The organism is Rhizobium sp. 01N424 (assembly GCF_056399485.1).
In genome coordinates this window covers 1-52,783 of sequence record NZ_JBFTRK010000019.1, presented here as the reverse complement: position 1 = coordinate 52,783, position 52,783 = coordinate 1, and the positions used below count along the sequence as shown (strand labels likewise).

Genomic DNA, 52,783 nt, shown 5'->3' with positions numbered 1-52,783 from the left:
CACTGCTTGATCTGGTTGGCGTGCACGTCAAACTGCTGGGACAGTTCCACCAGCGTCTGCTCGCCTCGAATGGCGGCGAGCGCCACTTTTGCCTTGAAAGCCGGGCTATGGTTCCGGCGCGGTCGTCTCGTCATGGTATCTCCTGTTCCCGGCATCTAAGCCGAAGTCAGGCAGAATTTCCACTTATCCCCGCTGTGCAGATTTCCCGAGCCAGCTCTGAGCGTTGATTGCCAAATGTCTGTTACCGGACATTTCTTTACGAGACTGAGGAACATAGACCGCACCTTTGTGTTCGTAAGCGACTCATGCCTCAAACCATTTTGAACCCAGGCATCGATCGCCAGGAGCCCGTGCCCCATCCGTGATCTCCTGTTCTCTCTCGCGAGGAGTGGTGGCTGTGCGGTACCATTTCCACGTTTTGCATGTGACCACACCGTCGAGGACAAAGAAGGTGGCGAATTCGACTCCTTCGAGGACGCCCGCGCCGAGGCAGAAGAGTGCCTTCACGAGCTGCTTACACAATCCCTCAGGGCTGCTAACAGGTGGAAAATAATCGGCATCAAGATATGCGCGGACAACCGCGACCTCGCAGTGCTTCAGGTCGATGCAGTCATTGCCAAGCTTTTCGGAAGCTCCGGCACCGGTGATAAAGACTAAGGGCAGCCACCATCCACGTCGCAAAGGAAGTCACGCGATCAACTGCAGGCTCGGAGAGTTTCAACGAATTGATTTGCCATTGTTTATCAATAAGAGCACGGTGAAATTCTCGGCAGCCATTGAACGGGCGCTGCCGATTGAGAGCGCGGCCCTCTCGCCCCAAACAAGGGGAAAAAGGTTATGTCCCTTCCTGAGCGATTGGATCACAACGGCAGCTTTTCGTCCTACGATCTTGACCGCCTAAAGCTCGAATTCGACAACTGGGAATCAAGGGCGATCAGATTGGACGCGGCGACATTTGTCTTTACGGCAGATGGCTGGATCTCAGCCTTTCACGGATATCGCCATCGTTCCGTGACCAAGATTGAGCCTTTGGCTCTGTAGAAGTGCGGGGCCGCGCTGATTTGGTTAGCGCGACCAATCGGATCTCTGGGCTGGCGCATCATAAAATGATTGGTAGCAAAGCGCATGAAGCGAGCACGGTACCACCGAAAAGACCTCATCTTTGCTCTAGGAAAATCAGCGAAGGTCGATGACCGGGTAGCTATCCAGGAAATGGTTGTCAGGAGTTTGCATGGCAGCGGGAAGCCGTTGGACTTGGACAATGAACTGCTGATGCGGCTTTACGAGCGCAGGCGCCTTATCACCGATCGCGTGAAAAGGATCGAAGCTGCGCTGGGCTTCGAGTCGTGACGTTAGCAGTACCTCAGCAAAGGCGGATGCTAAGATGGAACTGACGGAAATGAGCGACGACACGTGCATCGAGTTCCTGGCAAACCACACGTTTGGCCATCTCGGGAGCATGGGTAATAAGTATCCGTATGTCGTTCCGGTCCACTACGCGTATGACTCGCGAAAAGTCTTCCTGTTCTCGATGCCCGGACAAAAGGTCGACCACCTTCGAACAGTCCCCTATGCCTGCCTTCAGGTCGAAGAGATGGAGAAGGACAGAATGTGGAAAAGTGTGCTGGTTCAGGGCCGCTTCGACGAACTGGCGGACACTCGCGAGCGGCGCAGCGAACGGATCCATGCATGGTCGTTGTTGGAGAAGCGCCCATTCTGGTGGGAGCCGGGAACATTCGAACTGAGCTCCGGCAGAGATGCAGACAGCGGCGGGCCGATCTTCTTTAGCCTTTCCATCGATCTGGTGTCGGGACGCAAGTCGAGCACGATGCCTTCGTACAAGCTGAGTTGAACAACGTGACTTAGACCGTGCGCTCCGCATTAGATTTTCGCTTCGGAAACCGCACCGAGCCTCCCTCGCTCTCCCAAGCGGAAAGAGCAGCAGAATCAGGTTTCGATCGTTGGCTTTTGGAGGCTGGATAATTCACAGTTGGGATCGTTGCCGCTTCAATTCGACGGATTATAGTGACTTCCGCGAGATGCGCATCACCATCGGCGGCTTGTATTGCCGACGTCGCGTAATCTGCCCTCTTCAGTATAAGCCTCAGTATTTGCTGTTCTTCGCCTGTGGGACACATAGCCTCTTTTCCCTATTACCAGCTAGAGAGGTACTGCAGCGTGAGCCGTACTCAGAACTCACGCTGCTTTCGACGCGGTCGAAAGTGATTGTCGTCAGGTCAGGCCTAACGTCGCGTCTTCAGTTGGCTCGCGCAATTTTGAGGAGATCTCTGTCGCTCCCGATTCCTTCCCCGTACATCAGGAAGTGAAGGCTAGACAGAGTTCGTGGGCCGTGATTCCTCTTAGGAAGCGAGCCGTCGAAGTTTCCTTCGACGATTGACATTCCTTGGGGCTTTCGGTGGCGGGTTCGGACGTAACCAAACATGGCTCGTCCTTTCAGGTTGGGGCGGAAGCTGGGTCACTTCCAGTCGGAGCCGCCCGTGAAAGGTTGGCCTCGATGACCATCGTTATGCGCTGGTTCAAGCCGAAGCGCAACGTTCCACTGCTAATCACTTTAGGCCACGGCGACCGCTTGAGTCCCCCCGCCGCCCTGTCCTGGGGCGAACGAAAGGCCCACCCCGGCACCGTAAACTTAACATCTCGGGGATCGGGCTGTGCGATGTTTCAGCATGACCCAAGTCGCTCGTGATCGCCTTTATCGTCGCCACCGGTTCCCGGCTGAAGTGATTGCCCACGCCGTGTGGCTCTATCTCCGTTTCCCGCTCAGTTTGCGGATGGTCGAGGATCTGCTGGCAGCGCGGGGGATCACAGTTCGCACCAGACCGTGCGCCTTTGGGTCGAGAAATTTGGTCAGCACTTTGCTGGCGAAATCCGTAGGCGTTCCGCCGGTCGGCTTGGCGACAAATGGCACCTTGATGAGGTCGTGATTTCCATTGGCGGCAAGAAGCATTGGCTATGGCTTCGTCCTCGATGTGCTGGTTCAGAGCCGCCGCAATACCAACGCCGCCAAACGCCTGATGCGAAAGCTTTTGAAAGCACAGGGACGATCACCTCGCGTGATGATCACCGACAAGCTGCGATCTTACGGCGCGGCAAAAGCGCGACATCATGCCTGGCGTTGAACATCGATCCCACAAAGGCCTGAATAACCGGGCGGAGAATTCCCATCAACCGACGCGGCGGCGAGAGCAAATTATGAAGGGCTTCAAGTCGCCCCGACATCTCCAGCGCTTCGCGTCTATGCATGATCCGGTCGCCAATCTCTTTTACATTCCCCGCCACGATATTCCATCCAACCATCACCGTGAACTGAGAACAGCAGCCATGCAGATGTGGAATGAAATCGCACGCCTACAGGCCGCATAGGCCACAACGGAGGGCAGCACTTTCTTCCGTAGCCGCTAACTTTACAGTACCAATGGGACGGCTATCGGCTCGCCATCCATATCGAGCCGAAGGGCGTCCGCATCATCACCCGTGGCGGTCACGACTGGACGCATCGGTTTCCGACGATTGCGGCAGCTGCCAAACAGCTCGGGGTCGGGACCGCCATCCTGGATGGGGAAGCCGTCGTTCTCAATGCCCAGGGCCGGTCCGACTTCGGAGCGTTGCAGCGCTCGCTCGGCGGGCGCGGCGGCAAACGGGCTTCGACGGAATCCGTCCTTTTTGCCTTCGATCTTTTGTATTTCGACAGGGACGATCTGACTAAGATCGAACTTTGGGTCCGCCGGCATCTGCTGACAGATCTGCTCGATGGTGCGGTTGGTGCGATCCAACTTTCCGAGGAGGTGCTGGGTGACGGCGCCGAAATCCTGAAAAACGCCCGGTCGCTTGGACTGGAAGGCATCATCGCCAAGCACCGCGCTGGTCAAATAGCGTTTACCATTTGGCATGATGCACACTGCAGCATAACCCTGGGCCGGGGATGTATCGCTCCACCAACCCGATAGTCAGCGAGAAACCACGAAACCAGTGTCACCCGTTATATCTTGCGGGATCTGCATGCCCACCCGCCGCAGCCCAGCTGTGAGGCGCGCTGCGTCGCTGGGCTGAACATTCCGCATCGATAATTCCTCAACAATGCGCGCCGGAAAGTCTGGTCGCATGCGAACGAACTCAATCCTCGCGCGATTGGCATCATCCATTCTGCCGACCTCACCGTATATGACTGCCGCAACGGCGTGATAGAGCGGAAATTTTTGCATATCCGCCAGTTCAATTTCCCTTAGAGCGGTTTTGTTGTCGTGAAGCATGTACGCAGCAAGGGCGCGCGTGCCGTGATAAAATCCGCCGCCTCCCGGATTAAGCCTTATGGCTTGATCGAGCATATCGGCTCCCCGTTGCCACTGCCCGCTTAACGCAAGCCGCGTGCCGAACTCACCCATAAGTTCAGTGTCGTTCGAGTTTGTTGCCAGGGCTTGCTCTCCCGCCCGAATTGCTTCGTCTGGCCGCCTGTCGAAGTACAGTGCCATCATCAGCGCTTGAAGGCCGCGGGTATTGCCCGGGTCGAGCTGTGTCGAACGCTTTGCCGCCCGGAGGGCGCGTTGCAGCGGACCATCTTGCCTTGGCTGAGGATTAAACCTAAATCGGTCCTCATCAAGATAGATAATCGATAGCATCGCCCATGCGGTAGCGTAGGTCGGATGGCGTGCCACTGCACTCTCCAGGCATTCTCGGACGGCAGCATGCGCCTCGGCGCTCAGTTCGGCACGATAATTGTAAAAGCGGAGGGTGCATTCGTAGCTCCCTAGATCATTCGGTGGTGGGCTGGACGCCTCGACCTGGGCCATTATTCCATAGGGCTGGGCGATCGTTGTAGCCACCCTTCTTGCGACGTCAGACAGGATGGCAAAAAGGTCGCTGGAGCCGACGTCGTTATCGTAATCCTGCGACCAGACGATCTCGTCGTTAGTCGTATCGATGAGACGGGCGGTGACACGCAACCGGCTGCCAGAAGCGCGGACGCCGCCTGCCAGGATATATCGGGCGCCGAGTTCGTCGCGGACGGTAGATGGGTCCACGTCGGGCGCAAGGGACTTCGATGTCTCGCGACCAAACACCTTGATCTCCTTGAATCGCGGTAGCGCCGTCAGCAGTTCTTCCGTGAGCCCGACCGTGTAGAGCTGAGCGGTAGGTCCATCGCCGAGGTTTGCGAAAGGGGCGACGACGAGGGAAGGGCGGTCCGGGAAGGGGTCGCCTTCCAATGGGGCTCGGGAACGAAGGGTGAGACCCCCGGTGGCAACCGCCCCGAAGACTGCCAATCCGGCTGCGACCAAAGCAAACGCTGTTCGTCTGGTGCGCCACCATGGCGCGCTCGAAGCCAATGGGAGAACGGCCGCCTGTGCTATCTCGATCACGCCCGAGGCTTCGGTGTTCCAAGAGAAGGCCGGGACGTAGCCACCCTTCGGCACGTCGATCCTGACAGGATCGTTCTTTCCGCTCACGAGATAGTAGCGCTCGAGCAACCGACGCAGACGCCCCGCCTCCATGCGGACGACGGGATCTTCCTGAGTGAACTTATCGTCGCGACCGAACACTTCGATGGCGATCGAGTAGCCTTTTATCCGGCCGCTTCTCCCAGCGAGCGTCTCTCCGACGACATAGCGCAGGAACGTCGCCGCCCGGCTGCCTCCAGGGAACTCCGGGCTGGCCGTGACGCGTTCAAGCTGCGCCAGAATGTCGTCGGCACACGGAACGTCACCTCGCGTCGATGTTGTCATAGACCCCTCCATCAACGCTGTCAGAATGGTGCACCCGCTCTTACCCTGGAGCTGCCATGTCAACGTTGCGTTGGCAGAGAACCTACACCCCGAACGTGTTCTCGTCCATGTCCGTCAATGGGCGGCCGGCGGCGTGATGATTCCAAGATTGCCGAGCCCGCTGACGATCAACTGGATCGCCACGGCAGTGAGCAGGATCCCGAATACGACCTCCGACACCACCATGCTTGCCGGTCTCATCCGCTTGGCAAGCTTGTCTATATTCGTGAACACCAGATAGTCGAACGCGCCGACGATGAGGATCAATCCGGTAACCAGCGCCGCGCTGGCGATCGACACCACTTCGCCCGAAGCGAGAATGATGACCGTGATGCCAACTGGATTGAGCAGGTAGGGAACCGCCAACGGAAACACGGCGAGCTTGTCCGGGTCAACAGGTGCCTCCAGTTCCCCGTGCGGCTTTTCCGTCGGGCCCGATGCCATCTTGATGGCGATCAGGGCAAGGATAATGCCTCCAGCCACGGCCACGGCACCACCCGTGATATGCAGCAGACGCATCAGCAGTGCGCCCGTGGCGAACAGGATCAAGGCCGTGACCAGCGCCGTCAGAACCATCTGGCGTCCTATGCGGATCTTGGTTTCCGTGTTAAACGCATGGGTCTTCTCGAGAAACGGCACCAGGGCGATTTTCGGCCCCATGCCGATCAGAAGTAGAAGCAAGAGTTTGCCGACGAGCGTCGCATCGATAATGGTGAAGTCCATGGTGCCCTCTGTTTTTTGATGATCTCAGAATCCTTCCCAGCTCCGCGGGAAGGGCAGTATGGGCGGACACCCTCAGCGGGGGCAGACGTCCCAGAAGCCCGTCGTCTTGGCAGGAGAGGTGTAGTACCAGCACTGGCCGGGCTGTGGTGGGGTGCCTGCCAGCGATACGGCGGCGGCACCAGCGACGAAGCCGATAGCAGCGCCGGCGGCAATGGCCGCTCCCGGACGCCAGTAACGGCGGGGGGCGACGACGACGACCCCTCGCCGGGCCGGGCGATATGCCGGCCGCACGGCGGGGCGCTGGGCAGGACGGTATGCCGGTCTTGTCCGCCCGGCCGCCGCACATCCACGAGGACCGCACGCTGCCGCAGCGCAGCCTCTCGGACCACATGCCGCGACGCCGCGGCGCGCTTCGGCGGTGGACGGCACCAACACGGGTGCAAAGACCAACATGATCGCGGCCAGGGCCGCGATCATGTGACTTAGAATTGTAAACATTCTCATTTCAGTTCCTCCGGTTCTCTTCATTCGTCTGGCACAAACTCACTGAGTTCCCGCAGCGATCGCCGCATTGTGCGTCGACAGTGCCTGCTGGGCGGCAGCGGCGGCACCGTCGTCCTTCCCGCCGGAAACCTGTACGGTCGGCACGGCGATCCTGATTCCGTTATCGTTGAAAGCCTGATGGATCATCCGCAGCGCACGGCGCTTCAGCGTGAATTGCTGGCCGGGAAGCGTCATCACCTTCATCCGCAGGAGAAGTCCGGAATCACCCAGGCTGTCGATCCCCTGCATCTTCAAGGGCTCGATCGTGATCGGCTTGAACTCGGGATCCTCGAACAGCTCAAGCCCGATCTTCTTGATGATCTTGCGGGCCTTCTCGATGTCGGCGTCGTAGGTGACGGTGATCGTCATCTTCTCGATCGCCCAGTCGCGGCTCATGTTCTGGACTGCCCCAAGTTCACTGAAGGGCACGATATAGACTGCACCACGCTGGTGCCTGAGCTTCACCGATCTCAAGCTAAACGACTCGACCGTTCCCTTGTAGCTGCCGCTCTGGATGTATTCGCCAACCCTGAAGGCGTCGTCGAGCAGGTAGAACATTCCGCTGATGATGTCCTTGACCACCGTCTGGGCGCCGAAGCCGATCGCCACGCCAACGACGCCCGCACCGGCGATCAATGGCCCGATCTCCACGCCAAGGGCAGACAGCGCCATCATGACGGCGACGACGGCAAGCAGGATCATGACGAAGTTGCGCAGGATCGGTAGCAAGGTTCTTAAGCGGGTACGGCGCCGCTCCCGTTCGCTACCGAATTCCAGCGCTGCCTCGGTGTCGCCGAGCCTCCGGTCGATCAGCACTTTCACGACATTCCATGCAAGGTCCACGACCAGCAGAATGATACCGGCGCTCAAAGCGCCACGCACGAGGCGCAAGGCAGGGCTATCCTGCATCGTCATCGCGGTCAGACGAACCTCCAGCACTTCGGCGAGCAGCAGGATTGCTCCGACAATGAGCGCCGCCCGGATGCCGCGCTCGACCACCACGGATATGACAGTGCCTCGCTTGTGACCGTCTTCAACGTGATCGGATGAGCGCAAGAGATTGTTCACCGAGGCCTTAGTGAGGGCGACCGCTCCTGGAAGTGCAGCGCAGACAAGCGCTACCCAGAAAAGCTTCATCGCCCCGACCACCCACAGTAGCCAGACGCCGATGAAGTAAGCGGTCCACAACCAGTGTCGGGCGCGAACGCCGACATGGCGTGGCTGATCGATCGGGTCGGCCACCACCGGACGCCGCCAGACGGCTTCGATGGCAATGACGAGCAGGATGAGCCCGAGCGCGTAGGCAACGAGCTGTTGGGAGGGTAGGGAAAAGCCGAGGGTACCAAGCAGACGGATGGTCACCCAGCCGAAGGCATACCAGCCAGCGGCATAGCTCAGGCGTTGCGTCCAGAAGCGGGCGGCGTCGTCTGAAACAGGAACCAGGCGGAACTGGTTTTGTACCATCCGGTCCGGTGCAAGCAACACGTCGAACAGAGCACTTGCCAGGCGAAAGACGACGACGGCGAACAGGTAGCCGACGACAACTTCCCTGATGATGGGTGGCCATTGGAAAAGGAGGAAGAAGCCGATGCTTCCTAGCCCGAAGGACAGAACGTAGCCGGCCGCCCAGATCAAATTGGAGACGACGGTGACGATCCGCTCGCGAGCTGTCAAGACAGAGGCTCGCGCCATCCACGCACGCCATCCGGTCGTGATCCACCGGAAGAGCCATTGTGTCACCAGTCCGGCTGCGACGAAGGCGATCACCAGGAAGATTGGTCGCGTCCCGCCATTCGTTTCGACGTCCCGCTCAAGAAGGGCGGCGCCGCGCACGGCCTCCGATGGAAACGTTCGCGCCCCGGCGAGAAGGCCGGCCACGTGTCCGCGAAGGCGCATCGTCGCCTCGGCAAAGGAGGCGTTATCGCCCGCTTGTTCGACCAAAGCAGGCGCGGCAAGAGCAGGCAAGTTCACCTGTTCGCGCAGCCAGGACTGAACCTCTGGCTTATTGAGAAGCTCGGCGAATTGTCTGACGCTTTCCGGGGGCACCGTCGTCTGGGAGGGGGTTGGCGAGGCAACCTGCGCCGCCACCGGCACCACACACCACGACATGACCCCAAGGAGCGTCACGACCTGAATGATGGTCCTTACCGGCGACTGCTTCGAAAAAACGCGCATCTTACATCCTGATTTTTTTGAACACGGGCGGCCGGGCGGCTATCGTCTGCACGTCGTGGGTGAGGGGTCGTCGCTCCCGCAGGTCGTCTTCGCCTTCGGGCCGGAAGCCCCAGTGAAGCCCTCTACTTCAGCGGCGTAGTTATCCCTGGTGTTGGGGTCGACGATCGCGACCGGAGCGGCGAGGATCAGTCCGGCGGCGCTGCCGGCCGCGGCGGCCGTGTTGGTTGTCGCCGCAAGGATTGTGTCGCCGAGGCCGACATTGCTGTCGGTCAGCGTCTGCCCATCGGAAATCCGCGCGCCGATGAGGCGAACGACTTCTGGAGACTCTGCAAACTTGCCGTGGTTCAGACTGTCTCCCGCCTTGACCTTGGTGAGATCGATCACCGTGATCTGACTGTCGGCAAGTTCCTTCTTGAAAGGCGCCTGTTCCGGATCGATCGCGCCGAGCCTTGCGACGTCGCCCCAAACCCGGCGCGAGACTGCGAGTGCGCGGTCGTCCCGCGAGACGAATAACGTGAACTTCGGGTGCTGCTTGCCCATGTCGACGATCTGCTGGCGGAAGACGTCGACATCGACGTCCGGGGAGGCGAGCATCACGTTCTCGAACTTGGCGGGAAGGCGGCCGTTGCGGATCGCCATCTGCCGCAGCGCTTCCAGTGCCAGCCAATTCCCCATCGAGTGTGCAAGGATGGAAACCTCCTTCACCTCCGGATCTTTGGCGAGATATTGGAAAAGTGTCTCCAACGCATTGCGCGTGTAGTTCGTGCTTTCCCTGTCGTAGCCGTAGGCGAGCAGACTGCCGCGCGACGGCCAGGTGACGAGCACCGGTGCGCTGTGGACTCCGGAGTCCTGTACGATCTGGGCAAATCGATAGACTGAGTCTTCGAAGCGGTTGTTGAAGCCGTGGATGAACACCAGGACGCTTCCGTCGCGGCTCTTCCTGACCGAAGCGCTGAGCCATTTGCGGGCATCGTCGCGCGTGATTTCGTCGGCCTTGAGTGTGGCGAAGTCCGTCGAAGGGTTGGATGGCAGCCGTTTGGGCCAGGCGACTTCCCCGACTTTCCGCACGCTGGCGGGTGGAATGGAAACTGTGATGTCGGCAAAAGCCGGAATAAGGGCGCGTTCGCCCGAGAACATTTCGCCCCGGATTGTGGAGCGGCTCCTTGTCGTTGTCACCAGCATGTCGACCTTCGTCGATTGCGGCGAAGTGTCGGCGACTGGAATGAGCACGTTCTTGGGATGGCCGCCGCATGATGTGACAGCTACCGACGCAACAACAAGAATAATCGCGCGAATGCGGTCAACGGCTGTGTTCGTTCTGTTCAATTCCAATGCCCCGCAGCTTCGGCCCAGACCGGCTCTCGGGCTTTGTACGAAGCGAGGATCCTGGTCGCCCAGAAGCTAGCCGAACACCAAGTTGGTTACGTGTAACATCGGGTAAGTTACATCCCAGTTTTTGCCATTGGCGGCCGCAGAAACGTGGCTGGTTCAAATGATACGGGGCTTTCGTTTGCGTCTTGAAAGCGGGCGGATTTCAGCCAGATCGAACAATTGGCGAGCCCGGCAAGGCGTCCCGGAGCATGTATGATACAGTAACATACTGCACGAACCACTCGTCTTCCACGAACATGCTCGCTGAAGAATTGCCGACCGGCACGCCCGATCGAGATGATCTCATGCACTGCGGAATGGAGTCGACGATGGATGAAAGCGTGGCGGCCGTGAGGCTGTTGTTCCCGCTTCGGGCCAAGGCGATAGACGAGCTCGCCTCGCGGGACGAGACCTTCCGCGAAATATGCGCAGACCTCACCGAAGCTAAGAGGGAATTGTCCCATTGGCAATCCTCGACAGATCCCGCCCGTAATGGCCGTTGCGAGGAGTATGAGGAATTGATCGCTTGGCTTGCAAAGGAGGTCGAGGAAGCGCTCGACGGGAAGACGTTTTCTCTTCACCCGCCGTCCCTCCGGCCCATCAGCTAACGACTATCGTAGCCCTCTCGTAACGCGTTTTAGAAAGAAGAATACCGTGGAACCCGAAATCGTGACCCAGCCCGTGAATCCTCCTGCTCCACCTAGCCCGTTACGCAATGTGGCCCTCGTCGTCGTCCTCATCGCGGCGGTCTTGTTCGTGCTCTCCGTCTTTATGGAGCGGCGCACGCCCTCGACAGCGCAAGCTCAGGTTCAGGCCTACGTCGTTGGGATCGCGCCGGAGGTCACCGGACGGGTCGTTGAAGTGGGCGTCGCCGACAACTCTCGGGTAGAGGCCGACCAGGTTCTCTTTCGGATCGATCCGGAACGATATGAACTCGCTGTTGCCGAGGCCGAAGCGGCACTCGCCAGCGTCGGACAATCTATCGGCGCTTCGACCGCCGCCGTGGACGCCGCGCAAGCCAAGCTGGTACAGATCCAGGCTGACCGCGACAACCTTCGAGACCAGTACGCTCGGGCGTCCGAGCTCGTGAAGCGCGGCGTCTTTTCCAAAGCGCGCTTCGATACGGCCAAGTCTGCCTACGATCAGGCAGAAGCATCCGTCTCGGGCGCGCAGGCCGACCTCGCCAAGGCAAGAGAACAGCTCGGTCCGGCCGGAAACGACAACCCTCAGCTTCGCACGGCGCTCGCCGGTCTCGAAAAGGCCAGGCTCGACCTCGTGCACACGACTGTGAAGGCTCCAGCCGCGGGCGTCGTTACCAACCTCCAGCTCACGGTCGGCAAGGTTGTTGCCGCTGGACAACCGGAAATGACATTCATCGACGTCGGGACCATCTGGATCAGCGCCGCATTCAAGGAGAACAGCCTTGAGAAGGTGGCGGTCGGTAACCCGGCCGAGATCCTGTTCGACGCGCTTCCTGGTAAATTGTACGCGGCAACCGTCGAGAGCGTCGGTTACGGCGTATCCCAGGGGGGAGGAGTCGATCCGAGCACGGGGTTGCCGACGATCAGGAGCGACAGTGGCTGGGTCAAGGAAGCGCAACGTTTTCCCGTTCGACTGAACATCGCAGAAGAGGCCCGGCCGAAAGGCGGCGTGAGATATGGCTCGCAAGCGACGGTGGTCATCTACACCGGCGACAATCCCGTGACGAATGCATGGGGATCTTTCTGGATCCGCACAATGTCGGTTCTGACCTATGTCAACTGATCTGAACGCCGGGGCCGATCAGTCCAAACGGAAGGGACTACGCGTCGCGTTTGCGGTGTCAGTTGGATTCACCTTCGCGGTCTATTCCGGCGCCGTTGTGTCGTTTCTGGGCCCGTTGTTCGCTGCACAGTTTCTGCTGGCGAGCTCGCGTCCGCTACCCTTTGGCAAGACGGTTGGCGCTGCGGCTGTCATCCTTGTCGCCGGGCTCGCGATGATGGCGGTGACAAGCGTGCTCGGTGATCGGCCCGCGCCGTTTCTGCTGCTGCTCGGGCTTACCTATTTCTCCTGCTTCCTGGCTCAGTCAGCAGGGAAGGGCGGTGCGGCAGTCTTCCTAGTGCTGGTCGTGGCAATCATCGTTCCGCTGCTCGGCATTTTGAACAAGGAGCTTGCCGGTTCCATTCTGTCCATTCTCGTCACAGGGGTCCTGTCAGGGACGATCCTCATGTGGCTTGCCCACGCGATCTTTCCCGAACCCGATGGAGTGGACGCCGATGCCGGTCCGCCGCTCGTCCGGCCACCGTCTCTCCGCCGGGCACTGGCGAACACGATCATTCTTCTTATTGCCGTGGTGGCCTGTCTGACGAGCGACAACCTGACGGCGGCGGCAGTGATCCCAATCACCGTGGCGTCGCTTCTCGGGCAGCTCGACATCGCGGCAAGCAGCCGAACGGCAGTCGGACTCGTCGTCGTCAATCTCTTCGGGGGCGTTCTCGCGTCGATCGCCTACACCCTCCTCAGCCTGCGTCCCAATCTGCTATCCATCTTCCTTATAGTCCTTATCGTCGTCTTGATTCTGGGCGGTCGTGCGTCTGGTCGCGCGAAGGATGCTCCACTTTTCGCCGGCGCCCTCACCATTTTCCTCATCCTCTTCGGGCTGGGCGTATCGCCGATTCCGGGAAGTGCCGCTGAATCCTTCGCCACCCGGATCGTGTATGTCGGGGAGGCGCTGGTCTACGCTCTGCTCTCTGCAGCAATCCTGTGGCCACACCCTGCACTCCGGAAGGAAGCGGTGCCATGAGATGGTCACACGCGCGCTCAGCGTCGGCGTATCGCTGATATGCTTCGTCTCGTCATCTCCCGTCGCCTGGAGCGACAGGCGGGGCGAGGACTTTTGCGACGTTACTAGGCACAATCGGATCCCTTCTTCTCCAACTTTCCAGATCCCCCTTGAGCAGAGATGTGGTGTGCAAGCGCGGTTTGGTAAGCCCAAGAAATGGCGTCTCCAGTGTTCCGCAACTCTCGGGTCGACGGTTCGACTCCCTTCAAGGCGGTAGTTGCCGTCTTGATCCAGCCAATTCGGACATCTTCTTAAGAATATTGCGTGTGTTCATGCCCCGCCGCGCTCGACATTCTGTAGATAAGAACAAAGCATGTCGGACATTTGATCCGCAAATGCCGTAATCTCAGCGTCGGTCCGCGATGTTTCTGAAAGCTCTTTTCCAACGGACGTCATCGTCATGATGATTAGTTCTCCCGAAAGTTGCCGCGCTTTCTCTGAAATATCTGGCAGCACCTCGCGCATGAATGCTTCGACGATAAGATCGCCTTCGTTGTGGATCTCCTGTGCCTCTGGCGCATCCCGATAGAGTGGCGCGGCGTCGTCGAGTGCAACGCGCAGTGATGCTTCCTCGAACTCCGACCTGATGAAGGTGTCGACCAGGTGGCGGAGGCGGGCGAGGGGTGGACGTGACCTGTCGCCAAGGATCGTTCGCCACTGCTCGGTGGTCTGCTTCCACTCGTCGCTTTGCAGTCGAAACAGGATCGAAGCCTTGTTTGGAAAATACTGGTAGAGCGAGCCGACGCTCACCCCCGCTTTCTCGGCCACACGTGCAGTTGTAAAACGCTGAGCGCCTTCCTCTGCAAGAACGCGAACAGCGGCTTCCAAAATCGTCGATACAAGAACACTCGACCGAGCCTGTTTGGGGCTCTTTCGCGAGGAAATAGAATGCTTTGGGCGGTCACTCATCGGGGTTCATTCTAACGCGAATTGATAAATGCGACGAATTAATCGTATTTTGTTCTCAACGAAAACGCAATTCGCAAAAGATTGGACTGCAATGACCACTTTGGAAAATTCGAAGGTAGCACCCTTACTCGACCGCCTCTTTGCCGAGGCCGACAAGGCCACCAGCCCGGCCACTAGCAAGCTTTCACGCAGTGAACGGGACCGTCTCCTGAAGAGCAAGAAGGAATACATGGAATTTTATTCCCTGATGAAAGATCTGTGGCTTCCGGTCTCGCGCGAGGCCGGCATGCTTCTCTACATGCTGGCGCGCAGTTCGCGAGCAAAGAACATTGTCGAATTCGGTACGTCTTTCGGTATTTCCGCGCTGTACCTAGCGGCTGCTCTCCGCGACAACGGTGGCGGGCGCCTCATCACCAGTGAGTTCGAGCCTTCCAAGGTGGCAGGGGCGACACGACATCTGACCGAAGGCGGACTGATTGATCTAGTCGAAATTCGCGAAGGTGATGCTCTCAAGACATTGAGCGCCGATCTCCCCGATTCGATCGACCTCCTGCTGCTGGACGGGGCAAAATCTCTGTATCCGGAAATACTGGATCTGGTGGAAGCTCGCCTGCGCCCTGGCGCGCTGGTGGTCGCTGATAATGCCGACTACTGCCCTGAATATCTGGCACGCGTGCGTTTGCCCGGCGGCCCTTACCTGTCTGTGCCGTTCGCCGAGGACATCGAACTGTCGATCCGTCTCTGACGCAATCCGGGTTCCTGGCTGACCCCAGCCACTTACCATCAAATGACAAAAGGATACTATCTATGATCGTTATCACCGCTCCCACCAGTCAAATCAGCTCCAAGGTTGTTGAAGCTCTCATCGAGGCAGGCGAGACTCTTCGACTGATCGTTCGTGACGCCTCGCGGCTGAGCAGCACCGTCCGCGACCGCGCAGAGATCGTCGAGGGGTCACATGGCGACGCCTCGGTCGTCGATCGAGGCTTCGAGGGCGCTGATGCGATCTTCTGGCTTGCCCCGCCGCCGTGGAAGCAGACGCTGAAGGAGGCCTATGTCGATTTTGCAGGTCCTGCCGCAACTGCGATCCGTCGTCATGACGTTACACGCGTTCTGTCCGTAACGGCTCTTGGTCGTGGGACGCCTTGGCAGGATCGCGCTGGGACCGTTACGGCCTCCATTGAGATGGACAACCTGATGATGGACACCGGGGCGGCGTTTCGCGCTTTGGCGATGCCGTCGTTCATGGAGAACACTGCCAGACAGGCAGGGGTCATGAAGGACAAGGGGATGTTCTTTAGCCCTATTCGCGGCGATCAGAAGCTGCGGTTTACCGCAACAAGCGACATGGCAGAAGCGGCGGTACGTCTCCTTTCGGATCCCTCCTGGACCGGACAAAAGGAAGTGCCTGTGTTAGGCCCTGAGGACCTCTCCTTCGATGATCAAGCGGCGATCATCTCGGACGTGACAGGTCGCCCGGTCCGCTACCAGCAGATCTCGTATGAGCAATTTAAGCAGCAATTTCTCGATCGAGGCACGAGCGAGTCGGTCGCCCAGGGCTATGTCGATATGTATCGCGCCAAGGACGAAGGGATCGACAACGTCGCTATGCGCACCCCGGACAACACCGGTTCCACCAGCTTCCGCGCATTCTGCGAACAAAACCTGAAGCCAATTCTTCGCGCTTGAAGCGTGGCGCAAATATCAACACGAGAGATACGGCATGACGGACATCAGTTCAAAATACGACCTTACGACGAATCCGATGACCTTCTTCTGGCTGATCAAAACGACGCCGGAATGGCTCGCCTTGCCGCCTCACGGCGACAACGGACGATTTGCCTTCGGCAGAGAGGTCCTCGATCCGATCCTCGCCCGTCACCCGGGTGCCCGGATGGCATTCTACGACTCCGAGGCATTCACTGCCGACTGCACCGACGTCATGGTTTGGACCGTAGCCAGCCTGGAAGACTACAACGGCGCGGTCAACGATCTGCGTGAGACGAAGTTCTGGAGCTTCTATTTCATGATCGAGAAAATCATCCCCGCAATCGAGAACGAGTACGCGAAGCATTACGACGCCCCCATTCTCGGCCAGGGTTGATCGCCCGATCCGTTTCAAGCCACTTGCAGCTCGGCTCCTGGCCGGCGTTTGCCGTAAGCGTTCACGTCAATCAACGCACTTCAAACTCAAGAGGAGTGCGTCCCATGACGTCAACAGACCGGCCTGACCTGGCTACGCGCCGTGTGATCGGCCTGACCACCGCCCTTTTTCTCTCCTATCTTACTGTTGCCATGTCACTGCCTGCAGTGCCGGTTCACGTGGTAGAGACGCTCGGCTTTGGCAATGCCTGGGGCGGCCTCGCAGTCGGGATCGCTTTTCTTTCAACAATCCTGACACGGGGGCGCGCCGGTGCGTGGTCCGACAAAATCGGTGGCAAACTCACCATGCAGCGTGGCCTTGTGGTCTACGCTGCGTCTGGCTTGATCTGCCTTGCGGCGGCCCTGCCAGGCTTACCAGTTTCAGCAAGCTATGGCGTCCTCATTGCCGGCAGGTTGCTGCTGGGTCTCGGTGAGAGCGTGGCCCTGGTCGGCATGATGAGCTGGGCCATTGGTCTCATGGGGCCGGCGCGTTCCGGCAGGGTAATTTCTCTTGTCGGTATGGGCATGTATGGGGCGTTTGCTGCAGGCGGGCCCCTTGGGCTGGCGCTTCTCGAGCACGCAGGTTTTTTTGGGCTGATGATCGCCTGTACAGTGCTCCCCCTCATTGGGCTTGTTGCGATCCATTGGCTTCCTGCCGTTCAACCTCATGCCGGGCCAAGAGAATCCATCTGGAGGATTGTTGGGCGGATCTGGCGCCCGGGAGCTGCCGTCGGATTGCAAGGCATTGGCTTCGCCGCTTTGGGCGCATTTTTCCCACTCTATTTCCTTAGCCAAGGGTGGTCAAACGCAGGGCTGGGTCTGAGTTTCTTCGGCGTGGGCTTTGTTGCGATGCGTTTGATTTGCGGTCACTTGCCCGACAGGATCGGGGGCAGGCGCGTCGCGGCCCTCTCGCTTGTCGTGGAAGCGTGTGGGCAGTTTTTGATATGGCTCGCGCCGGGACCTTACACGGCATTTGCGGGCGCGTCTCTGACCGGCATTGGTTGCTCGATGGTGTTTCCGTCCATGGGATCTGAAGTGGTGAAGCGGATCCCCGCACATCTGCGTGGCACTGCTATCGGAGGGTTCGCCGCTTTTCAGGATCTCGCCTACGGGGCTACTGGCCCGATCGCTGGGGTACTAGCTGATCACGCAGGATATCCATCAGTCTTCCTAATCGGCGGAGTTGCCGCGACCCTTGGCCTGTGGATGGCGGTGTCATCCGACGCGGGACGACAACAAACGATGTCCAATTAACCAATGAGCTGGTTATGTCCATGATAGAGGACAATATCATGGATATTCAGCATTATGCTATCCTTGGGACTTTCAGGTAGCGAGTTCGAATCCCTTGAAGAGCAATGGCTGGTACGAACTGGTCACTGAAGACGCTCCTTTGCCGGTAATGGCCTTCAAAGCTTTGGACCCGGGTCTATGGTCATAACTGCTCTCGAGCCAATTTCCGCCCATGCTCCGCGGCCATGAAATCCACAAAGGCGCGTACCTTTGGCAATGGATAGCGGCTTGTAGGCCAGAGAAGATTGAGGGACCCAGTCGTGCTCTTTTGGTCCTCCAGCAGTTCCCTAAGAGTGCCTTGGGCGAGCTGTCTCGAAACAGCAAAGCTCGGCAGGTAAGCAATACCGCGTCCCCGTTCCGCCAGAGCGAGAATGTGATCCATCATGGTCGCGGAAATTGTCGTTGGAACTGTCGACGCCTCCACATCCTGCCCGACCGGCCAGGGCATCAGCCGTCCGGTTTCTGGATAGCGATGCCGAATGCAACGATGCTGAGCGAGGTCCGCTGCGTTTTGGGGCGCGCCGTAGCTCTCGATATAGCTCGGTGATGCGACAAACATCCACGAGAAGTCGCCGAGCTTGCGGTGCAGCAGCCGACTGTCCTTGAGTTCGCCAGAGCGTATGACCGCATCAAAACCCTGTTCAATGACATCAACGAACCGGTCGTTGATATCGAGGTCGAGTTCTATCTCGGGGTATGCCTCCGTGAAGTGCTGCCGGTGTTAGTTAAAGGAACTGCTGATCAAATGGCGCTCCGTCGCTCCAAACACAGCAATCCTCCTCGATGGCGGTATGACAAAGGCAAAGGCGGAAGAACTTATCGTCAATGGCGTCATTGATATGGCCGGGTTCGGTCAGGCCTGCTTGCCAACCCCGACCTTGTCGCGCGCTCTCCCAACAACTGGCCGCTCAACCCGGCACATCGCACCACCTACTACACCGGCGGAGCGAAGGGCTACATCGACTACTCGCCATATCGCGTTTCGGCGCCGGCACACTCGTAACCTCTCCCAATCCAGCTGAAGGAAACACCCGATGCCTCACTACAACGAATTCAAAGATAAGGTTGCCCTTGTGACAGGTGCGGAATCGGGTATCGGCCAGGTCACGGCTATGGCCTTTGCCAAACAAGGTGCAAAGGTGGTTGTTTCGGATATCAACGCGAAGGCCGGGGAAGAGACCGTCGCAAAAATCCGCGGCGCGGGTGGCATCGCGACCTTCGTTGCGACTGACGTCAGCAACGAAGACCAGGTCAAGAACGTGATCGCACGTACCGTATCGGGATACGGCCAGCTCGACTTCGCGTTCAACAACGCCGGCCTGACGCAGAATTGAAAGCCGCTGGCAGAGCAGCCTTCCAATACTTATGACAAGCTCTTCGATGTCAGTGTGCGTGGTGTGTGGCTATCGATGCGCGCCGAGATCGATCAGATGCTGAAGCAGGGCCATGGTCGCATCGTCAATATGGGCTCAATGTCGGCGGTCAACGTCATTGCTGGTCTGACGACCTATACCGCTACCAAGCACGCGGTGCTCGGCCTCACCCGCGGCGCCGCGCTCGATTACAGTACTGGCCCGCCGGAGCCGGCGGTGCAGTTCTACGTTTAGGCGAGAGACGGCTTCCGCCACGCTGCGAGCGCTGCCTCGACGCCGAGCGCGAGCTGTAACAGCCGGTGATCCGCGCCGAGCGGCCCGGTCAGTTGCAGGCCGAGCGGCAAGTGGCCGTCCATGCCGGAGGGTACACTGAGCGACGGTTGGCCGGTCATGTTGGCGAAGCCGCTTGAGAGCATCTCGCCTTCCTCGCCATCCTCGGTGAATTCAGGGTCCTCGACCGGGGAAGGGAAGGGGACGCTCGGGCCGATCAGTACGTCCACGTCGCTAAAGGCGGTCTCGACGGCATGGCGCAACTCGATGCGAAAGTTCTGTGCCTGGAGATAGTCGATGGCTTTGGCTTCAAAACCGGCCTCGACCTGCGCTCGCGTGCGCGGTGCGTAACCAGCCGGGTTCTCGGCATGGAGCGGCGAGTGGATGACGGAGGCTTCCGGCAGGATGATGCGGCGGAGCTCGGAATTGGCGCGGGACAGTTCAGGAATATCGATCGGCTTGACGACGGCGCCGGCCGCAGCAAGGCGCTCAAGCGCCCAGGCCAGATTTGCGGCGACTGCCGGGGTCAGCTCCGGGCTTTCGCAGTGGAAGCGGACGGCGCCGATCCTCACACCTGACAGCGATGGCGGCGTCAGCGGCATGGGTCTGCCGCTCAGCGCTTCGAGCAGCAGCGTCGTATCGGTAACGTCGCGGGCGAGCGGTCCGGCATGGTCGAGGGTCCCGGACAGCGGGAAGACGCCGTCGAGCGGCACCAGATCGAAGCTCGGCTTCAGCCCGGAAATGCCACAATAGGAGGCCGGGATACGGATCGAGCCGCCGGTATCCGTGCCGATCGCAAGTGGCACAATTCCGGCTGCAACCAGCGCCGCCGACCCGCCGCTGGAGCCGCCGGAGGTGCGTCCGGTGTCGTGTGGATTGTTGGTCTGGCCGATCTCGGGATGGGCGATGCCGTAGGCATATTCCAAGAGGTTGGCCTTGCAGAAGATGATCGCACCGGCCTCCCGCAGCCGCTTTACCAGAAGGGCGTCGGCACTTGCCAGAGCGGGCGGGCGCACCTTGCTGCCATAGCCGGTCAGCGCCCCCTCGACCTCGATCAGATCCTTGATGGCAACGGGAATGCCGTGCAGCGGGCCGCGATCCTTGCCGGCTTGGAGGTCTGCCGCGGCCTCTTCGGCCTCGGCGATCGCCGAGGCATCCAGCCGTTGGGCAACGGCATTGAGGCTTGGCTCCAGCGCGTCCAGCCGCTGAAGACTGGCGCTGATGACATCGACCGGCGACAGCGTTCCGGCGCGATAGGCGCGGCCGAGTTCGGTAACGCTCACGAAGGCGATTTCATCCGGGGCCATTGCCGTTCTCCTTCGGGGAAAAGATTCCGCCGCCCCAAGGCGGCGGAACAGTCGTCAGATCAAAGGCTCAGTTCTTGACCGTATCTTCCAGGAAGAAGCGGCCGAGCGGGTTCTGGTAGAAGTTCTCGACATTCTTGCGCGCCACGTTGATGTAGGGGCTGTAGTAGAGGTCGATCCAGTTGACGTCGTCCTTCGCCGTCTTCTGCAGGTCGACATACATTTGCTCGCGCTTCTTCGGATCGAGCTCCAGGCGGGCCTTGGCGACCAGCTCCTTCACGGCCTCGTTCTTGTAGTTGGTCGAGTAGTTGTTGTTGGAGTCGTGGCCGAGCACGAAGGTGGTCTTCTGGTCCGGGTCGAGGATGTCGTTGGTCCAGTAGTTGACCGAGATGTCGTAGTCACCGGCGACCGTCATATCCCATTCCTGGCTCGGATCGACCTTCTGCAGATTGGCGGTGATACCGGCCTTGGCGAGCTGCTGCTGCACCAGAACCGCCGTCTGCTCATCCACTTCGTCGCCCGCGCGGATCAGGTAGTTCAGCGTCAGGTTGGAAACGCCGGCATCGGCCAGCATCTTCTTCGCCTTTTCAGGGTCGTAAGGGCGCTGCAGGTTGTCGGCGTAGTAGTAGAGAGCGCCCTTCGGGATGTAGGAATTGGCGACATTGCCCTGGCCGAAGGTGACGGCATCGACGATCGCCTTCTTGTCGATGGCGAGATCGAGCGCCTGGCGAACTTCCTTCTTGCCGAGATCGCCATGCGCGTGGTTGATCAGCAAGTGATCTTCGCGGGTGGACGGATCGATCAGGACGTTGAGGTTGGCATCCTTCTTCATCTCCTCGACGCGCGAGAAGGGCACGAAGATCGCCGCATCGAGCTGACCGGCCTGGACGTTCAGCATGCGGGTGTTGTCGTCAGGCACCGAAATCCACTCGACGCCATCGAGCTTGACGCGGTCGGCCTGCCAGAAGTTCGGGTTCTTCTTCAGGATGATGCGGTCGCCGCGGCGCCATTCATCGACGGTGAAGGCACCTGAGGCGATCGGCTTTTCGGCATAGGCGTCAGGCCCCAGCGATTCCATGCCTGCCTTGGAGATCACTGAGGCGTTCGGCAGTGCCAGCGTCGACAGAAACGGCGCCGAGGGGTTCTTCAGCTTTATCGTCAGCGTGTGCGGATCGGTGGCGACTGCGGTATCGATCACCTTGTAGCTGTCGCTCCAAAGCGATGCCGGATCGTCGCGGATGCGCAGCAGGCTGAAGGCAGCGTCCTCGGCCGTCAGCGGTGAGCCGTCGGAGAACTTGGCGTCGCGGATCTTGAAGACATAGGTCAGGCCGTCTTCCGAGGCGGTCCAGCTTTCTGCAAGGCCGGGCTCCAGCTTGGTGCCGGTCTTGTCGACGCGGATCAGGACGTCATAGACGTTGGAGAACACCCAATTGTCGATGTTCTGGGCCGTCTTGATCGGATCGAAGGTCGTCGAGTCTTCGCGGCGGCCGATGGTCAGAACGCCGGCTGCTTCGGCATAGCTTGCCGTCAGCGACAGGCCGGCGATGAATGCGGCGAGCCCGATTGATTTCCACCTGTTGATCATGTGCTTGTTCCCTTCTTTGTTATGGTATGCGTTTGGCAGGCTGAACCGGCATCGATGGCATGTCTTCCCCGGCGCTGGAGCCGCCAAGAAGCGGCCTGTCGGGATCGATGTCGGGAATGGCAGCAATGAGCGCCGCGGTATAGGGATGTTTCGGCCGGGCGAAGACCTCTTCAGAGAGGCCCTCCTCCACGATCTCGCCGTGATACATGACGACGACGCGTTCGCAGAGATTGCGGACGATCGCAAGGTCGTGGGCAATGAACATCAGCGTCAGGTTCATCTTCGCCGTCAGTTCGCGAAACAGCGCGATGATCTGCGCCTGGATCGTCACGTCGAGTGCAGCGACGCATTCATCGGCGATGACGAGTTTCGGATCGACCGCCAGCGCCCGGGCGATACCGGCACGCTGGCACTGACCGCCGCTCATGCTGCGCGGCTTGCGGTTTGCAAATTCACGATCGAGCCCGACGAGATCGAGCAACTCGCCGATCCGCGCCGGAATGTCCGCCGCCGGCACCTTGCCCTGAACCTTCAGCACTTCGCCCAGCATCTGGCCGACGGTCAGACGCGGGTTCAGCGCGTTATAAGGGTCCTGGAAGACCATGGCCGCCTCGCGGCGCAGCTTGGCGAGACCGGCCGTGCGCTGCTGCGCCAGGTTGATGCCATCGAAGGAAACATGGCCAGAAGAGATCGGGGTGAGACCAAGGACCGCGCGGGCCAGCGTGCTCTTGCCGCTGCCGGACTCCCCGACGATACCGATTGTTTCGCCGGGCATCACGCGAAGCGAGACGCCGGCTACGGCGCTGATTGTTTTGTTCCCTGCCTTGAACAGGCTGCCGCCGATCCTGAAGCGCACATGCAGATCATCGATTTCGAGCAGCGGCCGGACGGTTGCTTCCGCGGGCGCGGCCGCGGTTGCCGGCGAAGCCGCCTCGTCGGGCATCGAGGGATGACTGTGGATCAGGTTGATCGTGTAGGGATCCTGCGGCCGCGACAGGATCGTCCGCTTCGGGCCTTGTTCGAGAAGCTTGCCGTTGCGCATCACGGCAATGCGGTCGCAGGTCTGGGCGACGATGCCGAGGTCGTGGGTGATGAGGATGATCGACAGGCCGCGCTTTTCGCGTATCTCTAGCAGCAGCTTCAGGATTTGTGCCTGTATCGTCACATCAAGGGCCGTCGTCGGCTCATCGGCGATCAGGATCTTAGGGTTGCAGGAGAGCGCCACGCCGATCATGGCGCGCTGGCGCATGCCGCCCGAAAATTCGTGCGGATAGCTGTCATATTGCCTGATCGGATCGGGAAAGCCGACCTGGGTCAGGATCTCGACGGCAGCGGTTCGCGCTTCCCTGGCGCCAAGCCGCTGGTGATAGCGGATGCCCTCGGCAATCTGGTCGCCGATGCGCATCACCGGGTCCAGGTGGCTCGTCGGGTTCTGGAAGATCATGCCGATCTCGCCGCCGCGCACCTGAAGCATTTCGGCATCGCTGACCGCCGTCAGATCGCGGCCCTCGAGAAGGACCGTACCCTGCTCGATCTTGATCAGTGACGACGGCATCAGCCGCACCAGCGAGCGGCAAAGCAGGCTCTTGCCGGAGCCGCTTTCGCCGACGAGGCCGAGGATTTCACCCTTGGCAAGGTCGAGGGAGACACCGTCAATCAGGGTCCGCGTACCGCCGTCGAGATGGACCTTGACCGTCAGGTCGCGGACGGAAAGGACCGAGGCGCTCATTCGTGAACTCCAAGAAGTTCGCCGAGCGCATCACCCAGCATGCTGAAACCAAAGGCGAGGCAGACGATCGAAAGTCCGGGGAAGAGCGTGATCCACCATGCCGTGGTGATGAAGCTCTGTCCCTCGGCGACCATGACGCCCCATTCCGCGAGGGGCGGCTGTACGCCAAGGCCGAGATAGCTGACCGCCGCACCGCTGAGCAGTACCAGCGTGGCATCCGACATCGAGAAGACGATCGAACCCGCAATGGCGTTCGGCAGCAGGTGACGGAACATGATCCTGAAACGGCTGAAGCCGAGGCTGACGGCGGCGACCGCATAGTCGGAGCTCTTCAGCACCAGCATCTGCGCCCGGATCAGGCGGGCATAGGAAACCCAGCCCACCAGCGCCATGGCGATGTAGAAGCTGCTGAGCCCCGGCCCGAGAATGGCGATGATCGACAGCATCAGCACCAGGAACGGGAAGGCGAGGATGATATCGACGATGCGCATGAAGATGGCATCGACGATACCGCCGAAGAAGCCGGCGATGGTGCCGACCGTCGTGCCGATCAGGAACGGAAATAGCACGCCGATGACAGCGATCTGCAGGTCGATGCGGGTACCCCAGATGACGCGCGAGAGGATGTCGCGGCCGAAATTGTCCGTGCCGAACAGATGCGCCAATGACGGCGACTGCAGCCGCGCATCGGCATTCTGCAGGATCGGGTCATAGGGCGCGATGATGGGAGCTCCGAGCGCCAGAAGCAGGAAGAACAGGAGGACACCGGCGCCAATCACAAGCGTCAGGCGGCGGCCGAAAAAGCGGCGCCAGGCGATCGGTTGTGGGGAAAGAGTGCCGATGCTCATAGTTTTACCCGCGGATCGACGGCGACGGTGACGATGTCGGCCAGGAAATTGACGAGGACGGTGGCACACGCAAAAGTCATGGCCACGCCCTGGACGACCATGTAGTCACGCGAGAAGATGGCGCGGACCAGGAGCTGGCCCATGCCGGGCAGCGCAAAGACGCTCTCGACCACCACGGTGCCGCCGATCAGCCAGCCGATGTTGACGGCGAGAAGATTGATGGTCGGCACCAGAGAATTGGGCAGCACATGGCGCCAGAAGACGATGCTTTCAGGCATGCCACGGGCGCGGGCGGCGGTCGCGACGTCGGACTTCAGGGATTCGATCATCTCCGAGCGCAGGCTGCGGGTCAGCACCGTCGACAGCGACAAGGCCACAGTCAATGCCGGTAAAATCAGATGCGAAAGCTTGTCGCCGAGCGTGGTGCCGTAGCCCGATACCGGCAGGACGCCGAGTTCGACGCTGAAGAGAATGATCAGCATCAGGCCGAGCCAGAAGGGCGGAAAGCCGATCCCGAAGGTGGAGATGACGCGCACCGCATGATCGGGCGCACCGCCGGCATTGCGGGCGGCGATCGCGGACATCGGCACAGCGATCAGGATCGACAAGATGACGCTGGTCAGCACCAGTGCGATCGTCGGCTCGATGCGGGTGGCGATCAGTGGCAGGACGTCGATCTTGTAGAGGATAGACTTGCCCATCTCGCCATTGGCGAGGTTCTTCAGGAAATAGAAATATTGCAGCCACATCGGCTGATCGAGGCCGTATTGGGCGCGGATATTGGCAAGGGCGGTCGGTGTGGCGCGGGTGCCGAGAATATTGCGGGCCGGATCTCCGGGGATCAGGCGCACGAGAATGAAAGTGATAATGCTAATGCCGAAAATAACAGGCAGAAACTGAAATGGACGGGTCAATATGAATTTATAACGATGCATGGCGGCGCTGGCCCCCCTGTCTTGGCCGGGCTTCGATCTCCCTACACTGCATCAGCTTGCCCCATGCCGCGACAGGAAATCGGTGAGCGCCGGATAATAATCCTGCGGGTTCTCGTAAAAGGGCATGTGGCTGGCATTGGCGAAGACCTTGAGCTCGGCATTCGGCAGCGCGAGCTTCATCCGCAGCGCGCAGGCCGGCGTCAGTTCGTCATGCTCGCCGGTGGTGATCAGAACGGGCACGGTCACGCGCGACAGATCGGGAATGCGGTTCCAGTCCTTCAGGTTGCCGATATAGAGAAACTCGTTCGGGCCCTGCATCGTCTCGTAGGGACCCATGTTCCAGTCGTCGAGCGAGCGGCGAACGGGTGCCGGCCATTCCGGAAGACGGCAGACGTGGCGATAGTTGAGGATCGTGACGGCAGCCAGATATTCGGGGTGATTGTAGGTGCCTTGCGCCTCGTGCTTCTGCATCATCGACACCGTTTCCGGGCCGAGCGCGGCGCGCAGCCGCTCCAGCTCCAGGATCAGATGCGGCATGTCGGCGACAGTATCTTCGAGGATCAGCGTCTGGAGATTTTCGGGATAAGTCAGCGCATAGTCGATCGCCAGCCAGCCGCCCCAGGAGTGGCCGAGCATGTGAACCTTGCCGAGGCCGAGCGCCTTGCGTACGGTTTCGGTCTCCTCGACATAGCGGCCGATCGTCCAGAGTGACGGATCTGCCGGGCGATCGGACGAGCCGGTTCCGAGCTGGTCGAAGGCGACGACGCGGTAGCCCTGGTCGATGAGGCAGGAATGGGCTTCGCGGAGATAATCGCAGGGCAGGCCGGGGCCGCCATTCAGGCAGAAAACCGTTTCGCTTCCGCCGCCGAAGCTGTAGGCGACGACCTTATGGCCGTCGACCTCAATTTCATGTCGCGCCTCAGGCTCGATTTCACGCCACATTGACCGCTCCGGCAGAAGATTTCGCTTGCTCAATAATTGGGCATGGCTAAATTTTTATCTTAAACCGCAGTCTTTGCCAGCTATAAGAAGTGATAGGTGTGAGCCACCGATGGAGCCTGCCATGCTTGACGAGATCGGCACGATCAGACGGCAATTCTCAGCCCACCAGACCTTGGAGGGGCGGATCGACCAGGTTTTCGAGGCCATGAAGCAGCTCGGCTTCGAGGCGCTGATCTACGATTACACGCCGGTTCCCTATGATCTTGACGGCGCGGTGATGATCCCCTCGTTGCTGAAGCTGCGCAACATCTCCGAGGATATGCGGGAATACTGGTTCGACCGCGGCTATTTCCGCATCGATCCGGTACAGCAGGTGGCGTTGCGCACCTCCGCCCCGTTCTATTGGAACTATAACGCGGACGCCGACACGCCGATCAGCCGCTTCATGAGCGACGACACGGCGCCTGTGACGCGCTATCTCAGCGAGCGGGACATGTCGACGGGAGTGACGGTGCCCGTGCATATGCCCGGCGGTGACTATGCCACGGTGACCGGGATCCGCTACGGCGCCAACGGCGATTTCGAGCGGCATGCCCTGCGCTATATCGCCGATTTTAACCTGCTGGCCCATGTCTTCCACGAGGCGGCCTTCTCGCTGTTCGATGCCGAGGCGCGCAGCGTCGGCAAGATCCGGCTGACGGTGCGTGAGCGGGAATGTTTGCGCTATTCGGCGGAGGGACTATCGGCCAAGGAGATCTCACGGATCATCGACCGCTCTGTGCCGACGGTGGTCATGCATCTGAACGCCGCGGCCAAGAAGCTCGGCGCCCGCAACCGTACACAGGCGGTCGTGCGCGCCACGCATTACCGGCTTCTCGACGAGCGTCCATCCTATAACTTCTGATAGCTGCCTTCGGCTTTGCGGCGACGCTATGCTTTTTCCATCATTGCCCCAGATGGAGACGCCAGTGGCCGCCGTTCAGACGACAGAAGCCTATCTGCCCTTTCGCGAATACCGCACCTGGTACCGCATCACCGGTTCGCTCGATAGCGGAAAGCTACCGCTCGTCGTTGCCCACGGTGGCCCGGGCTGCACACACGACTATGTCGATTCCTTCAAGGGCATCGCCGCCCTCGATGGCCGCGCGGTGATCCACTACGACCAGCTCGGCAACGGCCATTCGACGCGGCTGCCGGACAAGGGGCCGGATTTTTGGACCCCGGCGCTCTTCCTCGAAGAACTCGATGCGCTCTTGAAACATCTTGGCATACAGGATCGCTATGCCTTTCTCGGCCAAAGCTGGGGCGGCATGCTCGGTGCCGAACATGCGGTCCGCCAACCGAAGGGGCTGAAGGCGCTGGTCATCGCCAATTCGCCGGCCAACATGCATACCTGGGTCGCCGAGGCCAACCGGTTGCGCCAAGAGCTGCCGCAGGATGTGCAGGATACGCTGCTGAAGCATGAAGACGCCGGGACGATCACTGACCCAGAATATATTGCCGCCTCGCGTGTCTTCTATGACCGCCATGTTTGCCGCGTGACGCCCTGGCCAGACGATGTGGCCCGCACCTTCGCGGCGATGGACGAGGACAATACCGTTTATCGCAACATGAATGGCCCAACCGAATTCCATGTCATCGGCACGATGAAGGACTGGACCATCGAGGATCGCTTGCCGCTGATCGAGGCGCCGACACTGCTGATATCAGGCAAATACGACGAGGCGACGCCGCTGGTCGTCAAGCCCTATGTCGACCGCGTCAGGAGCTGCGAATGGGTGCTCTTCGAGCATTCCAGCCATATGCCGCATGTCGAGGAAAAGGAGCTTTGCCTCGCCACCGTCTCTGGCTTCCTATCGAAATACGACTGACCATCAGGCTGTGAGATCGTCGACCTTGCGGGCGAGGTCGGCGATATAGGCCTTGGTCGAGAGGTCCGATCCTGTCGCGTCCCGCAACAATTGGCTGGCGCTCTTCGAGCGGCCGAACTGATGGATGTTCTCATTCAGCCACGTCTTCAACGGCAGGTAATCGCCAGTCTCCAGCCCATCGGCAATCGCCTTCTCCTTGCTGGCGGCGGCGAAGAACTGCGACGACATGATGTTGCCGATCGTATAGGTCGGGAAGGAGCCGACCATGCCCGAGGACCAGTGGACGTCCTGCAGTACGCCGAGCGTGTCGGAGGGCACCTCAAGGCCGAGATAGAACTTGATCTTCTCCCGCCAGATCGCGGGAAGATCGCCGACACGGATTTCGCCATCCATCAGTCCGGCCTCTATCTCTGAGCGCAGCATGATGTGCATGTCATAGGTCAGCTCATCAGCCTCGACGCGGATGAAGCCGGGGCGGGCGGCGTTGACGGCCCGCCAGAAGTCCTCCGCAGTCACGTCGGCGAGTTGATCGGGGAAGGTTTTCTGCAGATCGGCGAAGTTCAGCTCCCAGAACCGGCGCGAGCGGCCTACGCGATTTTCCCAGAGGCGCGACTGCGATTCATGCGTACCGAAACTGGTGCCGCCGACGGCGTAGAGATTGACGAAATCGGTCGTGAAGACGGAGCGGTTGAACTCCTCGGCGATACCCTGCTCATAGATGCCGTGCCCGGCCTCGTGCCAGACGGCGAAGAGGCCGCCGGGCAGCCAGCTCTCGCGGAAGCGGCCGGTGATGCGGACATCCGAGCGGGTGAAGGAGATCTCGAAGGGGTGGACGGTGTCGTCGAGACGGCCTCGGTCGAAGTCATAGCCGAAGCGGCTGGAGATCAGGCTGGAGAAGGTGCGCTGTTTCTCCACCGGGTAGGCACGGTCGAGAATTTCGGAGCGGACCTTGGCTTCCTTGGCGCGTGCGAGCAGCGGCAGCAAGCCATCACCCAGTTCGCCATAGATCGTGCGCAACCGCGACCAGGTCATACCGGGCTCGTAGGTGCCGACAAGCGCATCATAGGGATGCTCGGCATAGCCAATTGACGCAGCGATCTCGCGCTGCATCTCCATGGTCCGTTCCAGCATCGGCGCGAAGGCCGCGAAGTCATTGGAGGCGCGGGCCCTGCTCCAGGCAGCCTGGGCAACGGTCTTCAGCTCGGCGGCGTCGCTGACCAGTTTTGCCGGGATGCGCGCGAGAGTGCCGATCGCCTCGGCCGCCTGCTCGACAGCCAGCTTGCGGTGATCGCCGTATGCTGCCCCCTTGAGCTCTGAGCGGGCATCCTCGATGGCGCGCTGGAGGCTATCGCCGGTCGCGAGATCGCGGGCGAGCCCGACCAGCGTGGCGATTTGCTTGCCGCGGGCATCGACGCCGCCCGGCGGCATCATGGTGCGGGCATCCCAGGTCAAGAGGTTCACGGCGCAGAGCACGTCGTTGATCCTGGCGATTTCGCTTTCGAAGCTGGCATAGGTCATCGTCTCAAATCCTTATTGCGCCGGAACGGCGCCGAAATCCTCGAGGTGGCAGGCGGCCAACTGGCCAAGCCCGCGGGGCGTCAAAAGCGGGCGCTCGATCCGGCAGCGGTCGAAGGCGTGCGGACAGCGGCTGGCGAAGGCGCAGCCGGGCGGCACGTCGAGCGGGCTCGGCAGTTCGCCGCGCGCAGCAACCGCGCGGCTGCGGCGCGATGGATCGAGCTCGGGTGCGGCATCGAGCAGCGCCTTCGAATAGGGATGGCGCGGGGCGGTGAACAGCGCTTCCGAAGTGCTGACCTCAACGACCTGTCCGAGATACATCACCGCGACACGATGCGAGATGTGGCGCACCAGTCTCAGATCATGGGCGACGAAGACGACGGTCAGGTGCAGCTGTTCCTGCAATTGCAGCAGCAGATTGACGACCTGTGCCTGCACCGAGACATCGAGTGCCGAGACCAGCTCGTCCGCCACGATCACCTCAGGCTCGACGGCAAGCGCCCGGGCGATGCCGATGCGCTGGCGCTGGCCGCCGGAGAATTCGTGCGGGTAGCGGCCGGCGGCATCCTGCGGCAACCGGACCAGTTCCAGCAGTTCGGCGATGCGGTGCGGGATTTCCGCCTTCGGGCGCATCTTGTGGACCGAAAGCGCTTCACCCAAAATCTGCGATACGGTCATGCGCGGGTTTAGCGAGCCGTAGGGATCCTGAAAGATCATCTGCACACGGCGGTTGAAGGCGCGCCGGTCACCGCCGCGCAGGCGGGCGATATCCTTGCCCTCGAAGCGGATCGCGCCGCCATCCGGCTCATGGAGCCGCACGAGGCAGCGGGCGAGGGTGGACTTGCCGCAGCCGGATTCACCGACGATGCCAAGCGTCTCGCCACGATGGATTTCGAGCGTCACGTCGCGCAGTGCCTGGACAGCAAACGGCGGCTTGCCCTGAAGCCGTCGCGTCAGCGAGTAGGGGCCTGCGAAGCGCTTGGAGATGCTGTCGATTGACAGGATAGGAAGTGTCGCGTTCACAGGATCGCCTCCGCTGCTGCCACTTGGAGGTGATGGAAACAGGCGACAGCCCGTCCGGGTTCGCCGACAGTCTCCAGCGGCGGCCGTTCCTTGCGACACAGGTCGGTCGCGAAGGTGCAGCGCGGATGGAAGGCGCATCCTTCGGGCAGGTTGGTGAGGCTCGGCGGMGTACCTTCGATCGATTGCAGAACGGTGCGCGCAGCACCCGAGCGCGGCACGGAACCGAGCAGGCCGCGCGTATAGGGATGGTGTGGCTTGCTGAAGACATCGGTCACCGTGCCGGTCTCGACGATCCGCCCGGCATACATCACCGCCATCCGGTCGCAGGTGGCGGCGACGACGCCGAGATCGTGGGTGACGAGCACGACGCTCATCGACAGACGGTCGCGCAGATCGAGCAGCAGTTTGAGAATCTGGTCCTGGATGGTGACGTCGAGCGCGGTCGTCGGCTCGTCGGCGAGCAGCAGCTTGGGGGAGCAGGCAAGCGCGATGGCGATCATGGCGCGCTGGCGCATACCGCCGGAGAACTGATGCGGATATTCCTGCAGGCGCCGCTCGGCGGCGGGGATGCCGACGATGTTCATCAGTTCCAGCGCGCGTGCTTTCCGGTCGCGGGCATTGAGCGTCGTATGGGCAACGAGGTTCTCCTCGATCTGCACGCCGACGGGCAGAACCGGATTGAGTGCCGTCATCGGCTCCTGAAAGATCATGGCGATCTCGCCGCCACGCACCTTGCGCAGTTCCTCGGCCGGCATGGCGACGAGATCGCGCCCGTGCCACTCGACACGGCCGCTGACATGGCCGGGCTCGCGGATCAGTCGCATGATCGAGCGCAGCGTGACGCTCTTGCCGGAGCCGGATTCGCCGACGAGGCCGACGACTTCGCCGGGTGCCACGTCGAAATCGACATCGGCGGCGGCGATTGCCTGGCCGCGCGGTGTATCAAAAGTGGTCGTCAGGCCGCGGACGATCAGCCCGCTGTTTGCGCTGGCTGCGCCCATCATCGTCTGACCCTCAACAGTTCGGCAACACCGTCCCCGGCCAGACTGAAACCGAGGCCGGTGATGACGATCGCGACGCCGGGGAAGACCGAAATCCACCAGGCGGTGTTCATGAAGTTCTTGCCGTCGGCGATCTGCACGCCCCATTCGGCCGCCGGCGGTTGCGCCCCGAGGCCTAGATACCCAAGGCTGGAACCGAGCAGGATGGCGAGCGCCATGTCGGTCATCCAGTAAACGATCGCTGGCGTGATGGCGTTCGGCAGCAGATGACGAAAGACGATGCGCAGCGGCGCGTAGCCCATGACCCTGCCGGCATCGGCATAGTCGAGCCGCTTCTGCACCTTGATTTCGGAGGCGACGAGACGGGCATAGAAGACCCAGCCGACGACGCCGACGGCGACATACATGTTGCCGAGACCGGGGCCGAGCACCGAGACAATGGCAATGACGAGCACGAGGAACGGGAAGGTGATCGTCGCATCGACGATGCGCCCGAAGATCGCCTCCCAGATGCCGCCGACATAGCCGATAAAGGCGCCGATGATGGTTCCGAAGATGAACGGCCCGATGGTGGCGAAGAGGGCGATCTGCATATCGAGCGTATAGGCGTGGATGACGCGCGACAGCACATCCCGGCCAAAGCTGTCAGTGCCGAAGGGATGCGCCCAGCTCGGCGGCTTCAGCAGCGCGTTGTAGTCGAAGGCGACGGGATCGTAGGGGGCCAAGAGCGACGGCCAGATCGCCAGGATCAGGCTGAGACCGAGAATGATGCCGCCGGAGATCAGCGAGCGGGGGAGTTTGCGCCAGCGGAGCGTGGGGCGGGCGGCTTTGGCCGCTTCGGCACTCATCGGGCTATCCTCGGGTCGAGCCAGGCCTGGACGATGTCGGTGACCAGGAAGGTTAGCGAGACCAGGATGGCAAGCGCGATCGTCAGGCCCTGCAGCACCGGATAGTCGCGGCCGTAGATACTGTCGATCAAGAGGCGGCCGGCGCCGGGGACGGCAAAGACGGTCTCCGTGATGACGGCGCCGCCAAACAGCGAGCCGATCTGCAGGCCGAACAGCGTCACCGTGGAGATTAGCGCATTGCGCAGGATATGGCGTGTGAGGATCACGCGCGAGCGCAGGCCCTTTGCGGTGGCGAAATCGACATATTCGGCATTCATGACGCCGATGATCGAGGCGCGCAGATTGCGCATCAGCACGGCGGCAAAACTCAGTGCCAGCGTCAGCGCCGGCAGGAAGAGATGATAGAGGCGGTCGCCGAAGGTCTCTCCATAGCCGCCGACCGGAAAGATCTTCAGCTGGGCGGCAAATACGGTCAGCAATATGATGCCGACATAGAAGACCGGCATCGATAGGCCGACCTGGAAAGTGCCGCGGATGATGCTGTCGGGAAGCTGCTCGCGCTTCAGCGCCGCGACGAAGGCAAGCGGCACGGCAAGGACGAGGGCGATCACTGCCGACATCAGGGTGAGCATCAGGGTGACTGGCAGGCGCTGCAGGATCAGCGACATGACGGAGACCTTGAGGCCGATCGAGTTGCCGAGATCACCGGTGAAAATGCGCTCGACGTAATAGAGAAACTGGATCGGCAGCGGCTGATCGAGGCCGAGCTGCCGATTGATGCGCTCGACATCGGCATCAAGGGCGCGGTCGCCGATCATGGCGCTGGCCGGATCGCCGGGCAACAGGCGCACAAGAACGAAAGTGACGATGAGAATGAAGATCACCGTCGGGATCATCTGCAGTATGCGGCGGATAATAAAACTGAAAAGGGGCAATAGCCGCTCCTGGTCTTCCTCTGGTCGAAAAAGGCCGCGGGCCTCGCACTGAGGCCCGCGCAGCAGGCTGGGTCAGGCTTTACTTGTCCTTCCAGGTCTTGGCGAAGATGTTGTTGCCAAGCGGGATCTGCAGGAAGCCGTGAACCTTCTTGCTCAGAGCGACCGGATAGGGCGTCTCATAGAGCGAAACGATCGGCCCCTGATCGTTGTAGATCTCCTGCATCTTCGCATATTGCTCGGCGCGCTTCTTGGGATCCATTTCCTTCTGCGACGCTTCGAACAGCAGGTCGGCCTCATCGTTCTTCCAGCCGGTATGAAGCGCGTCGATCGTCTTGGAATAGACGAAGTAGGAGGTGATCTCGTTCGGATCGGCGATATCGTCGGTCCAGGCGGCGTTGCGCATCACGAAGGTGCCGTCGCGATATTGCTGGGTGCGGGTCGGGTTGTCGACCTGCTGCAATTCGAGCTTGATGCCGATCTGCGCCCACATCTGCTGCAGCGCCGTGGAGATCCCGACTTCATCCTGATTGCCGGCGAGCACGAGGATGCTGGTCGAGAAACCGTTTTCGAAGCCGGCTTCCTTCATCAGGCTCTTCGCCTTTTCGAGATCATAGGGATAGAGCGGCTTATCGCCGACATGCAGCGGAGTGGCCGTCGACATGTACGAAGTCTGAGGCGTACCGACGCCATGGGTGACGATCTGGATGATCGCATCCTTGTTGACGGCATAGTTCATCGCCTGGCGAACCTTGACGTTGGACAGCGGATTGTCCTTGCCGGCGAGTTGCGGGCGCACGTTGAGCGTAATGTATTCGACGCGGGTCGAGGGGAAGAGCTCCATGTCGAGATTGCCAGCCGATTTCAGTTCTTCGACGCGGGAGTAGGGAATGAATTCGGCGCCGTCGATCTCGCCCGAGGTCAGCTTCAGGATGCGGGTCGCGTCATCGGGGATCAGCTCGAAATCGATACCGTCGAGATAGGGCAGCGGTTTGCCGTCCTCGCCCTTGCCCCAGTAATATTCGTTGCGCACCAGCTTCATGCTGGAGCCGCGATCCCAGGATTTCAGCATGAACGGGCCGGAGCCGACGGGATGCTCGGCAAAGGCCTTGGCCTTTTCTTCCTCGGTCGCGCCGGGCGAGGCCTCGAAAGCCTTCTTCGGCAGGATACCGGTGTTGAACACGGTCAGCGCCGCCAGGATGGCGGGATCGGGATGCTTGAGCTTGACCGTGACGGTCTTGTCGCCTTCCGTCGTCACATCATCGATGGACTCGATCATGAAGCCCCAGATGCCGTTGTCCTTCTTAGAGGCTCTCTTCAGCGACCAAGCGACGTCTTCCGGGGTGATCGGCGAGCCGTCGGAGAACTTGATGCCGTCGCGCAGGGTCAGCGTCACGCTCATGCCGTCGTCGGCAAGCTTGTAGTCGCTGGCGAGACCCGGCTGCACACCCTTGCCGTCATCCGTCGGCAGCAGCAGCGTGTCGTAGAGGTTGGAGAGGATCCAGATATCGACGTTGGCGTCGTTCAGCACCGGATCGAGGAACAGGCTGTCAGCATAGCGGCCGTAGGTCATTGTGCCGCCGCGCTCCAGGGCAAATGCAGAAACCCCGGTGCTTAGCAAAACTGCAGCGGCAATGGCCGCCCGAGCGATCATTCTCATGGCATTCCCCTTTTATATCTAGTCTGACTGTTATTATTGGCTATAACGATTTCACGCAGCAAAATGACTGTCAACCAGTTTTTATGCGACAACCCTAAGACGCTTCACTTGCCTGCAAGCGGATTTCGAGCTAACCGTTATATATAAATAGAACAGCTAGCCGAACGTATCTCATGGATTTCTTCATCGACCGGGATTTGCCAGTTCCGCTGCGCACGCAGCTTCAGGGGCTTATCGAATACGGTATCGCCTGCGGCGAACTGGCGCCCGGCGAGGCCCTGCCTTCGGTCAGAGAGCTGGCCGAGAAGGTCGGTGTGGCGCCGATGACGGTCAGCCAGGTCTATGCTGATCTCAAGGCTGCGGGGCTGATCGATACGCGCCCCGGTTCCGGTACTTTCGTCAGCGACAGTCACCAGGCACGGCTGGCAGCCCGCGCCGATACCAGCGACTTGCATCTGCATATCGACCAGCTGATCGACGAGAGCCAGCGGCTTGGCATCCGCACCGCCGATCTGGTGTCACTCGTCAATGCAAGGGCGTTTTACCGCGACAGCATCGGTCCGCGGCTGCGGATCGTCATGATCGGCATTTTTCAGGACGCGACGGCAAGCTATGCGCGGTTCATCGCCGCGCGCCTCGGCCGCGATGTGACGGTCGAACCGCTGACGGTCTCGGCGATCGAGCGCGATCCGGCGGCCAAGGCACGTGCGAATTCTGCCGATCTTGCGGTTACTTTCGCAAACCGCCACCGCGAAGTGGCGACACTGGTCGCCAATACCAAGGTGGTGACGATCAGCTTCACGCCGTCGGAAGAGACGCGCCGGGCGCTCGCTTCGCTGGATTCACTGGCCTCGATCGCCGTCATTTCGCGCTTCCCGGATTTCCTGCCGATCATGAAGACTGGCGTGCAGCGCTTCGCCCCGCATGTCAGCGAAATTGCCGCGACGACGCTGGAGGCGGCGGGACTGGAAGATCTGCTCTCGAAGGTCTCCGTCGTCATCTATGCATCCGGCGCCGAAAGCGTCACCGGCCTGCTGCCCGAGGGCGCGCAGGCCATCGAATACCGCCATGCCCCCGATACTGCCGATATCGAGCGGGTGATCGTGCCGATCATCCGCGCGGCCAGCGTGCAGGCGCAGGGCGAGGAAAGCCCGACACGGAACGAAGCCGACGCGAAGGTCTAGGAAAGGCAGATGCGATGAGAGTATCGGAGTCCAACTGGCAGCAGATCGAAGCCTATCTGAAGACCGATGACCGAGCGATCCTGCCGCTCGGCAGTACCGAGCAGCATGCCGGCCTGTCGCTTTCGGTCGATTCCATCCTGTCCGAGAAGGTCGCGGCCGATGCGGCAGCGCCGCTCGGCATTCCCGTCTTCCCGGTCGTTGCCTATGGCATTACGCCGTACTTTCTCTCCTATCCCGGCACGATCAGCATCCGCCAGGAAACCTATATCCGGCTGGTGCGCGACATTCTCGATGGCCTGAGGCTGCAGGGTTTTCGCCGTATCCTGATCGTCAACGGCCATGGCGGCAACCAGCCGGCGGGCAGCATGGCGATCGAGTGGATGGCCGATAATCCGGATACTGCGGTGAAATTCCACAACTGGTGGAACTCGCCGAAGACCTTCGCCAAGGTGCAGGAGATCGATACGGTCGCCTCGCATGCCTCCTGGATGGAGAATTTCCCCTGGACGCGTCTCGAAGGCGTCAAGCAACCGACGCAGCAGAAGCCGATGATCGATTTGGCCCGCATGCGGGTGATGCCGCCGGATGCGGTGAAGGCCTATCTCGGCGATGGCAACTTCGGCGGCTATTACGAGCGGCCGGATGAGGAAATGCAGGCGATATGGAATGTGGCGGTCGAAGAGACGCGCGCGCTTCTCGAGGGAGGCTGGGCGTGAGCGATCCAATCCTGATCTGGGGCGCTGGCGCCATTGGCGGCACGCTCGGCGCCGCCTTTCTCCGGGCCGGCCACGAGGTAATATTCGTCGACAACGTCAAGGACCATGTCGATGCCATCAATATGAAAGGGCTGAAGATCGTCGGTCCGATCTTCGAGGATGTCGTGCGGGCCAAGGCCTATCTGCCGGAGGAACTCACCGGCACCTACGGCAGGACATTCCTGTGCGTGAAGGCGCATCACACGGAAGCGGCGGCGAAGATGCTGGTCCAGCATCTGGGCTCAGACGGCTACGTCGTCTCGGCGCAGAACGGCCTCAACGAAAGGGTGATCTCGCGCATCACCGGCGAAAACCGGGTGATCGGCTGCTTCGTCAATTTCGGCGCCGACTATCTGGAGCCCGGCGTCGTGCAATATAGCGGCCACGGCGCCGTGGTGATCGGCGAACTCGACGGGCGGTTTACGGATCGCGCCGAGGACATCTACGACCTGATGAAACAGTTCGAGCCGAGGGCCCTGATCACAAACAATATCTGGGGCTTCCTCTGGGGCAAGCTGATCTACGGCGCGCTGCTGTTCGGCACCGCGCTGACCAATGACAGCATCGCCGACGTGCTGGATGATCCGATTGCCCGCCCGGTCTTGCGCAAACTGGCGCTCGAAGTGGCGACGGTCGCCGCCATCAACAATATCCGCCCGGAAGCCTTCGACGGCTTCGATCCGGCCGCGTTCGGGCCACTGGCAACGCCCGAGCAGACGGACAAATCCTTCGACGATATGTCTGTTCATAATCGGAAATCGGCCAAGTCCCATTCCGGCATCTGGCGCGATCTGGCGGTGCGCAAGCGCAAGACCGAGGTCGATGCGCAGGTGCTGCCGGTCGTCGAGATCGGCGAAGAATCGCGCGTTCCGACACCGCTTGCGGCCCGCGTCATCGAGATGATTCACGAGATCGAGGACGGCAAGCGGCCGCTGTCGATGGACAATATCGAAGAGCTTGCGAGGGTGGCATGAACATCTCCTTCGACGGAAAAACAGTTGTCGTCACCGGTGCGGCGCACGGCTTCGGCCGCTCGATCGCGCAAGGGTTCGCGAGCTGCGGCGCGCGTGTCCATGTCTGCGACGTCAACGTGGCGGGCCTTGCCGAAACGATGAAGCTCTGCGGCGACAGGACGACCGCTCATGTGCTCGATGTCGGCAACCGCACCGATGTCCAGGCGCTGGTGCCGAAGTTCGGCGATGTCGATATCCTCGTCAACAATGCCGGCGGCGTGCGCGGTCAGGTCGGAAGGCCGATCGAGGAAATCTCGGAAAGCGACTGGCAGACGATCTTCGACGTCAATCTGTCAGGCGCCTTCTTCATGTCGCAGGCAGTCGCGCCTGTCATGAAAAGGCGCAAGTCGGGACGGATCATCAATATCTCCAGCGGCGCCGGCCTCGGCATTTCGCTGACCGGCATCCAGGCATATGCCAGCGCCAAGGCGGGGCAGATCGGACTGACGCGGCAGCTGGCGCATGAACTCGGCCCGTGGGGTATCACCGTCAACAACGTCGCCCCCGGCTTCGTCCGCTCCAATCCGACGACGGAACGCCAATGGGACGCGATGGGCGAGGAGGGGCAGGCACGGCTGTTGCAGAACATCGCCCTGAAGCGCCTCGGCGTGCCAGAAGACATTGCCGCAATGGTGATGTTCTTCGCCTCGGATTATGCCGGCTGGGTTTCCGGTCAGGTGATCAGCGTGGACGGCGGCAAATGAGCGTCGAGGCCTATCTGGAAGAGCATTATCCGGCGGCCGTCGAAGACCTTAAGGCCTTCTGCCGCATTCCGAGCGTCAGCACCGATCCGGCTTTCATCGAAGGCATCCGCCACGCGGCAGCCTTTGTCGCGGACCGGTTGCGGAAAGCGGGCTTTTCCTCCGTCGAGATGCTGGAAACCGGCGGCCATCCGGCCGTCTATGGCGAAATCCTGGGGGATCCCGCGCTGCCGACATACCTCGTCTACGGCCACTACGACGTCCAGCCGCCGGAACCGCTGGAGAAATGGCAAACGCCGCCCTTCGAGCCGGATGAGCGCGATGGCAGGCTCTATGCCCGGGGCGTGTCCGACGACAAGGGGCCGCTCTTGATCCCGATCCTCGTTGCCGAGGCCTTCATGCGCGTCGAGGGCCGGTTGCCGGTCAATCTGAAGGTGCTGATCGAGGGCGAGGAAGAATCCGGCAGTCCGCAATTTGCGCCGACGCTCGCCAAATATCGCGACAAGCTCCGCTGCGATCTGGTGCTCTCGGCCGATGGCGCCATGTGGCGGCCGGACAAGCCGTCGATCACGGTCGCCAGCCGCGGCCTTGCGGCGCTCGATGTGTCGGTGACCGGTGCCGCCAAGGATCTGCATTCCGGCCGTCACGGCGGAAGCGCGCCAAACCCGATCGCCGCCTTGTCGGCGCTGCTCGCCTCGATGCACGGTCCGGATGGCCGTGTCAGCGTCGAGGGTTTTCTCGACGGCGTCACACCGCCCGATCCGCGCATCCTGACGGCAATCGATGCGTCGAATTTCGACAGCGCCGCCTATTACCAGGAGATCGGCGTTGCCAGTGGCGATCCGATCGATACCGGCCGCGAATTGCTGATCCGCCAGTGGCTGGAGCCGACGCTGGAGTTCAACGGCATCTGGGGCGGCTATCAGGGCAAGGGCACCAAGACGGTCATTCCGAACACGGCCGGCGCCAAGATCACCTGCCGCCTGGTCGCAGGGCAGAAGCCGGCTGTGGTGATCGCGGCGATCACCCGTCATCTACAGAAGCACTTGCCGAAGGGTTTCCAGCTCGAGGTGCATCGCCACGGTCCGGGCAGTGAAGCCGATTTCGTCGATCCTGACCTGCCGGCGCTGAAGATTTCGGAAGAGGTCCTGGGCGAGTTGCTCGGCCAGAAGCCGCTGCGGGTTGCGATGGGCGCCACGATCCCGATCGGCAGCGCCTTCCGCCAGCATCTCGGTTGTGCCGCGATCTTCTTCTCCTTCTCGACGAGCGACGAGGACTATCACGCGCCGAACGAATTCTTCCGGCTCGCGAATTTCAAGCTCGGCATGCGGGCCTGGACCATGCTGCTGCGGCGACTGGCCCCGGCCAAAAACAATTGACGCGCCGCCTTGCGCTCCCAGTCTCCGCTAATTGACGGGACTTGCCTTCGTGATTCCAGTACTGATTGTTCTCGCTATGCTGGCCTCGGTACGTACGACCGCTTGGGCGACCAGGGGCTCTCGGCTTTGCTGTCAGGCATCGGGATCGGTTACCGGCATCTTGGTACAGCGCAGAGCAACGGTACGGAGATCACCTTCGGCCGTGCCCTGAGGGCGTCCGGGCTCGACCGCGACGTGTTTTCGTCGCTACCAAGGACAATATCCGGCTCAGAGCCGAGGCGTGGGCATACGCAACGTCCACAAATCCTACGGCGCCCTGCTTATCCTGCACGGGGTTTCGATCGATATCGCCGATGCCGAATTCGTCATTGTCGCCGGCCCTTCGGAAGCGCTGGAGGAAATTGTCGTCCAGGTCCAGCAAGTTGATGGCAATGTCAGTGCGATCGTGGAAGCTTCCAAGTAGCAGGCGACAGGTCTCAAAGAGATTAACACATCCGTTAATACGATGGATCAGGGCACGCGACAGAACGCGGCAATGGTAGAACAGTCGACCGCAGCGGCCCATAAGCTGGCTTCTGAAGCCGACGCCTATTTCAACTGCTTGCTCAATTTAACATCGGAACGCAGGCGGCAGCAAATCACAGCAAACCGTCCAACGAACTCGCAATTGCCACCGCTAGAGCGGATTGGGCAAAGTGAATGGGACGAGAACACCGCATTCGGCAAACATGTCGGCTTCTTCTGACAGACCCGCGTGACCAATTTCATCAGTCGAGAAAGTGAAAGATAACAATGTCAAACAATCAAGATCGCTAGGTTGCAAGCGTCAACGAACACTGGCTGAAGCAGTGTTACTTTTCGCGGGCAGCTTTTTCGGTGTTGTGGGTTGCAGCGGCACTAACAGTCGGACAGCATTCGTGCGCGATGGCTGCCGCGCTGCTCATTATTTACCCGGCTTGGGACGCTGCCGCTAACGTTGTTGACGCCGCAAAGAGCGGAGGTCTGGCGATCATAAAAAGCATGAGCGAGACGATCTGCCACTTAGGCTCCTAGCCGCGTCTATGAGTAGTCGCCATTATAGTCGTCGTTTGCATGGCCGATCTCATGCTTGGCAGCTCGAACCAAGAACCCTGATCGGGTCAACCCTTGGGCTTCGGCGAAGCCCGCGTCCGTCATTTCGGATTTGCTTTTTTCTATGGGCTTGAGCTCCCGCACGCCCGCGATGCATTTGGACTGTCTGGTTCGCTGACCATCGACATCAGGCGGGCAATCTTGAGCAACGCCAGACCTCGCCAAGCTCTGACTTTCTTTGTTCGGATACGGAATAGATCTCCAACCACGTTGTCTACGTCTGCATTACGCCTCGACCTGGAGATCCTGCATGACCAGAACACTGATGATTGCCTTGGGGCTGCTCTGCTCATCGTTCCCTTGCAGCCCAGCCTGGGCGCACGCACACCTCAAGTCTTCCGACCCCTCTGAAGGAGCAACCGTAAAAGCATCGCCGGCACAGATCGAACTTCACTTCACAGAAGATCTGGAACCATCGTTCTCGGATGTCACGCTTTTAGCGTCGGGCGGTGAGGAGGTGCCACTGGCGAAAACCGTGGAGGGAGATGGCGCCTCGATTGTGAGAGTACCGGCAAGCGCTCTGGTGAGCGGATCCTACGACGTTCGCTGGCATGTTCTATCGAGAGACGGGCATGCGACGTCAGGGTCCTACAGTTTTGTCGTGAAGCCATGAGCCCGGAAACGGCTCTCGCGATTGAACGCTTTCTGAACGACACATCACTCGTTTTCGTTTGGGGCGCGGGCGGCATGATGTGGGTCGCGGTCGGAGCCAGTAGACCCGCGCTAAAGGGCTCGATGCGGATTCAGCTGAAGCTTGCCTGTGTTTCTGCTGCTTCCAGCGCGATTCTTTCCGTTCCGATACAGACGGCTTTGATCGAAGGAGACTGGACGGCAATTGATAGTAGTCAAGATCTTGCCGCCGTGCTCACCAATACCGACGTCGGAAAGTTCTCCTTGCTGCACGCGATCATCTGCCTGACGATGGTTGCAGCGGCATTCCTCGGCCGCGAATGTGCAACTGTGGTGCTTTCCGGTCTTGCGATCGCTTCACTCGCCGCTACCGGCCACGCGAGCCAGTCGCTTGCGCACATGGTCGTTGATGCCATTCACGCCTTGTCTGCCTGCGCCTGGATTGGTGCGCTCGTGCCATTTGCATTTTTACTGCGAATGTCGGCGGGCCACGGCCTTGCGCGCGACGCGATAGCTTCCATGCGGAAGTTTTCAATTCTGGGCCATGCGGCGGTCGCTCTCACGCTGGTATCGGGTCTTACCAATACGATCCTTACGCTCGGCGGACTGCCGGCGAACTCCGCGTCGCAATATCAGCTCGCGGTGATCGTGAAGGTCTGCACCGTCTTCTCGATGACCGGCATCGCCATGGTCAACCGGTACCTGGTCGTGCCCAGGCTTAGGGTCGATCCGATCTCATCCAGATACTGGCTGGTCATAGGCACGTCGGCGGAGGTGGTGCTTGGCCTTTTCGCGATAGCGCTGGTCGCGTCATTCGGGCTCCAGGACCCTTCCTGAAAATTTTCCCGATGTCTTTGGAATAGATTGTCCCCCCCGTTGTCTACCGACATCAACCAACAAAGGAAACGATGATGAACGTACCGATCCCGCGCCTGACCGCCACATGTACAGTTCTGTGGCTCCTCGCTCTTGGCACTTCGATTTCCCACGCTGAGGATGCATCCCCGCACACCCATGACGTAAGCGGCTCCGAAATCGCCTCCGAGAAGGCCTATCTCGATGAGAACAATGCCGCGATGGACAAGATGATGGCCGATATGGAGGTCAAGCCCAGCGGCGACGTCGATCGCGATTTCGTTGCGATGATGACGCCTCATCACCAGGGCGCGATCGACATGGCGCTGGCTATGCTGAAGTACGGCAAGAAGGAACAGCTCAAGCGCATCGCGCAGGAAATCATCGTGGATCAGCAACAGGAGATCGCGGCCATGAAGCTTGCGATTGGCGATCCGCTTCCCCCATCCGCCGCCGTCCCAACGCAGGTGGCACCGGATACCGGCCCAGCAGCGTCCATGAAAGGCATGGACCCGAACATGAAAATGTAACTGAAGAGGCAAACAACATGAACATCCGAGCATCTATCGCCGCCACTCTGTTGGCGGGCAGCATCCTTGCGCCCATTTCCGCGTTTGCCGGCCAGGCTCCCGGTGCGACATCCGATCCTGACGTCCCGATCAGCGGCAAAGATCGCGTCTATGCGGCAGAGCAATTTTCCAACACCGTTTCCGTTAGCGACCCATCGACCAACAAGCTGCTCGGCGTCATCAAGCTCGGCGATCCGCAGCCCGGCAACCTCAGCCCACTCTACAAGGGCCAGGTGCTGGTTCATGGGATGGGCTTCTCGCCTGACCACAAGACGCTCGCTGTCGTTTCCATCGGCTCGAACTCAGTGACCTTCATCGACACCGCCACGAATGCAGTGAAGCACACGACTTATGTCGGCCGTTCGCCGCATGAGGCTTTCTTCACCCCCGACGGCAAGGAAGTGTGGGTAACGGTTCGCGGCGAGGACTATATTTCAGTGATCGACGCCTCGACGTTCCAGGAGAAGACGCAGATCAAGGTGCCATCGGGTCCCGGCATGCAGATTTTCTCGCCGGACGGGAAGTACGGCTATATCTGCTCGTCCTTTAACCCGGAGACTGTCGTGGTGTCCGTCGCCGACCACCAGATCGTTGGGCATGTGAAGCAAGAAAGCCCTTTCTGCCCCAACATCGCCGCATCGCCGAATGGAAAGCAGGTCTGGTTCACGCTGAAGGATGTCGGCAAGACGCAGGTCTTCAACGCGCGGGCACCCTTCGACCTGATCAAGACGCTCGATACCGGCCCGATCACCAACCACGTCAATCTTGTCACCAACAAGAATGGCAGCTTCGCCTATGTGACTGTTGGCGGGCTCAACGAGGTGAAGGTGTTCCGCACCGACAACTTTGAGCAGGTTGCAACCATTCCTGTTGGAACCCTGCCGCACGGCATATGGCCATCGGGCGACGGCACCCGCGTCTTTGTCGGACTGGAAAACGCCGACCAGTTCGCGGTCATCGACACACTGACCAACAGGGTCATCGCCAACATCCCGATCGGTCAGGCGCCGCAGGCGGTCGCCTATATCCCGAACGCCGTACCGGAGGGCGATGGCCTGGCAAATCTGGTACCACTCGGCAAGGCAGGCGAAGCCGCTCATCTAAAACTTGCCGCTAAGGGTTCGAAAGCATCAAAGGACACGCCAACCACCGTCACGCTGTTCGACCAGGGACTGACACAGGTTCTCCAGGCATCCGTCACGGGCCTCGATCCGAAGAAGCCCTACGTCCTGGCTCTGTCCAGCAATCCGGATGGCTCGGGTCCGCTCCAGGGTCTGTCGAACTTCATGACGAACCCGGCCGGCTCGGCGATCGTCAACGCGGTCGGGCCCATCAGGCAGATCGTTGAATCCAAGCACAAGGAGGAGCGGCAGTATCTGGTTGTCGCATCCTCGGTCGATGGCAAGCTTGGCGATATCGTGCAGGTCCAGGCCGAATAGTAGCTTACAAGGCGACTCGCATGCTATGCGGGTCGCCTATCTGGAGAACCCTGATGGACGACATGCTGTTGCAAGTGGAGCCGATCATTCCGGCGCTCCGCCGCTACGCCCGAGGTCTTCTTGGAGACGTCGAGGCTTCCGACGACATCGTGCAGGACTGCCTTGAACGGGTCGTCGCGAACTGGAGCCGTCGCCGTGACGACAACGCGCGCTCGTGGGTCTTTGCCATCCTGCACAATCTCGCCGTGAACCGTCTGCGGCAGAAGTCTCGCCGCGGAAACATGGTACCTCTCGAGGACATGCCTGAGGCGAGCGGGGCAAGCCAAGCTACGCAAGAGCAGACGGTCTATGGCAACGAAGTCATGTCTGCCATCGAGCTTTTGCCGCCCGATCATAGAAGCGTTCTCCTGCTCATATCCGTCGAGGATCTCTCATACGCCGAGGCGGCCAACGTACTCGGCGTTCCCGTTGGTACCGTGATGTCCAGATTGTCCCGCGCCCGTGAACAGTTACGTATACTTCTCGAAAGCTCTCCGACCGGCGTAAGAGTTGGCGGTTCCCATCTCAGGAGGGTCAAGTGACCAGGAAACCCATAACGGAAGACGATCTGCAAGCCTACGTCGACAAGGCACTGTCTCCCGAACGTCGCGGCGAAGTCGCCGAATACCTCCTGACCAATCCCGAGGCATCCATTCGGGTTGCCGTCTACGAGAAGCAATCGTCTGTCCTGAGGGAGACCCTCGATCCTGTCGCACGCGAACCGATACCCAGTCGGCTCAATCTCGCAAACATTGCTGCAAACCGTCCGGCGAACACAGCGCAGCCGTTTTGGCGGATGGCCGCGGCGGCGGCGGTTATTCTCGCGATTGGCGCGACCGGGGGCTGGACTATGAAGGGTCTTTCCCTTTCCGCAACGGAAGGCGTTGTGGCGCTCGCGCAGGAGGCATCCGCCAGCTATGGCGTCTTTGCTCCGGACAAGGTTCGTCCGGTCGAGGTTCGGTTCGACGGGACCGACAGTCTCAAGCAACTAGCCTCCGAGACGCTTGGCGCACAGACCGTCCTACCGGACCTGAGCAGATCCGGATACCGCCTGATGGGGGGACGGGTGATCCCGACTGCTCATGGTCCGGGACTGATGCTGATGTACGACAATGACAAGGGAAGTCGACTTGTCATGTTGACCCGGCGGATGAAGGTCGACCAGGACAAACCGATGCTGGCAAGCTCGGACGCCAGTGTCAAAGGTTGGAGCTGGGCGAACAATGGAATGGGATTCAGCCTGGTGGGCTCGCTGCCTGGGGAGGATCTTCACGCCATTGCCGACCTTGCGAAATCACAGGTGGCAACATCACTATGAACGCGGACTGGAAGGATCCGGGCACGTCCTACTGGCCTCTGGAGCAGATGTTAGGAAACTCGGTTACGCCAAGGCGAATCTGACGCGTCAGCGGGAGTGTCGTGGCCCCGTTGCGGCGATGGGATCGGACATGTCAGCCGGGCGCCAAACCAAGAAGTGCCATAAATACGCGTTATGCTACGCGTGCGATGTCGCTTGGGTGGTTTCGTGCCCGTAGCCGCGCTAACAGGCCACCACTTAAACAACGACTTGGGAGGAAATCTTCCGGCGCCCGTGCAGCACGCGGATGATTTCGACTGCGCCGCCGGTGAGCCGGTAAAGAGTTAGATAATCGCCTGAGACCAGATGCCGAATACCCGGGGCAATGTCGTCGCGCGCCATTCCCGAGTACGGGTGCCGTGCGAGATGCTGCCAGCGCGCCTCAATCGCATCGAGAACTCGATCAGCTGCGACTATGTTTTCAACGGCAATGTAGGACCAGATTTCTATCAGGTCCTCATCGGCACGATCCGTGCGGACAATAGAAAGCATAGTTAGCTTTCGCGTCGTGAAGATTCAAATCGATGGCGCGCGGCAGCTTTCACCTCTGCCATCGTGGACCGCGAACTCGGACCGCTGTCGATGCCCTCATGGACAAGCGCTCGCAGATCCTCGACTGTATAGCCAAGCAAATCCCTTCGTTCCTTCCACTCACGCACGGCGTCGCGGATGGCTTCGCTAGTCGACGCATATTCGCCAGCATCGACCGCACTTCGCACAAATCCCGCCATCTCAGGTGTGAGTGCAATGGTAATCTTCTCGACCGTCGTCATCGTAAGATCCTTCTTCCCGTCACATCCATGGTATGCGATTAGCGTACCGTAAGCAAGAAGCCAATATGCCGGACTCGCGGGCAACGACTTGATTCCTTAACGCGTCAGCCACGATCAAGGGGCCTGCGGTTCGAATTCCGTTCAAGGCGTAGGCTCCTTGCTAAACGCAATTGCCTGGATACTGCGGCCGGGTTTCTTTACCAATTTAACGAACTTGACGAGTTCATAACGACGTTTACCTTGCTTTCGAAAGGTGGATTGTCATGCCCCTCACGAAAACCTCTGCAAGCGAAACTCCAAACATCGCGCTATCGATGAAGCTTCCCCGCAAGGCCGATTTCGAAAAAGCCCTGCTCAATCAGTGCACCAAGGCGTTACAGTTGAGCCAGAAGGCTGGCCATAAGGTAAGTTTCCGGGTCGTCGTGGATCCGCGCGCTGGCGCGCAGACGATTTCGATCGTCGAGGAAGACCCGCTGGCTGGTGACAGTCCGTTTCCGCTCGAAGACGCTGGCGAACCGAACGACGAACTCCAGGCATCCTTGTCCGCCGCGCGACAGCGAGGCCGTCGCCAGAGATCCTCAGCGAGGGCGACATGCTGAGCGCCGACGCCGATCTTCTTGGCGTTTCGCAGGTCGCGGTCAATACAAAGCGTCAAAACGGCCAGGTGCTTGGCCTGGACGGCGCCAAGCGAGGGTTCCGTTTCCCGGCTTGGCAGCTTGATCAAGACGCCGGCCCTATGCCGCACTTCCAAAATTGCACGCGATTCTGGCGGGTGCTTGGGCCGTTTACCACTTTCTTGCTTCGCCCCACGGCGCTCTTGACGGTCGTACCGGGCTCGACGCCCTGAAGCGGCGCCATGATAGCGACGTGATTGCTGCAGTTGAGGGCATTGCCCGCGGTGACTTTCGATAAATGGCGGGTGTCAAGCCGCCTGCTGGTTTCGAGCGTCAGCCGCTCGATATCGAAACGATTCCGTCAGGGCGTCGCTTTGGCCGGATCTACGCAAGCGCCTTTCCAGACCCGGGGGCAAGCATCGGCAGGTTTTCTGGGAGGCCGCTGGGCGCCACGACCAGCGTTACCTCTTTGCCGAGTATCTCGACAATGCCGATATCCTGTCGGCGATCGCTCGCGACAAGTACCGCTGCGTGACGCTCGCCTTCCGAGGATTGATGGTCACTGTAATCGCGTAAGTAACGTTGCTGATCGTGGCCTGATACGTCTGCTGGCGTGACCGTCGCCCAGCATTCGGCCTCAAGCCGAATGTGACCTGCGTCTCATGAAGTGGTCTCGCACCAACCAATGGGAGGCCAAAGATCAGGCATGGACGTTGATATCGCAGGACCATATCGCGCCATCACGGTATGCTCGTTGAGGCCGCTCTCGTCCCAGGTTCCCCCGTTATAACGGATCTGCATAGCCCTGTTTGTTGGTTATGGGATGGCCCGCCCTTCCGAGGACATCGAGTATGATGTCGTTTTCTTGAAGGGAAGGAGCCTAACCATGCAGATCTCCATACTGGGTATCGATATCGGAAAGAATAGCTGCAGCGTCGTTGGTGTAGATGCCCACGGCGCAGTGGTTGCCCGTCGAACTATGCGGCGGCAAACATTGATCGAATTCGTCGAGAAGCTTCCAACCTGTGTTATCGCGATGGAGGCATGCTGCGGTGCTCACCATCTTGGCCGGCTCTTTACCTCGAAAGGTCATGAGGTCCGGCTGATGTCGCCGGAATACGTCCGTCCTTATGTAAAGGCGCAGAAGAATGACGACAGAGATGCCGAGGCCATTGCCGAGGCGGCATCTYGCCCGACGATGCGGTTTGTCGAACTAAAGAGCCAGGAACAGTTGGATATTCAGACGTTGCATCGGGTTCGATCACGGCTGGTTGCGGAGCGAACGACCTTGATCAATCAGCTGCGTGCCGTTCTTCTGGAGAGAGGTCTCATATTCGCCGCAGGCCGCGTGAAGTTCGAGCGCGCTCTGGACGGTCTCCTTGCCGAAGCTGATGAGATGCTATCTCCGCGCATCCGCAACTTGGTCATCGAATTGCGGAACGAATGGCGAATGCTTGACGAGAAGGTCGAGGCCTTGAACGCAGAGTTCGTATCGCTCGCCAGGCAGAACAGCGCAATGCGCCGCCTGACATCGATTCCAGGCATCGGCGTGCTCAACGCCACGGCGCTTGTTGCCGCAATAGGTGACGCCGGCAGTTTTAAGCATGCCCGAGATCTGGGAGCATGGTTGGGGCTTGTGCCACGACAGTTCACCACCGGAGGCAAAGCGCGTCTGCTTGGGATAACAAAGCGCGGCAACACCTATCTGCGAACGTTGTTGGTCCACGGCGCTCGAGCGGCAATGCACACGCTCAGTCAGAGTGACACGCCGATCGGGCGATGGCTCCAGACGATGTTGTCCCGCGGCATCCAGCGCAATGTCGTGATCGTGGCTCTGGCAAACAAGCTCGCGCGTATCGCCTGGGCGGTGTTGCGCAAGGGGCAGCCCTATGAGCGGGCCTACGGCGTGGCGGTAGTCTAAGTTATTGGTTGCTCGCAGGAGCAGCCGACGATGTTTGCGAGTGGAATGGAGATGGCCTGACAGTTGATCGGCGTTCAGATAGCCCAGGCGTGGAAATGGTTCAGTGAAACCGTGTTGGTTATCGTGGCTCTGGACGTGCGGATATCCATCTTGGCTACGGCCTGGTTGACGGGCAAAAAGCCCGCAGGTCCCGGACGGGCGAAGACGTCCTGTCGGTCCTACCGAAAATACTTGGAACAGCTAGGCGCCAACAGGAGACCACTGCAGTGGACAAGAATCAGCATCCCTATATTCCGACCCTGGTCGAACAGATGACCGGCGGGTCTATCGGCCGCCGGGAATTCCTTCGTAAGGCAACGCTGCTCGGTGTGTCGGCCGCAGCCGCCTATTCTCTCGCCGGTGTGGCGATGCCCGGCGACGCCGCTCGCGCGGACGACATGCCGAAGGGCGGCAACCTGCGCATCGGCATGCGCTGCATGGAAATCAAGGATCCGCATCTGGCCGACTTCGCCGAAAAGTCGAACGTCATCCGCCAGGTCTGCGAGTACCTTACCCTGACCGACCGCAACAACATCACGCATCCCTATCTTCTTGAGAAATGGGAAGTGAGTGACGACCTGAAGACCTGGACGCTGCACCTTCGCAAGGACATCAAGTGGCGCAAGGGCCGTCCTCTAACGGCCGACGACGTCGTCTGGAATCTAAAGCGAGTCTGCGATCCGGCAATCGGCTCTTCGATGCTTGGCCTCTTCACCGGCTACCTCGTCCAAGAATACGAAACCGGCGAGAAGGACGAGAAGGGCAATCCGAAGAAGTCGAGCAAGCTCTGGGCCGACAACGCCATCGAGAAGGTCGACGATCACACCGTTCGCCTCAACTGTTCCTCGCCGCAGATCGCCGTGCCCGAGCACCTCTATCACTACCCGATGTTCATCATCGATCCGGAAGAAAACGGTGCGTTCGGCGCTGATGCGAACGGCACGGGTCCCTTCGCCATCACCGAATACGTCGTCGGCAAGGGTGCCAAGTACAAGGCTCGCAGCGATTACTGGGGCACGGGTCCCTATCTCGACACGTTCGAATATGTCGACCTCGGCGACAATCCGGGCGCCGGCATTGCCGCGATGGCCTCAAAGCAGGTCGATGGCCTGTCGGAAGCCGATGCGGTCCAGATCAATGCGATGAAGAACTTCCCGCATGTCGGCGTCTATCAGGTCGAGACGACACAGACTGTCGTCGCCCGTATGCACCCCGATATCGAGCAGTTCAAGGACAAGCGCGTTCGCCAGGCCATGCGCTATGCGATCGACCGCGACAAGGTCATCCAGACAGCACTTCTCGGCGCCGGCGTTCCGGCCGAGGATCACCATGTCGCGCCCTCGCATCCCGAATACGCTGCACTGCCGAAATATCCGCGCGACGTCGAGAAGGCCAAGAAGCTTCTGGCCGATGCGGGCTACCCGGACGGTTTCGAATTCGACATGACGACGCGCCCGGACCCGATCTGGGAGCTGAATACGGCGCAGGTCCTTGCCGAGCAGTTCAAGGACATCGGGGTCAAGGTCAATATCAAGGCTCTGCCGAGCGCCCAGTATTGGGAAGTCTGGACGACGTCGCCGTTCAGCCTGACAGCCTGGGGTCACCGGCCGCTGGCCATCATGACGCTGTCGCTCGCCTACCGCTCGAACGCCGCATGGAATGAATCCAATTATTCCAACGCGGATTTCGACAAGCTGCTGACCGAGGCCGAAGGCATTCTCGACCCGAAGGAACGCAGCAAGGTGATGGCGAAGATCGAGGCGATCATGCAGGACGACGGGCCGATCGTTCAGCCTTTCTGGCGTGTCTTCTCGACCGTCATGGACAAGAAGGTCAAGGGCTTCGAGCTCCATCCTTCGCAGTACATCTTCGCGCACCAGTACGCGATCTCGGCTTAACCTCCCGGCTGGTGGCCCGGCCGCGTTCGCGCGGTCGGGCGTTAGGCCCGGACATTCGGATTGCTCCGGCTATGGCGAATTTCCTTCTCAAGCGTCTGGCGATGATGGTGGTGACCATGCTCTGCGCTTCGTTCCTCGTTTTCGCCGTCTGCGAGTTCACTCCCGGCAGCGTGGCACGCAAGTCGCTGGGTCCTTTCGCCACCCAGCAGCAGGTTGACCTGCTGTCGCAGAAACTGAAGGCCAATGATCCGTTGCTGGTACGCTACGGCCGCTGGCTTGGCGTGCTCGTCGGGGCAATCCCCGATCCGCTCCAGGATCCGGCAACCGGCCTGAACTTCAAAGACCCCCGCGGTGCCCAGTATTTCGGTAATTTCGGTTATTCGACGCTGAACAAACTGCCTGTCAACGACGTCATCTGGGATCGCCTTGGCAATACCGCGATCCTCGCCGGACTGGCCTTCCTGCTGATCGTTCCGCTATCGATCAACTTCGGTATCCTGTCGGGACTGAAAGAGGGCGGCGTGCTTGACCGGACACTGTCGGTCATCTGCATCACCTTCACCTCCATTCCGGAATTTGCCTCAGGCGTTTTCCTGGTGACGCTTTTCGTGATCCTCTGGCCGATCCTGCCGGGGACCAGCCCGCTCAACAGCGATGGCGGCTGGGCGGTACCCTACCAGTTCGTGCTGCCGGTCGCGGTCCTGGTCATCTACGACTTCGGCTATGTGGCCCGCATGATCCGCGTCTAGAGCTGGCTCGGGAAATCTGCACAGCGGGGATAAGTGGAATTTCTACCTGACTTCGGCTTAGATGCCAGGAACAGGAGATACCATGACGAGACGACCGCGCCGGAACCATAGCCCGGCTTTCAAGGCAAAAGTGGCGCTCGCCGCCAT

The 52,783-nt window shown here is 60.3% G+C and carries 48 protein-coding genes and 7 pseudogenes; 33 read left to right on the top strand and 22 right to left on the bottom strand.

From position 1 onward, the window contains the following. Positions 1 to 134 (bottom strand): transposase (locus AC1DNK_RS28450; RefSeq protein ID WP_477944475.1); only part of this gene is annotated, 134 nt, incomplete at its 3' end. A 202-nt stretch (positions 135 to 336) separates the two neighbouring features. Here AC1DNK_RS28450 and AC1DNK_RS28445 point away from each other — a divergent pair. The 4 genes and pseudogenes from AC1DNK_RS28445 to AC1DNK_RS28430 all read left to right on the top strand — a co-directional run. Further along, on the top strand, positions 337 to 657 hold the full coding sequence (locus AC1DNK_RS28445) for a DUF6894 family protein (RefSeq protein ID WP_477944473.1): 321 nt from the start codon (positions 337 to 339) through the stop codon (positions 655 to 657). Between the two features lie 727 nt (positions 658 to 1,384). Further along, positions 1,385 to 1,852, top strand: coding sequence for a pyridoxamine 5'-phosphate oxidase family protein (locus tag AC1DNK_RS28440; RefSeq protein ID WP_477944463.1), 468 nt, complete (start codon positions 1,385 to 1,387; stop codon positions 1,850 to 1,852). A gap of 835 nt (positions 1,853 to 2,687) precedes the next feature. After that, positions 2,688 to 3,384 (top strand): annotated as a pseudogene (locus AC1DNK_RS28435) (IS6 family transposase). Between the two features lie 44 nt (positions 3,385 to 3,428). Further along, positions 3,429 to 3,881 (top strand): annotated as a pseudogene (locus tag AC1DNK_RS28430) (ATP-dependent DNA ligase); the annotation flags it as partial. Between the two features lie 87 nt (positions 3,882 to 3,968). On the opposite strand, the gene AC1DNK_RS28425 reads toward AC1DNK_RS28430, so the two are convergent. From AC1DNK_RS28425 to AC1DNK_RS28405, 5 genes are all read right to left on the bottom strand, one after another. Beyond that, positions 3,969 to 5,738 carry an adenylate cyclase gene (locus AC1DNK_RS28425; RefSeq protein ID WP_477944461.1) on the bottom strand — a complete coding sequence of 590 codons (1,770 nt, stop codon included), beginning with the start codon at positions 5,736 to 5,738 and terminating at the stop codon, positions 3,969 to 3,971. A gap of 114 nt (positions 5,739 to 5,852) precedes the next feature. Next, positions 5,853 to 6,500: a MarC family protein gene (locus AC1DNK_RS28420; protein ID WP_477944459.1), complete on the bottom strand. Its 648-nt coding sequence runs from the start codon at positions 6,498 to 6,500 to the stop codon at positions 5,853 to 5,855. Positions 6,501 to 6,572: 72 nt separating this feature from the next. Next, positions 6,573 to 7,004, bottom strand: coding sequence for a hypothetical protein (locus AC1DNK_RS28415; protein WP_477944457.1), 432 nt, complete (start codon positions 7,002 to 7,004; stop codon positions 6,573 to 6,575). A gap of 39 nt (positions 7,005 to 7,043) precedes the next feature. Further along, positions 7,044 to 9,218 (bottom strand): mechanosensitive ion channel family protein, encoded by a 2,175-nt coding sequence (locus AC1DNK_RS28410; protein ID WP_477944455.1) that lies wholly within the window; start codon positions 9,216 to 9,218, stop codon positions 7,044 to 7,046. Between the two features lie 39 nt (positions 9,219 to 9,257). Next, a complete protein-coding gene (locus tag AC1DNK_RS28405; RefSeq protein WP_477944471.1) occupies positions 9,258 to 10,514 on the bottom strand; it encodes an alpha/beta hydrolase in 1,257 nt (418 codons plus the stop codon). A 284-nt stretch (positions 10,515 to 10,798) separates the two neighbouring features. On the opposite strand from AC1DNK_RS28405, the gene AC1DNK_RS28400 reads away from it, so the two are divergent. From AC1DNK_RS28400 to AC1DNK_RS28390, 3 genes are read left to right on the top strand one after another with little or no spacing between them, the layout of a single operon-like run. Beyond that, positions 10,799 to 11,197 (top strand): hypothetical protein, encoded by a 399-nt coding sequence (locus tag AC1DNK_RS28400; RefSeq protein ID WP_477944453.1) that lies wholly within the window; start codon positions 10,799 to 10,801, stop codon positions 11,195 to 11,197. A 46-nt stretch (positions 11,198 to 11,243) separates the two neighbouring features. After that, entirely contained in the window at positions 11,244 to 12,353 is a 1,110-nt protein-coding gene (locus AC1DNK_RS28395) for an HlyD family secretion protein (RefSeq protein WP_477944451.1), read from the top strand. After that, complete coding sequence (locus AC1DNK_RS28390; protein ID WP_477944449.1) at positions 12,343 to 13,371, top strand: DUF2955 domain-containing protein; 1,029 nt, start codon at positions 12,343 to 12,345, stop codon at positions 13,369 to 13,371. Before AC1DNK_RS28395 ends, AC1DNK_RS28390 begins: the two co-directional genes overlap by 11 nt. Before the next feature lie 309 nt (positions 13,372 to 13,680). Here the strand turns inward: AC1DNK_RS28390 and AC1DNK_RS28385 are convergent, their stop codons facing one another. Further along, entirely contained in the window at positions 13,681 to 14,319 is a 639-nt protein-coding gene (locus AC1DNK_RS28385) for a TetR/AcrR family transcriptional regulator (RefSeq protein WP_477944447.1), read from the bottom strand. 91 nt (positions 14,320 to 14,410) lie between these two features. Between AC1DNK_RS28385 and AC1DNK_RS28380 the strand changes: the two genes are divergently transcribed. From AC1DNK_RS28380 to AC1DNK_RS28365, 4 genes are all read left to right on the top strand, one after another. After that, the gene (locus AC1DNK_RS28380) at positions 14,411 to 15,064 is read left to right on the top strand and encodes an O-methyltransferase (protein ID WP_477944445.1); all 654 of its coding nucleotides are present in this window, start codon (positions 14,411 to 14,413) and stop codon (positions 15,062 to 15,064) included. A 62-nt stretch (positions 15,065 to 15,126) separates the two neighbouring features. Next, the gene (locus tag AC1DNK_RS28375; RefSeq protein WP_477944443.1) at positions 15,127 to 16,008 is read left to right on the top strand and encodes an NmrA family NAD(P)-binding protein; all 882 of its coding nucleotides are present in this window, start codon (positions 15,127 to 15,129) and stop codon (positions 16,006 to 16,008) included. Between the two features lie 34 nt (positions 16,009 to 16,042). After that, a complete protein-coding gene (locus AC1DNK_RS28370; protein WP_477944441.1) occupies positions 16,043 to 16,423 on the top strand; it encodes a darcynin family protein in 381 nt (126 codons plus the stop codon). A gap of 104 nt (positions 16,424 to 16,527) precedes the next feature. After that, complete coding sequence (locus AC1DNK_RS28365; protein ID WP_477944439.1) at positions 16,528 to 17,715, top strand: MFS transporter; 1,188 nt, start codon at positions 16,528 to 16,530, stop codon at positions 17,713 to 17,715. A gap of 181 nt (positions 17,716 to 17,896) precedes the next feature. Here AC1DNK_RS28365 and AC1DNK_RS28360 read toward each other — a convergent pair whose 3' ends face one another. Beyond that, the gene (locus tag AC1DNK_RS28360) at positions 17,897 to 18,424 is read right to left on the bottom strand and encodes a LysR substrate-binding domain-containing protein (RefSeq protein ID WP_477944469.1); all 528 of its coding nucleotides are present in this window, start codon (positions 18,422 to 18,424) and stop codon (positions 17,897 to 17,899) included. Between AC1DNK_RS28360 and AC1DNK_RS28355 the strand changes: the two genes are divergently transcribed. Further along, positions 18,338 to 18,592, top strand: coding sequence for a hypothetical protein (locus AC1DNK_RS28355; protein ID WP_477944437.1), 255 nt, complete (start codon positions 18,338 to 18,340; stop codon positions 18,590 to 18,592). The two genes, AC1DNK_RS28360 and AC1DNK_RS28355, sit on opposite strands and share 87 nt — an antisense overlap. Positions 18,593 to 18,788: 196 nt before the next feature. Next, positions 18,789 to 19,361: pseudogene (locus AC1DNK_RS28350) on the top strand (SDR family NAD(P)-dependent oxidoreductase). Here the strand turns inward: AC1DNK_RS28350 and AC1DNK_RS28345 are convergent. The 6 genes from AC1DNK_RS28345 to AC1DNK_RS28320 all read right to left on the bottom strand — a co-directional run bounded on the left by AC1DNK_RS28345 (position 19,358) and on the right by AC1DNK_RS28320 (position 26,740). Continuing rightward, positions 19,358 to 20,704: an amidase gene (locus AC1DNK_RS28345; RefSeq protein WP_477944435.1), complete on the bottom strand. Its 1,347-nt coding sequence runs from the start codon at positions 20,702 to 20,704 to the stop codon at positions 19,358 to 19,360. The pseudogene AC1DNK_RS28350 and the gene AC1DNK_RS28345 sit on opposite strands and share 4 nt — an antisense overlap. 67 nt (positions 20,705 to 20,771) lie before the next feature. Beyond that, positions 20,772 to 22,286 (bottom strand): ABC transporter substrate-binding protein, encoded by a 1,515-nt coding sequence (locus AC1DNK_RS28340; protein WP_477944433.1) that lies wholly within the window; start codon positions 22,284 to 22,286, stop codon positions 20,772 to 20,774. Between the two features lie 19 nt (positions 22,287 to 22,305). Next, entirely contained in the window at positions 22,306 to 24,015 is a 1,710-nt protein-coding gene (locus AC1DNK_RS28335; protein WP_477944431.1) for a dipeptide ABC transporter ATP-binding protein, read from the bottom strand. Further along, complete coding sequence (locus AC1DNK_RS28330) at positions 24,012 to 24,863, bottom strand: ABC transporter permease (protein ID WP_477944429.1); 852 nt, start codon at positions 24,861 to 24,863, stop codon at positions 24,012 to 24,014. The genes AC1DNK_RS28335 and AC1DNK_RS28330 overlap by 4 nt, the downstream gene beginning before the upstream one ends. After that, on the bottom strand, positions 24,860 to 25,798 hold the full coding sequence (locus AC1DNK_RS28325; protein WP_477944427.1) for an ABC transporter permease: 939 nt from the start codon (positions 25,796 to 25,798) through the stop codon (positions 24,860 to 24,862). The genes AC1DNK_RS28330 and AC1DNK_RS28325 overlap by 4 nt, the downstream gene beginning before the upstream one ends. Before the next feature lie 51 nt (positions 25,799 to 25,849). Next, on the bottom strand, positions 25,850 to 26,740 hold the full coding sequence (locus AC1DNK_RS28320) for a proline iminopeptidase-family hydrolase (protein ID WP_477944426.1): 891 nt from the start codon (positions 26,738 to 26,740) through the stop codon (positions 25,850 to 25,852). Between the two features lie 121 nt (positions 26,741 to 26,861). Here AC1DNK_RS28320 and AC1DNK_RS28315 point away from each other — a divergent pair, with 121 nt between their 5' ends. After that, the gene (locus tag AC1DNK_RS28315; protein WP_477944424.1) at positions 26,862 to 27,644 is read left to right on the top strand and encodes a LuxR family transcriptional regulator; all 783 of its coding nucleotides are present in this window, start codon (positions 26,862 to 26,864) and stop codon (positions 27,642 to 27,644) included. A 52-nt stretch (positions 27,645 to 27,696) separates the two neighbouring features. After that, entirely contained in the window at positions 27,697 to 28,611 is a 915-nt protein-coding gene (locus tag AC1DNK_RS28310) for a proline iminopeptidase-family hydrolase (RefSeq protein WP_477944467.1), read from the top strand. 3 nt (positions 28,612 to 28,614) lie between these two features. On the opposite strand, the gene AC1DNK_RS28305 is transcribed toward AC1DNK_RS28310, so the two are convergent. From AC1DNK_RS28305 to AC1DNK_RS28280, 6 genes are all read right to left on the bottom strand, one after another. Continuing rightward, positions 28,615 to 30,129, bottom strand: coding sequence for a carboxypeptidase M32 (locus AC1DNK_RS28305; protein ID WP_477944422.1), 1,515 nt, complete (start codon positions 30,127 to 30,129; stop codon positions 28,615 to 28,617). 12 nt (positions 30,130 to 30,141) lie between these two features. Next, the gene (locus AC1DNK_RS28300) at positions 30,142 to 31,149 is read right to left on the bottom strand and encodes an ABC transporter ATP-binding protein (RefSeq protein WP_477944420.1); all 1,008 of its coding nucleotides are present in this window, start codon (positions 31,147 to 31,149) and stop codon (positions 30,142 to 30,144) included. Then, on the bottom strand, positions 31,146 to 32,153 hold the full coding sequence (locus tag AC1DNK_RS28295; protein ID WP_477944418.1) for an ABC transporter ATP-binding protein: 1,008 nt from the start codon (positions 32,151 to 32,153) through the stop codon (positions 31,146 to 31,148). The genes AC1DNK_RS28300 and AC1DNK_RS28295 overlap by 4 nt, the downstream gene beginning before the upstream one ends. Continuing rightward, entirely contained in the window at positions 32,150 to 32,998 is an 849-nt protein-coding gene (locus AC1DNK_RS28290; protein ID WP_477944417.1) for an ABC transporter permease, read from the bottom strand. Before AC1DNK_RS28290 ends, AC1DNK_RS28295 begins: the two co-directional genes overlap by 4 nt. Continuing rightward, on the bottom strand, positions 32,995 to 33,933 hold the full coding sequence (locus AC1DNK_RS28285) for an ABC transporter permease (protein WP_477944416.1): 939 nt from the start codon (positions 33,931 to 33,933) through the stop codon (positions 32,995 to 32,997). The genes AC1DNK_RS28290 and AC1DNK_RS28285 overlap by 4 nt, the downstream gene beginning before the upstream one ends. Positions 33,934 to 34,012: 79 nt before the next feature. Beyond that, the gene (locus tag AC1DNK_RS28280) at positions 34,013 to 35,590 is read right to left on the bottom strand and encodes an ABC transporter substrate-binding protein (RefSeq protein ID WP_477944414.1); all 1,578 of its coding nucleotides are present in this window, start codon (positions 35,588 to 35,590) and stop codon (positions 34,013 to 34,015) included. 173 nt (positions 35,591 to 35,763) lie between these two features. Between AC1DNK_RS28280 and AC1DNK_RS28275 the strand changes: the two genes are divergently transcribed. The 13 genes and pseudogenes from AC1DNK_RS28275 to AC1DNK_RS28215 all read left to right on the top strand — a co-directional run bounded on the left by AC1DNK_RS28275 (position 35,764) and on the right by AC1DNK_RS28215 (position 46,603). Beyond that, positions 35,764 to 36,774, top strand: a complete 1,011-nt coding sequence (locus tag AC1DNK_RS28275; RefSeq protein WP_477944412.1) for a GntR family transcriptional regulator — start codon at positions 35,764 to 35,766, stop codon at positions 36,772 to 36,774. 14 nt (positions 36,775 to 36,788) lie between these two features. Next, positions 36,789 to 37,490 carry a creatininase family protein gene (locus tag AC1DNK_RS28270; RefSeq protein WP_112516745.1) on the top strand — a complete coding sequence of 234 codons (702 nt, stop codon included), beginning with the start codon at positions 36,789 to 36,791 and terminating at the stop codon, positions 37,488 to 37,490. Beyond that, positions 37,487 to 38,503, top strand: a complete 1,017-nt coding sequence (locus tag AC1DNK_RS28265) for a ketopantoate reductase family protein (RefSeq protein WP_477944410.1) — start codon at positions 37,487 to 37,489, stop codon at positions 38,501 to 38,503. Before AC1DNK_RS28270 ends, AC1DNK_RS28265 begins: the two co-directional genes overlap by 4 nt. Continuing rightward, a complete protein-coding gene (locus AC1DNK_RS28260) occupies positions 38,500 to 39,246 on the top strand; it encodes an SDR family NAD(P)-dependent oxidoreductase (protein ID WP_477944409.1) in 747 nt (248 codons plus the stop codon). Before AC1DNK_RS28265 ends, AC1DNK_RS28260 begins: the two co-directional genes overlap by 4 nt. Further along, positions 39,243 to 40,622 carry a dipeptidase gene (locus AC1DNK_RS28255; protein WP_477944407.1) on the top strand — a complete coding sequence of 460 codons (1,380 nt, stop codon included), beginning with the start codon at positions 39,243 to 39,245 and terminating at the stop codon, positions 40,620 to 40,622. Before AC1DNK_RS28260 ends, AC1DNK_RS28255 begins: the two co-directional genes overlap by 4 nt. A 385-nt stretch (positions 40,623 to 41,007) precedes the next feature. Next, a pseudogene (locus AC1DNK_RS28250) lies at positions 41,008 to 41,273 on the top strand (methyl-accepting chemotaxis protein); the annotation flags it as partial. A 189-nt stretch (positions 41,274 to 41,462) separates the two neighbouring features. Then, positions 41,463 to 41,648, top strand: a pseudogene (locus AC1DNK_RS28245) (DUF308 domain-containing protein); the annotation flags it as partial. A gap of 355 nt (positions 41,649 to 42,003) precedes the next feature. Further along, positions 42,004 to 42,366, top strand: a complete 363-nt coding sequence (copC, locus tag AC1DNK_RS28240; RefSeq protein ID WP_477944405.1) for a copper homeostasis periplasmic binding protein CopC — start codon at positions 42,004 to 42,006, stop codon at positions 42,364 to 42,366. Further along, positions 42,363 to 43,220, top strand: coding sequence for a CopD family protein (locus AC1DNK_RS28235; RefSeq protein WP_477944403.1), 858 nt, complete (start codon positions 42,363 to 42,365; stop codon positions 43,218 to 43,220). The genes copC and AC1DNK_RS28235 overlap by 4 nt, the downstream gene beginning before the upstream one ends. Before the next feature lie 74 nt (positions 43,221 to 43,294). After that, positions 43,295 to 43,768, top strand: coding sequence for a DUF305 domain-containing protein (locus tag AC1DNK_RS28230; RefSeq protein ID WP_477944465.1), 474 nt, complete (start codon positions 43,295 to 43,297; stop codon positions 43,766 to 43,768). A gap of 17 nt (positions 43,769 to 43,785) precedes the next feature. After that, positions 43,786 to 45,246: a YncE family protein gene (locus tag AC1DNK_RS28225; RefSeq protein WP_477944401.1), complete on the top strand. Its 1,461-nt coding sequence runs from the start codon at positions 43,786 to 43,788 to the stop codon at positions 45,244 to 45,246. A 53-nt stretch (positions 45,247 to 45,299) separates the two neighbouring features. Continuing rightward, positions 45,300 to 45,827, top strand: coding sequence for an RNA polymerase sigma factor (locus AC1DNK_RS28220; protein WP_477944399.1), 528 nt, complete (start codon positions 45,300 to 45,302; stop codon positions 45,825 to 45,827). Continuing rightward, positions 45,824 to 46,603, top strand: coding sequence for an anti-sigma factor family protein (locus tag AC1DNK_RS28215; protein ID WP_477944398.1), 780 nt, complete (start codon positions 45,824 to 45,826; stop codon positions 46,601 to 46,603). The genes AC1DNK_RS28220 and AC1DNK_RS28215 overlap by 4 nt, the downstream gene beginning before the upstream one ends. A 237-nt stretch (positions 46,604 to 46,840) precedes the next feature. Here AC1DNK_RS28215 and AC1DNK_RS28210 read toward each other — a convergent pair whose 3' ends face one another. Together AC1DNK_RS28210 and AC1DNK_RS28205 are read right to left on the bottom strand one after the other, a co-directional pair. Further along, positions 46,841 to 47,134: a type II toxin-antitoxin system RelE/ParE family toxin gene (locus AC1DNK_RS28210; protein WP_477944396.1), complete on the bottom strand. Its 294-nt coding sequence runs from the start codon at positions 47,132 to 47,134 to the stop codon at positions 46,841 to 46,843. A gap of 2 nt (positions 47,135 to 47,136) precedes the next feature. After that, positions 47,137 to 47,415, bottom strand: a complete 279-nt coding sequence (locus AC1DNK_RS28205; RefSeq protein ID WP_075293178.1) for a type II toxin-antitoxin system ParD family antitoxin — start codon at positions 47,413 to 47,415, stop codon at positions 47,137 to 47,139. A 263-nt stretch (positions 47,416 to 47,678) separates the two neighbouring features. On the opposite strand from AC1DNK_RS28205, the pseudogene AC1DNK_RS28200 reads away from it, so the two are divergent. The 5 genes and pseudogenes from AC1DNK_RS28200 to AC1DNK_RS28180 all read left to right on the top strand — a co-directional run bounded on the left by AC1DNK_RS28200 (position 47,679) and on the right by AC1DNK_RS28180 (position 52,636). After that, a pseudogene (locus AC1DNK_RS28200) lies at positions 47,679 to 48,327 on the top strand (XRE family transcriptional regulator). 119 nt (positions 48,328 to 48,446) lie between these two features. Further along, positions 48,447 to 48,605 (top strand): annotated as a pseudogene (locus AC1DNK_RS28195) (Pycsar system effector family protein); the annotation flags it as partial. A gap of 310 nt (positions 48,606 to 48,915) precedes the next feature. Further along, the gene (locus AC1DNK_RS28190; protein ID WP_477944393.1) at positions 48,916 to 49,950 is read left to right on the top strand and encodes an IS110 family RNA-guided transposase; all 1,035 of its coding nucleotides are present in this window, start codon (positions 48,916 to 48,918) and stop codon (positions 49,948 to 49,950) included. Between the two features lie 266 nt (positions 49,951 to 50,216). Beyond that, on the top strand, positions 50,217 to 51,887 hold the full coding sequence (locus AC1DNK_RS28185; RefSeq protein ID WP_477944392.1) for an ABC transporter substrate-binding protein: 1,671 nt from the start codon (positions 50,217 to 50,219) through the stop codon (positions 51,885 to 51,887). A gap of 71 nt (positions 51,888 to 51,958) precedes the next feature. Further along, entirely contained in the window at positions 51,959 to 52,636 is a 678-nt protein-coding gene (locus AC1DNK_RS28180) for an ABC transporter permease (RefSeq protein WP_477944390.1), read from the top strand. Positions 52,637 to 52,783 lie beyond the last annotated feature (147 nt).

Coding starts and splice junctions, on each gene's coding strand:
- AC1DNK_RS28440 (WP_477944463.1), top strand. CDS start 1,385: ATGGAACTGACGGAAATGAGCGACGACACGTGCATCGAGTTCCTGGCA.
- AC1DNK_RS28425 (WP_477944461.1), bottom strand. CDS start 5,738: ATGACAACATCGACGCGAGGTGACGTTCCGTGTGCCGACGACATTCTG.
- AC1DNK_RS28420 (WP_477944459.1), bottom strand. CDS start 6,500: ATGGACTTCACCATTATCGATGCGACGCTCGTCGGCAAACTCTTGCTT.
- AC1DNK_RS28415 (WP_477944457.1), bottom strand. CDS start 7,004: ATGAGAATGTTTACAATTCTAAGTCACATGATCGCGGCCCTGGCCGCG.
- AC1DNK_RS28410 (WP_477944455.1), bottom strand. CDS start 9,218: ATGCGCGTTTTTTCGAAGCAGTCGCCGGTAAGGACCATCATTCAGGTC.
- AC1DNK_RS28400 (WP_477944453.1), top strand. CDS start 10,799: ATGTATGATACAGTAACATACTGCACGAACCACTCGTCTTCCACGAAC.
- AC1DNK_RS28390 (WP_477944449.1), top strand. CDS start 12,343: ATGTCAACTGATCTGAACGCCGGGGCCGATCAGTCCAAACGGAAGGGA.
- AC1DNK_RS28385 (WP_477944447.1), bottom strand. CDS start 14,319: ATGAGTGACCGCCCAAAGCATTCTATTTCCTCGCGAAAGAGCCCCAAA.
- AC1DNK_RS28380 (WP_477944445.1), top strand. CDS start 14,411: ATGACCACTTTGGAAAATTCGAAGGTAGCACCCTTACTCGACCGCCTC.
- AC1DNK_RS28375 (WP_477944443.1), top strand. CDS start 15,127: ATGATCGTTATCACCGCTCCCACCAGTCAAATCAGCTCCAAGGTTGTT.
- AC1DNK_RS28370 (WP_477944441.1), top strand. CDS start 16,043: ATGACGGACATCAGTTCAAAATACGACCTTACGACGAATCCGATGACC.
- AC1DNK_RS28365 (WP_477944439.1), top strand. CDS start 16,528: ATGACGTCAACAGACCGGCCTGACCTGGCTACGCGCCGTGTGATCGGC.
- AC1DNK_RS28345 (WP_477944435.1), bottom strand. CDS start 20,704: ATGGCCCCGGATGAAATCGCCTTCGTGAGCGTTACCGAACTCGGCCGC.
- AC1DNK_RS28340 (WP_477944433.1), bottom strand. CDS start 22,286: ATGATCAACAGGTGGAAATCAATCGGGCTCGCCGCATTCATCGCCGGC.
- AC1DNK_RS28335 (WP_477944431.1), bottom strand. CDS start 24,015: ATGAGCGCCTCGGTCCTTTCCGTCCGCGACCTGACGGTCAAGGTCCAT.
- AC1DNK_RS28330 (WP_477944429.1), bottom strand. CDS start 24,863: ATGAGCATCGGCACTCTTTCCCCACAACCGATCGCCTGGCGCCGCTTT.
- AC1DNK_RS28325 (WP_477944427.1), bottom strand. CDS start 25,798: ATGCATCGTTATAAATTCATATTGACCCGTCCATTTCAGTTTCTGCCT.
- AC1DNK_RS28320 (WP_477944426.1), bottom strand. CDS start 26,740: ATGTGGCGTGAAATCGAGCCTGAGGCGCGACATGAAATTGAGGTCGAC.
- AC1DNK_RS28315 (WP_477944424.1), top strand. CDS start 26,862: ATGCTTGACGAGATCGGCACGATCAGACGGCAATTCTCAGCCCACCAG.
- AC1DNK_RS28310 (WP_477944467.1), top strand. CDS start 27,697: ATGGAGACGCCAGTGGCCGCCGTTCAGACGACAGAAGCCTATCTGCCC.
- AC1DNK_RS28305 (WP_477944422.1), bottom strand. CDS start 30,129: ATGACCTATGCCAGCTTCGAAAGCGAAATCGCCAGGATCAACGACGTG.
- AC1DNK_RS28290 (WP_477944417.1), bottom strand. CDS start 32,998: ATGAGTGCCGAAGCGGCCAAAGCCGCCCGCCCCACGCTCCGCTGGCGC.
- AC1DNK_RS28280 (WP_477944414.1), bottom strand. CDS start 35,590: ATGAGAATGATCGCTCGGGCGGCCATTGCCGCTGCAGTTTTGCTAAGC.
- AC1DNK_RS28275 (WP_477944412.1), top strand. CDS start 35,764: ATGGATTTCTTCATCGACCGGGATTTGCCAGTTCCGCTGCGCACGCAG.
- AC1DNK_RS28270 (WP_112516745.1), top strand. CDS start 36,789: ATGAGAGTATCGGAGTCCAACTGGCAGCAGATCGAAGCCTATCTGAAG.
- AC1DNK_RS28260 (WP_477944409.1), top strand. CDS start 38,500: ATGAACATCTCCTTCGACGGAAAAACAGTTGTCGTCACCGGTGCGGCG.
- AC1DNK_RS28255 (WP_477944407.1), top strand. CDS start 39,243: ATGAGCGTCGAGGCCTATCTGGAAGAGCATTATCCGGCGGCCGTCGAA.
- copC (WP_477944405.1), top strand. CDS start 42,004: ATGACCAGAACACTGATGATTGCCTTGGGGCTGCTCTGCTCATCGTTC.
- AC1DNK_RS28235 (WP_477944403.1), top strand. CDS start 42,363: ATGAGCCCGGAAACGGCTCTCGCGATTGAACGCTTTCTGAACGACACA.
- AC1DNK_RS28230 (WP_477944465.1), top strand. CDS start 43,295: ATGAACGTACCGATCCCGCGCCTGACCGCCACATGTACAGTTCTGTGG.
- AC1DNK_RS28225 (WP_477944401.1), top strand. CDS start 43,786: ATGAACATCCGAGCATCTATCGCCGCCACTCTGTTGGCGGGCAGCATC.
- AC1DNK_RS28220 (WP_477944399.1), top strand. CDS start 45,300: ATGGACGACATGCTGTTGCAAGTGGAGCCGATCATTCCGGCGCTCCGC.
- AC1DNK_RS28210 (WP_477944396.1), bottom strand. CDS start 47,134: ATGCTTTCTATTGTCCGCACGGATCGTGCCGATGAGGACCTGATAGAA.
- AC1DNK_RS28205 (WP_075293178.1), bottom strand. CDS start 47,415: ATGACGACGGTCGAGAAGATTACCATTGCACTCACACCTGAGATGGCG.
- AC1DNK_RS28180 (WP_477944390.1), top strand. CDS start 51,959: ATGGCGAATTTCCTTCTCAAGCGTCTGGCGATGATGGTGGTGACCATG.